Below are 57,671 nucleotides of genomic sequence, written 5' to 3' on the forward strand. Positions count from 1 at the left end.
ATGGATGCGCTCACGCACGCGGTCGAATCCTACGTCAACAAATCCTGCCATCCGGTTGCCGAAGCCGTGGCGGAAAAAGCGATCCGCCTCATCGCCGACAACCTGCGCGTGGCGGTGGCGCAAGGCGACCATATGGAAGCGCGCGGCAACATGCTGATTGCCAGCTCTCTGGCCGGCATGTCCTTCAATCGCATCCGTCTCGGGCTGGTACATGCTTTTGCGCTGCCGCTGGGCAATAAATTTCATATTCCGCATGGCCTGGTCAACGGCATCATGCTGCCGTCGGTGATGCGGTTCAACCTGCCGGGCAACTTGCAGAGATACGCCAAAATCGCCGAGCTGTTCGGCGAGCGCATTGAGGGACTGAGTCTGCGCGACGCGGCAGAGCGCTCGGTGCATGCGGTGCAGCAGCTCAAAATCGATATCGGGCTGGTCCAGACGCTGGCTGACTTCGGTGTGACCGAGGCGGCGTTTGAGGCCGTCATCGACGAAACGCTGACCTCGGGCAACATCGCCATTAATCCGCGTCTGCCGACACGTGATGATCTGGCGCACATGCTGCAATGTGGCATGCGCGGCACGGTGTAATCAGTTTGCATGCGCACCCGATCACATTGACAGAAACAGATCACGGATTCATCTACAAGGAGACACCATGAGCAACGCACTCGCCCGCGCCCCGCAGAACACGCAGATTCCCGATGCCCCATCGATCGCCGCCGTGGCGCCGTCGGCCAGCCGGCAACTTGCCGATTTCGCGGCGAACCTGCGCTTTGATGATATTCCGGCGGCGGTCATCAGAAAGACCGAAGACCTGTACCTCGACTGGCTGGGTTCGGCGCTGGCGGGCAAGGGCTCACGCCCGGTGGAGTCGCTCACGCGCTTTTCCATGATGATGGGTGCGGCGGACGGGCCTTCCGAAATCCTGATCAACCGCAAGCACAGCAGCCCGCTGGTGGCGGCCATGAGCAATGCGGCGGCATCGCATGTGGCGGAGCAGGATGACGTGCACAACGGTTCCGTATTTCATCCGGCGACAGTGGTGTTTTCTCCGGCGCTGGCAGTGGCGCAGGCGCTGGGCAGCAGCGGCCGCGAATTCCTGACGGCGTCGGTGGTCGGTTACGAAGTGGGCATCCGCATCGGCGAATATCTGGGGCGTTCGCACTACAAGATCTTTCACACCACCGGTACTGCCGGCACAATTGCCGCTGCGGTGGCGGTCGGATCGTTGCTCAAGCTCACGCCGGAACAGATGCTTAACGCCATCGGCTCGGCGGGCACGCAGGCCGCCGGCTTGTGGGAATTTCTGCGCGATGCCGCTGACTCCAAACAGTTGCATACCGCGCATGCAGCGGGTGCTGGATTGACGGCGGCTTATCTGGCCAAGGACGGCTTCACCGGTGCGCGCCAGATACTGGAGGGTAAGCAAGGCATGGCTGCCGGCATGTCCACCGATGCCGATCTGCGCAAGCTCACCGACGGTCTCGGCACACGCTGGACCCTGCCGGAAACTTCATTCAAATTCCACGCATCCTGCCGTCACACGCATCCTGCTGCCGACGCACTGCAGCAGGTGCTGCGTCGCGACAAGCTCAAGCTCGGCGACATCTCCAGCGTGGTCGCACTGGTGCATCAAGGCGCTATCGACGTACTGGGGCCGGTGACCGATCCGCAGACCGTGCATCAGTCGAAGTTTTCCATGGGCACCGTGCTCGGCCTGATCGCGAACTACGACAGCGCCAGCCTGGCTGAATTCGACAACAGCTATGTTGACCCGGCGGTGGTGGCCTTTCGCAACAAGGTCAGCATGCAACTCGACGCCGAAGTCGATGCCGCTTATCCGGCACGCTGGATCGGCAAGGTGAAAGTGCGCACTGCCGACGGCAAGACCTATGAAGGACGTGTCGACGAACCCAAGGGCGATCCGGGCAACACGCTCAGCCGTCCGGAAATCGAAAAGAAAGCAATCGCGCTGGCAAGCTATCGCGACGGCGCCAGCGAGGCTGAGATGCAGAAGGTCATCGCACAGGCGTGGAATCTGGAAAACGTCGAACGCATCGGCGACATTCTGAGCTGAGAGGATGGGGGCGGAAGGACGTGACTTAGCTGTCGCCGGTGCTCGCGTCCTGGGTTTTCGCTTCGATCCCAGCTTTTTCAGCATCAGCCACCAGCAGCACGATGAGCGCCTTGGCGAACGCCGGCAATTCCTCAAAATTGCGCACGCAGATTTTCATCGCGCGCACCGCCCATTTGTCGTTGAGCGGCACGATGGCGATGCTGGTGTTTTGCGCATAGCGGCGCGCGGCGGATTCGGGAAGAATGCCGACGCCGATATCGGCGGCGATCATGCGGCAGGCCGCTTCAAAATTGCCGACCTGAATACGGATCTGCAAGCTGCGATGCAAAGCGTCGCTCGCTTCGTGCAGGAAGGTATGCAGGGCGCTGGCCTCGTGCAAGCTCACATGGTCGTATTCCAGGGTGTCGGCAAAATCCACTGCATCGGCTTGCGCCAGCGCATGACCCGGCGGCGTCACCAGCACCAGACGGTCGCTGCGGTACGGAATGACTTCAAGGTCGCGCGTGCTGACATTGCCGGCGACGATACCGATGTCGGTCTGGCCGTCGGCTACGGCGCGCACGATATCGCGGCTCGGTTTTTCATGCAGGTCGATGTTCACATCCGGATGCGAGGCCAGGTAGGCCTGCAGGATGGGCGGTAAAAATTCCACCAGCGCCGTGGTGTTGGCGAACACGCGCAGATGTCCTTTCACTCCTTTTGCGTACTCCTGCAGATCGCCGCGCAGATGCTGAATCTGCCGCAGCACCAGACGCGCGTGCATGGCGAAGGTCAGTCCGGTCGGCGTCAGGGCCACGCCTTGTCCGGTGCGGTAAATCAGTTGAATACCGATGCTGTCTTCCAGTTTCTTGACCCGGGTGCTCACTGCCGACAGCGACATGTGCGTCGCATCCGCGGTGCGCGTGAGACTGTTGAAATCTGCGATGTTGACCAGCAGGCGTAAATCGACAAGATCAAAATGCATAGGAAGAAGGGTAGACACGGGATTAAGAAAACTTGATCGGAGGAGTGTAGCGCAAAAGCGCAGGGGGGATTGGCGGCCGCCTGGCGCAGGAAAAGTTCGAGTGCAAATGAAAAACGCCTGTCGCAGCGCAACAGGCGTGAAGTGCAAAGATGACGTTTTCCGTGTCGGTCAACGCATGGTGAACGGATTCCCGGTCGCGGCGCCGGTATTGATCCAGACGCTCTTGACCTGCAGGTACTCGTGGATCGCATCCATGCCGTTCTCGCGGCCGGTGCCGGAATCCTTGTAGCCGCCGAACGGCGACATGTAGCTCACCGCGCGGTAGGTATTGACCCACACCGTGCCGGCCTGGATGCGGGAGGACATGCGAAACGCGCGGCCGATATCGGCAGTCCAGACGCCGGCGCCGAGGCCGTAGGCAGAATCGTTGGCGATGGCGACGGCTTCTTCTTCATCCTTGAAACGAATCACCGAAAGAATCGGACCGAACACTTCTTCCTGCGCGATGCGCATGCGATTGCTGACGCCGGAGAAAATGGTCGGCTCGATGAACCAGCCGTTACCGCATTCGCTGCGTGTCGCCGGAGCACCGCCCATGATCAGTCTGGCGCCGTCCTGCTTGGCGATGTCGATATAGCCCAGCACCTTGTCATATTGCTGACGCGTGGTGATCGGTCCGACCTGTGTGCCGGCGTCAAGCGGATCGCCCATGCGTGCGGTGGAGGCTAGCGCTGTCAGCTTTTCCAGGAAGGCATCGTGGATATCGTCCTGCAACAGCAGGCGCGACCCGGCGATGCAGGTCTGGCCGGTGGCGGCAAAAATACCGGACACGGCGCCATTGACGGCGTCTTCCAGATTGGCGTCGTTGAAGACGATGTTGGGCGATTTTCCGCCCAGCTCCAGACTCACGCGCTTGAACTGCTTGGCGGCGCTCTGGTTGATCATGCGGCCGGTGGCGTCGGAACCGGTGAAGGTAATCTTGCGCACCAGCGGATGCTCCACCAGCGGCGTGCCGACATCCTTGCCGTAACCGCTGACGACATTGACCACGCCCGGCGGGAAGCCGGCTTCTTCAAACAGCTTGACGAACTCCAGCGAGGAGACGGAGGTGAACTCGGACGGCTTGAGCACCACCGTGCATCCTGCCGCCAGCGCCGGAGCGATCTTCCATGCAGTGAGCAGCAGCGGCGAATTCCACGGCGTGATGGCGGCCACCACGCCCAGCGGCTCATGCCGGGTGAAGTTGAAATAATCCTTCTTGTCCAGCGGAATGACCGCGCCCTGGATCTTGTCGGCCAGGCCGCCGAAGTAATAGAACCACTGCGGGATGTAATTGAGCTGGCCGCGCATTTCGGCAATCAGCTTGCCGTTGTCGCGCACTTCGTATTGCGCCAGCTTGTCGGCGTCGCGGGCGATTAGATCGCCAAGACGGCGCAGCAACGCGCCGCGCTGGCTTGCTGTCAACGCCGGCCAGGCGCCGGTGGTGAAGGCGCGATGCGCGGCCTGCACCGCGCGCTCGACATCGGCGGCGCCGCCGGCGGCCACCTGGGCCCAGACCTCGCCGGTGAATGGATTGTAGGAGTCGAACCAGGCGCCCGATGCGGCGTCCGAAAACTTGCCGTCGATGAAGAGCTGATAACGTTGCACGGTGATATTCCTCTGCGAGCTTATTGATGCCGGAATGGTTAAGCGGATTTTTTCTTGAGACGGGCCTTTTCAGTGCCCGACAAATCGCACAGGACATCGACCATCGCCGAGAAATCGTTGCCGCCGAAACCACGCGCACGCGCCGTGCTGAATGCTTCACGCGCAGCAGCGCCGATCGGCATCGGCGACTTCACCGTATTGGCGGCATCGACGATGAGCGTCAGATCCTTATGCGCCAGATCGATGGTGAAGCCGGGACCGATGTCACCTGCCAGCACCTTGTCCGGCCATGCGATCTTGAGCTGGCCGTTGGTGGCGGTGGTGCCGTAGATGACGTCCAGTGTTTTTTCCAGAGACAGTCCGAAGCGTTGCGACAGCGTCAGCGCTTCTGCGTTGAGCTGACAGGACACGACGGCCAGATAATTGTTGACCAGTTTGGTGCGCGTGCCGGCGCCGGTGCCGCCGCAATGATGGATCGTCGTACCCATGGCTTGCAGCAACGGCGTCACGGTGGCGTAGTCGGCGTCCGTTGCGCCGACCATGAACAATGACTCGCCGCGATCGGCGTGACTTGCCAGCCGGCCCACGGGAGCATCGACGAACGACTTGCCTTGCGCCAGCGCAGCGGCTGCGAGGCGGTCGGTGACGTCAGGTTCGACGGTGCTCATGTCCATGATGATGGCGCCGCGGCGTGCATGCTGCAGTACGCCATCGGCACCGCCGACGGCAGTTTGCACGATGGCCGAATTAGGCAGCATGGTGATGATCACGTCCATGTCGCGCGAGGCGTCGGCAATGCCAGGCGCGGCGCGTGCGCCGAGTTTGACCAGCGCGTCGACGGCGGCCTGATTGATGTCGTAGACGGTCAGTTGGAAACCCTTGCGCTGCAGGTTGGACGCCATGCCCAGCCCCATGCGGCCGAGGCCGATGAAGCCGACGTTCAGACCGGATTGTTTGTTCTCGCTCATTGCTTTGTCTCCTGATTATTGTTGACGCCGCCGTTGGCCGGCGGCGTTTTTGGGATGCTGGCTCAGACGCTCATATCAGACACTAAGGTATGAGGTCTTGACGATAGTGTAGAACTCGATCGCGTACGTGCCTTGTTCGCGCGGACCGTAGCTCGATGCCTTGCGGCCGCCGAATGGCACGTGGTAATCCAGGCCGGCGGTGGCGAGGTTGAGCATGGTCAGGCCGGCCTGCGCATTGGCCTGGAAATGCCGCGCATGCTTTTGCGATGTCGTGCAGATGCCGGCGGACAGGCCGAACGGCGTGTCGTTGGCGATGCTGATAGCTTCTTCGTAATTTTTGGCGCGGATCACGGCAGCTACCGGTCCGAAGATTTCTTCGCGGTTGATCTGCATCTGGTTGGTGGTCTCGGTGAACAAGGTTGGCGACAGGTAATGTCCCTTGGTCGCGCGTTGCAGCAATTCACCCTTGACCACTGCCTTGGCGCCTTCGCCGAGGCCGATGTCGATGTAGCGCAGATCCTGGTCGAGCTGGCGCTGATCCACGACGGGACCGACTTGCGTACCGGCCTTGAGTGCATTGTCGATGACGATCTTGCCCAGGCGCTCGGCCACGGCGCTGACGAAGCGGTCATGAATGCCTTCGGTGACGATCAGGCGGCTCGATGCCGTGCAGCGCTGGCCGGTCTGGAAGAAGGAACCGTCCACTGCGCAATTGACCGCGGTGTCGAAGTCGGCGTCATCCAGCACGATGAGCGGATTCTTGCCGCCCATTTCGGCCTGCACGCGGATCATGCGCTTGTTGGCTTTTTCCACGATCTGACGGCCGGTCTTGACCGAGCCGGTGAAGGTGAGGGCATCGACGCCGGCCAGCATGGCTTCGCCGACCACCGGGCCGCTGCCGTGCAGCATATTGAATACGCCGGGCGGCACGCCGGCGCGCGCGATGATTTCTGCCAGCGCGGTTGCGGTGCCGGGTGTGGCTTCCGATGGTTTGAAGACGACGGTGTTGCCGAAGGCCAGCGCCGGGGCGATTTTCCATGCCGGGATGCCGATCGGGAAATTCCACGGCGTAATGATGCCGATCACGCCGACCGGATCACGGGTGATCTCGACGTCGACGCCGGGACGAACCGAAGCAAGTTTTTCGCCGCGCATGCGCAGCACTTCGCTGGAGAAGAAGCGGAAGATGTTGGCGGCGCGGCCGACTTCGCCGATGGCTTCGGCGCGCGTCTTGCCTTCTTCGCGGGCCAGCAGTTCACCGAGTTCTTCCTTGCGTGCAAACAACTCGTTGGAAACCGTGCTCAGAATATCGGAGCGCAGCTGCGCGGTGCCGGTGGACCATTTTGGCAGTGCCTGCTGCGCTGCAGCGATGGCTTCGGCAACTTGTTGCGCGCTGGCGTGCGCGGCGCTGCCGATGATGTCGGCGGTGTCGGACGGATTGATGTTGTCGACGTTGGTGGCGCCGGAGACCCATTCGCCGGCGATCAGATTTTTGTATTCAGTCATTGCTTGCCTTTGCACACAGTAATGTGAGGCAGGAAGGAGCTTCCTGCTCTCCCGAGTCGATTGCTGGAAGAGTTCAAGCATCGCATGACGCACTGCAAGCGTCCAATGACCGATTTTGATTGGACCATCACGTTTGTGCATGCTTGCAGATGCATTCGTGGAATCTGTTGCGTCTGTCGATGCCGGCGATGCCGGACTTGAGCATAGCGCGAAACAAATGAAGATGCAGACGGCGGCATATAGCAATTGGGAATGCGTCGATCAGAATCCGTCATTGGACAGCACGGTGTCGCTGCGATAAGTTTTTGGTCGCAGCGCTGAGCTTGTACAAACGCTTGTACACACAAACGAGCCGGTGTGCGGAAATTCTTATAACAATGGAGAAGACAATGAATGCGAAATTGAAGGGGTTGACCGCTGCAATAGCTGCCGGTCTTGCCATGAGTTGTGGTAGCGCATCGGCTGCAGGAGACGTCATCAGGATTGGCTTTATCACCGATATCTCTGGGGTCTATGCCGACCTGGACGGCGCCGGCGGTGTCGAGGCGATCAAGATGGCGATTGCAGATGTCGGCGGCAGCATCAACGGCAAAAAAATCGAGCTGACGGTCATCGATCACCAGAACAAGGCGGATATCGCCGCCAGCCGTGCGCGGGAATGGTATGACTCCGGCTACGACGTGGTGGTCGGCGGCACCAATTCGTCGGCCAGCCTGGCAATCGCCAAGGTCGCCTCAGAAAAGAAACGCGTGTTTCTCTCGCCGGGCAGCGGCACCACGCGCCTGACCAATGAGGAGTGCAATCCTTATACCGTGCAATACACTTACGACACGATCTCGGTCGCGCGCGGGACCGGGACGGCGATGGTCAAGCAGGGCGGCAAGACCTGGTACTTCCTGACGGCGGACGTGGCCTTCGGCAACTCGCTGGAGAAAGATACCGGCGACACGGTCAAGGCCAACGGCGGTACGGTGCTGGGGGCGGTCAAGCATCCTCTGGCGGCATCGGACTTCTCGTCCTTCCTGTTGCAGGCGCAATCGTCCAAGGCGCAGGTGCTCGGCCTGGCGACCGGTGGCAGTGATCTGGTCAACGCGATCAAGGGCGCCGCCGAATTCGGGATTCCGAAGACCATGAAGCTGGCCGGCATCCTGATGTTCATCAGCGATATCCATGCGCTGGGATTGCAGCAGAGCCAGGGGCTGTATTTCACCGATGGTTTCTATTGGGACCGTACCGAAGAATCGCGTGCCTGGTCGCGCCGTTTTTTCCTGAAGACCAAGAAAATGCCGACGTCGTTGCAAGCCGGTGATGCTTCGGCCGTGGCGACTTACCTGCGCGCGGTCAAGGCAGTCGGCACCGATGCCGACAAGGTGATGGATTACATGCGCTCGCACAAGATCGACGACTTCTTCGCCAGCGGCGGTGTGATCCGTCCGGATGGCCGCATGGTGCATGACATGTATCTGATGCAGGTCAAGACACCGGCTGAATCCAAGTATCCATGGGACTACGCCAAGATCGTGCAGACCATTCCCGGCGATCAGGCTTACATGAGCAAAGCTGAATCGAAGTGTACTTATTGGAAGTGAGAATCGGAAGCAAAGACGTAGTTTGTCATCGCTGAAAAACTGCCCGCACATGCGGGCAGTTTGCGTTTGTCGATACGGTATCAATTCAAGGCGTCGCATGAATTGCTGAACTGATCCGGCAATGACGGCATGGGTGATGAATTTACATGAGGCGTAAAAAAGCCCGCCGTAAAGGGCGGGCCATGAAAGCACAACGAAGTCGAAGCAATACCATTACATCGGCGACAGCCCCAGGGCCGCGCGGAAGCGGTTCTTGACGTAGACGCCATCGCGCGGCGGCAAGGCGCGCGGCAATTCGTCAGCGTGTACGAAGACCTGTGCCAGTAACGTTTTGGCGCGCTTGTTGATGGTGGCGGCCAGTGCTTCGATCTGATTCAGATCGTTGACGGTAACGACTTCCGCGATGCCGCAGCCGCGTGCAACCACGGCGAGGTCGGTGCCGAGGCTGGTGTGGCTGCGCTGCATGCCGGTTTCACCGAAATGGCCGTTGTCGATAACGACGATGTTCAGGTTGGACGGTTGCTGCGCGCCGATGGTGGCCAGGGCGCCGATGCCCATGAGTTGCTCGCCGTCGCCGGTGATGACGATCACGGTGCGTTGAGGCTGGGCCAGTGCGATGCCCAGGCCAACCGCCGCAGCGCCGCCCATCGCGCCCCACAGATAAAAATTCTCGGGACGGTCGCCGGCGGCATACACGTCATACGAAGCGGAACCCAGACCGGTGACCACAAGCGCGTCCGGGCAAGCGGCGATCAGCTTGCTGACGAAGACGCGGCGGTCGATGCTGGCGGTGTTGGTGCGCTGGTTCATTTTGCCTCCCATTTCTTTTTGCCGATCAGGCGTTGGCCGAGCAGCACGCATACCGATTCGCCGCCTTCAAAAGCAGCATCGAAGCCGGCGCTGACGGTATCGGCCACTTCTTCAGGGCGGTCGGCGCGCAGCACTGTGATGCCCATCAGTTCGATGGCGGCCTGGGTCGCTTTGCCCATCGGCGATTGCCATTGATTGAACTCGGCCCATTCGCCGCGCATGGTGATGATGGAGAAAAACGGAAAGCGGCAGTTGGCCACCAGCGAGAACATGTTGATGCAATTGCCCACGCCGCTGCTCTGCATCAGCAAGGCTGCGCGCTGGCCGCCAAGCCAGGCGCCGCATACGGTGGCGACACCTTCTTCTTCCGTGGTCAATACCACGCCGCGCATTTCCGGATCGGCATGCACGCGCTGAATGACGTGAGAGTGACCGGCATCCGGGACGTAGGCCACTTGCTTGACGCCGCCGTTTTTCAGGATGGAAAAAATCTCCTCGCGCCAGGCTGGCTGCGGAGCTGTGCTGCTAGAGCTGTTCATAAAATCCCCGATCAATGTTCTTGAGCTGGGATCATAGAATGCGTGGAAAGCATGCGTCCAATACTGATATTTTGTCGCCCAATCAGTTTTCGGCATAGCTCTGAAAGCCGCCTGCAGGCTTACTCTGCGAGCCAGGTCGCTCCAGGCCACGCGCCTTGTTCGACGCGGTCCTTGATCAGGGTGCGCAGCTCGCTGACGGCGCAACGCACGCCGATCGACGAACGCCGTGTCAGCGGCAAGGCCAGCACGATCTTGCGCAGCAAGGGGGGATTGGTGATGGCCGCGGCGCTCAGGCGTCCGGCCGCGACATCGTCGAACACCGCGACGCCGGGCAGGATGGTGTAGCCAAGGCCGCTGAAGACAAGATTCTTTTGGACGTTCATGGCGTTGGTTTCGGCGACTACCGACAAGTGCACGTCAGCCTGGGCGCAGGCGCGGTCTACCAGATGGCGCAGGCCATGCGGCTGGCTGGGCAGGACCAGGGGCAGTTCGGCGATGTCTTGCAAGGGCACCTCGACACCGGCGGTCGGTTTGTTTTCCGGCAGGCCGACCAGATACAGGATTTCATTGAGCAGCGGCTGCACTTCAAGCACGGCGGAAGGCTTGGGATCGTAGAGCAGCGCGACGTCGACTTCACCGTCTTCCAGCCATTGCTGCAGATAGCCGGCATAGCCGACCGAGATGTTGATGGTCAGTTGCGGGTACTGGCGCTTGAGACTGCTCACCAGCGCCGCTGCCAGTAAATCGGTGGTGCTGGGCAGCAGGCCGACGGTCACGGTGCCGGTGACGGTGCCTGGCGCGGGGACGATTTCCGCTTTGGCGGCATCCAGCTCATGCAGGGCGCGGCGGGCGTGATTGGCGAGGATGCGGCCGGCTTCGGTCAGCTCCATGCCGCGCCGACCGCGGGCAAACAGCATGGCGCCCATGTCTTCTTCCAGCAAACGCAACTGGCGGGACACCGCCGGTTGCACAATGTGCAGTAACTCGGCGGCACGGGTCACGCTGCCGGTTTCGGCAATCGCAAGCAGGGCGCGCAACTGTTTGACGTCCAAATGATCTCCTGGGGATGGAAAGCGGCAACGCTATTTATGCAAGTGCCGGCAAGTAAAGGCAAGTGCCAGCAAGTGCGGAAGTGTTTGCGTTGCCCTGGCTATTCAGCTTTTAGCTGGAGCCGATGGCTTCCTGCAGGGCAGCAAGCTGATGCTCCTGCAGTTTGCCATTCCGGCGCGCCAATTGTAGCTGTCTTGCGGCTAACTGGCGGTAGAAGGATACCTGTTCGTCGCTGAGTTGTTCCAGCGCGCGCAAATGCCGCTGGACCACTTTGACATCGCCGCGCGAGATCGGTCCTGCGAGCGAGGCGGCGACCCCTTTGACGGCGGCGGTTTCCAGGGTCCCGCGAGCGACCGGCAGCAGGGCGCGCAAGGTTTGTTCTTCGCTGATGCCGAAGGCGCTCCAGGCGCGCGCCGCTTCGTTGAGCATGGACAGCAGGAAAGTGCCGACGAACAGGCTGCCGCCGTGATACAGCGCGCGCGAGCCGGGCGGCAGCAGCATCGGCACCATACCCAGCTTCTCGGCCAGCTGGCGCAGGATCTGTTCCAGCGCCGGCGGACCTTCGATACCGGCAGTCGCGCCGGGCAGCAGCGCCAGCGTGCGTTGCGGATCGGAAAAAATCTGCATCGGATGATAGCCACCCGTGACCGCACCGGCCTGCGCTGCAGCGTCGAGCACCGAGACCTCGGTGGCGCCGCTGCAATGCACGACGTATTGGCCCTTGCGCCACGGCAGGCTGGCGGCCAGCGGACCGATGTCGTCGTCGGGTACCGTCAGAAACACCAGATCGGCCTGCACCGCTTGTTCCGGCGTCACGGCTAGACAGCCTTCCAGCCCGGCGGCGGCTTTGCGGGCCGACTCCGGATTGCGGCTGGCGATCATGGTGACCGGCATGCCGGCGCGGTGCCAGGCGATTGCCAGCGTGGTGCCGAGACGGCCGGCGCCGATGAAGCTGATGGATTGCATGGGAATACTCCCGGAAATGAAAATGCGAGGTGAGGAGAGAGGCGCACAGGTGCGGGCCGCCACGCTGAAATCATGGTGACGCCCGCTGATGGTGGCGCGAAGGTACAGCCGCTAGTCGCGATAGGACGTGTCGCGCCGGTCAAGGTAGCGCAGCATGGCAGGCCATTCCATCTCGCCATAGGGGCGGCGGGTTTCGGGGCGATACAGATGATAGGTCTTGGCGGCGATCTCCGCCGACGGCATGTGCAGCGGCGTGGAACAGGACATGGCGTCGACCTGCGACTTGCAGGCCATCTCCAGCCAGTAGATGCTGTTGAATGCCTGTGCGATGCTGGCGCCGACGGCGAGCAGGCCGTGGTTGCGCAGCACCATGGTGTCCAGCTTGCCGAGGTCGCGCACCAGCCGCTCGCGTTCATCCAGCTCCAACGCCACGCTTTCGTAGTCGTGATAGCCGATTTCGGAAAACCGCATGGCCGTCTGCGTCAGCGGCAGCAGGCCGCATGCCATGGCGGACACGGCCATGCCGGCGCGGGTATGGGTATGGATGACGCAGGACACGTCTTTGCGCGCGGCATGTACCGCACTGTGGATGACGTAACCCGCCGCGTTGATGCCGAGGTCTTTGTTCGGATTGTGCAGGACGTTGCCGTCGATATCGATGCGTACAAGACTGGAGGCAGTGATCTCCTCATACATGAACCCGTAAGGATTGATCAGCAGATCTTCGGTGCCGGGGATGCGCGCCGTGATGTGGTTGTAGATCAGGTCGCTCATTCCGAAACACGCCATGAGCCGATAGCAGGCCGCCAGGTTGACGCGGGTTTCCCATTCGGCCTGACTGAAAGCGGACGATGCCGGCGATTGCAATTGAATTGCTTGCGTGCTTGCCATCTCTTGTGTCTCCTGTCTGAACGTCCGGATAGGCTTCCGGTTCGCTCTACATTGTCTTCCTTCGATGACGGCATCGCAATGCGCGAATATCGAAGGGAGGCTTCTGCGCAGCAGAAGTCGGTTGTGGGAGGAGGCACGGCGCGTCGGCAGCGATGTTTCTGTCGGGTAAGGCAGATGGACAGGATGTCCGTCAATGGACCGGCTTATACAAATAGTTGCTACAGAACGGAAGGGGCAGAAATATGGGTCGCTGACGACAGGCTTACACGTTTTTCCAGCGCTTCTTTGGTTTCGCGGCGCTCACTGTAGCGATCGACCAGAAATGATGAGACATCCCGGGTCAGCAGCGTGAATTTCATTAACTCTTCCATCACGTCCACTACGCGTTCGTAGTACGACGAAGGCTTCATACGGCCGTCCTCTCCAAATTCCAGATACGCCTTCGCAACAGAGGATTGATTCGGGATGGTGAGCATACGCATCCAGCGTCCGAGAATGCGCATCTGATTAACGGCGTTGAAGGACTGAGAACCTCCGGAGACTTCCATCACTGCCAGTGTTTTTCCCTGTGTTGGCCGAACAGCGCCTTGCGCCAGAGGAATCCAGTCTATCTGCGCTTTCATGATGCCGGTCATGGCGCCGTGGCGCTCCGGGGAGCACCAGACCATGCCTTCCGACCATTGAGCCAGTTCACGCAACTCCACGACTTTGGGATGGTTTTCCGGTTCGGCGTCGGGCATTGGCAATCCGTGCGGATCGAAGATCCGCGTCTCCGCTCCCATGGCCTGCAGCAACCGCGCAGCTTCTTCTGTCAGCAGGCGGCTATACGAACGTTCGCGCAAAGAGCCGTATAAGAGCAAGAATCGCGGCGCGTGGGTCGCCCGGCGCACATTCAAAAAGTCTGCGGCGGTGGGTTGCTGAAACAAGGTTTCGTCGATATTGGGCAATTCAGGATGCGGCTGTGACACGTTGCCCCTCCGCGTTGATGACGGTTTCTCCGTCTTCTTTGGTGAAAGCTGCCTTTTGTGGATTCGGCAAGATAGCCAGCACCAATTCCGAAGGACGGCAAAGGCGTGTTCCTTTCGGTGTGACGACAAATGGGCGATTGATCAGGATCGGATGCGCAAGCATGGCGTCAATCAGCAGGTCGTTACTGAGCTGCGGATTGTCGAGGCCGAGTTCGGCATACGGCGTCCCTTTTTGACGAATGGCGTCACGCACCGTCAGACCTGCGTCATTAATAAGTTTGATCAATGTTTCTCGCGTCGGGGGATGGAGAACATATTCGATGATTTCCGGTTCGTCGCCGGAGTTACGGATCATCGCGAGCGCGTTGCGAGACGTGCCGCAGACCGGATTGTGATAAATCTGAATAGTCATGAGGGTTCCTTGCAGATAGAGAGGGGGCTTTATGGCAATCGGAGATGTGTATTCCGGCAAACAGCCCGTCATGCCGTGGCTTCGTACCAGCCGCGTGTGCGGTTGACGACGCCGACGATGAGCAGCATCAGCGGTACTTCAATGAGTACACCGACGACCGTTGCCAGTGCGGCGCCTGATTCGAAACCGAACAGGCTGACGGCTGCCGCAACCGCCAGCTCAAAGAAATTGGATGCACCGATCAGCGCTGAGGGGCCGGCGACAGAATGTTTTTCTCCGGCCATGCGATTGAGCCAATAAGCTAGCGCTGAATTGAAGAGCACCTGAATCAGTATCGGTACGGCCAGTAAAGCGATAACCAGCGGCTGCCGCACGATCGCGTCGCCTTGAAATGCAAATAGCAGAATCAACATCAGCAGCAGCGCGGCAATTGACCATGGCTGAATGCGGGCTATCATCCGGACGAAGACGTGCTGTCCCTGCCGCAGCATGGCTTTGCGCCAGAGCTGAGCAATCAGCACCGGCACCACGATATAAAGCAAAACTGATGTGAGCAAGGTTGCCCATGGAACGGTGATGCTCGATACTCCCAGCAGCAAGCCGACCAGCGGCGCGAAGGCAAATACCATGATCAGATCGTTCATGGCGACTTGCGACAACGTGAAATAAGGATCGCCGCCGGTCAGGCGGCTCCATACGAATACCATTGCAGTACATGGCGCTGCCGCGAGCAAGACCAGGCCAGCGACATAGGAGTCAAGCTGATCTGCCGGCAAGTAGGCCGCAAACCAATGGCGTACGAACAGCCAGCCGAGAAATGCCATCGAAAATGGTTTTACGGCCCAGTTGATGAACAGCGTGACGCCAATACCGCGCACGTGTCCCTTTATCTGGTTCCAGGCCGCGAAGTCGATCTTCAGCAGCATGGGAATGATCATTGCCCAGATCAACAGGCCGACCGGCAAGTTGACTTTGGCGATTTCAAGATGGCCGACCATGGCGAAGCCTGCCGGAAACGCTTGCCCTAGCGATACGCCGATGACGATGCAAACTCCCACCCAAAGGGTCAGGTAGCGCTCAAACAAACTGAGCGGAGCTGGAGTCTCACGCACAGTACAACTTGAGATTGGTGTCGACATGAACGTACTCCACAAACCGATGATTGATATCAGCAGCAGGTTTTGCCGCCGCAGCAGTTTTCTGTCAGGAAGGCGATCAGGCCGTTCATGGTGTCAAAGCTGGCGGAATAGATCACAAAGCGGCCTTCCTGGCGTGAGGTCACCAGCCCGGCGTGCGACAACTCTTTCATGTGAAAAGACAACGCTGAAGGAGTTACCGAAACTTGCTCGGCGATCTTGCTGGCAGCCATCCCTTCAGGGCCGGCTTGCACCAGCAGGCGAAATACGGCGAGACGCGATTCTTGCGCCAATGCGGCAAGCGCTGCGATGGTGTCTTTGGTATCCATGAGATTCATGTCATATTAATTCAATGATTCAATAATACTTTAAATATTAAATTGATGCGGAAGTTTAAATATTTCGACAACCTGCAATGGCTCGTCCGCTATCAGTCCGGACGGTGGACTGCGTTGGGCATCACGGCGTTGGGGAGTCTGACCGCAGGCCGCGTCGAGTTGGTCATCACTGAGCAAGGCGCCGGTGTGCGGCGTGCCGGCGCCATTTATGCCAACGTGGGCGGCCGGTAACGGCGATTTACCTCAATTCAGCTATACAGATACTGTTCAGGTAGACGCGAGTTGTTTATTTCAGAAATATTAAATGCGAGCTAGCCGTCAAAAAGTAATCCATCATTTTTACGATTACTACCATTTCTGCTCATGTCTTAGCCCTCAACATACTAGTTAGTATATTGTTTTGTTAATTTAAATGCATTGATGTCATTTTAATTTGAATTTTTTTCAGAAAAATAATTGATAAATGACAATAAAAATAATGCGAGTTGTTGTATTTTTTGTGTTTCTTCACAAAAACTAACATTCCCGTAAATCAGGAATGTGATCTGCCTATAAAATCCCGCCCGGCAACAAATTCAAAAAACAAATCAGAAATTTCCGGGGTGTGGTTTTGCATTATCAGAATAAGAAGTTTTTCTACGGCAAGTGTTTCGCGAGCTTTCTTCTAATCGGCACGGTGCACTTTAGTGCTGTTGCTCAGACGGTTCAGACATCCGAGAGTGAAGAGCAACGTCGACGTGCTCGTGCTGAAGCAGCCGAGCGCGAGCGACTGGCGCGCGCCCCTAAAGTTGAACTGCAGACGAGCGAAGCTGCTCCGGATTCGCTGGCGCTTCCAACCGAGTCCTCCTGTTTCGCCATCGACCATTTCACTTTGCATGTTCCTGAACAGCTGCCCGCGCCGATGCGTGCATTGGGGGCCAGTGGGCTATCGCAAGATCCTTTTCGGTTCGCACAAGAATATCTGGAGCATTACACCGGCGCCTGTATCGGCAAGGAAGGTCTCAATCTGATCGTCAAACGTCTGACGGCGCTGATTCTCTCCAAGGGGTACAGCACGACGCGCCTGGGGATTCCGGCGCAGGACTTGTCCAGCGGCACGCTGACGTTGACCTTGGTGCCGGGCGTTATCCAGGCCATTCGTTTTGCCGATCCCTCTCTGTCCGGTACCTGGAAGAACGCCTTCCCGACCGGCCCCGGCCAACTGCTTAACCTGCACGACATCGAGCAAGGGCTTGAGCAGATGAAGCGGGTGCCGAGCCAGGACGTCGATATGGAGATAGTCCCTGGTGCCTTGCCTGGTGAAAGCGACGTGGTGATCACCGTCAAGCGCGTCAAACCGTGGAAGGTAACCGTTTCTCTGGATGATAGCGGTGCCAAAGGCACAGGCAAATTGCAGGCAGGCGTGAATGCTGCGCTGGATAACGCGCTCGGCGTCAACGACCTCTTCAATTTCGGCATCAATACCGATGCCGATCGCAAGGGCGAACAACGCGGCACTACCGGCGGCAACGTCTACTATGCCATTCCCTACGGCTATTGGACCTTCTCGGTCTATGCCAGCAGTTACGACTACCACCAGCAAATCGCAGGCTTGTACCAGACCTTCGTGTCCAGCGGCAAATCGCGCAGCCTCGAGTTCACGACACAGCAGCTGTTCTATCGCGATCAGTATCAAAAGCACAGCTGGCAATTCAAGGTAGGGAAGCGCTGGAGCCATTCCTATGTCGACGACACCGAGCTTGAAGTCCAACGACGCAATACGACCTTTGCGGAACTGGCGTGGGTGCATACGCGCTATATCGGCGATGCCCAGCTCAATCTGACGCTGGCCAATCGCTGGGGCGTCTCATGGTTCAACGGCCAGCCGGACCTGGAGCCGCGCCTGCCCGATGCGCCGACCTATCGCTATACCTTGCAGACGCTCGATGCCAGCCTCTATGCGCCATTCAAGCTATTTGGCCAATCGTTCAACTATATCGGCGCCTTGCGGGCGCAAGCCACACGCTCCGCGTTGTTCCAGTCGGAACAGTTCTCTATCGGTAACCGATATACCGTGCGCGGTTTCGATGGAGAACAAACACTGGCCGCCGAGCGCGGTTTCTATGTGAGAAATGACCTCGAAATGCCAATGGCCCAGAGCAACCAAGCTTTGTATGTCGGGCTTGATGCCGGACGTGTATTTGGACCCAGCGCCCAATACCTACTGGGTAACAAGATGGTCGGTGCAGCGGCAGGTGTACGCGGTGGCGTCGCCGGCCTGCGTTACGACGCATTTCTCAGTTGGGCATTAGTGAAACCGGATGGACTCAAGACCGCCACACCCGCAGCCGGCTTCAGCGTGAGCTATCAGTATTGATTAATCAAGCAAGTCTAAGAAGAGAATGAACAAGCAAGCTTACCGCGTCATCTTCAACGTGCGTCGCGGCGCACTCATGGCAGTCGCAGAGAACGTCTCCAGCCTGGGCAAGAGCCCATCGGAAAGCGCCGGTGCAGGCGCCATGGCATCTCCGGCGAGAACTGGTTCGATGTGGCTGGCGCAACTGGGCGTGATGATTGCCGTCTTGTTCGGCGGCGTGACAGTGGTGCACGGGCAGATCGTTGCCGATCGCAACGCCGCCAGCCGTCCGGTCGTCGATCAGTCTGCCAACGGCAAGCCCGTGGTGCAAATCGTGACGCCCAACGCCGCAGGCGTTTCGCACAATCGCTACGACCAGTTCAACGTGAACCAGGGCGGCGCCATCCTGAATAACTCGGGTACGGTGACGCAGACGCAGCAGGCCGGCTACATCAACGGCAACGCTGCGCTGGCCAATGGCAGTGCCCGTCTGATTCTCAACGAAGTGACCGGCGCTTCCCGCAGCCAGCTCAACGGCTATATTGAAGTCGCCGGGCAAAGAGCCGAAGTCATTGTCGCCAACCCCAACGGGATCTCCTGCAGCGGTTGCGGCTTCATCAATACCAGTCGCGGGGTACTGACCACCGGCGTACCGGAATTCGCGGCAGACGGCAGCCTGTCGAATCTGCGCGTGACGCGCGGCGATATCACGATTGATGGCGGCGGTTTAAACGGGGCGGCAATCGACCGCGTCGACCTGATTGCGCGCAGCGTGCAAGTCAACGGCCAGTTGTGGGGCGATCAACTCAACGTCGTGACAGGCGCTAATCTGGTGAACTATGCCAACCTCGGTGTGCAAGTGATTCAGGGGCAAGGCCTTGCGCCGACGGTCAGCATCGATCTGGCGCAACTGGGCGGGATGTACGCCAACAAGATCCGGCTGATCGGCACGGAAGCCGGCGTCGGCGTGCGCAGCCTCGGCGCCATTGCCGCACAAGCCGGCGACATCAGCATCGACAGCAGCGGCAAAGTCACGCTCAACGGAAGCACCACAGCAAGCGGCAATATTGCGATCAACAGCCAGGGTGATGTCAGCAACGGCGGCAACCTGTATGCGCAGCAGGCGGTACAGGTCAATGCGGCGGGCAGCGTCAGCAATACAGGAGTACTGGCGGCGCAGACGGATGTCACGGTGCAGGCGCACGACATTGCTTCTTCCAATTCGATCGCAGCCGGCGTTGATGCGTCCGGCAACGCTGCTGCCAACGGCAACCTGAGCCTGACGGCGACGGCAGGCATAGACAACACCGGCGGCAATCTCTACGCGAAAGACACGCTGACGGTGCGTGCAGGCGCAGACCTGACCAACGTCAATGGCGTGATCCGCAGCGGCAACAGCGTTGACGTTGCCGCGACCGGCGCATTGACAAACATCGCCGGTCGCATCGAAGCAAACGGCAGCACGGCCGCGCTGACACTGGCAGCGGCAAGCCTCGACAACAGTGGTGGCCGTATCGCCAATAGCGGAACCGGCCTGACGCAGATTGACGGCGGTGCGCAGATCGTCAATGCCAATGCAGCCCGGGTGGCGAATGGCGGCGTCATCGGCGGCAACGGCAATGTGCAGTTGCGCGCGCTGGCGATGAACAACAACCTCGGTGGGCAGATCAACGTCGGCACCGATCTCTCCTTGCAGTTCGCGACACTGAGCAACACCGGCGACATCAGCGCCACCCGCGACCTGATCATTGCGGTGACCAACGGCTTCGCCAACGCCAATACCGGCACGCTCAACGCCGTGCGCAATCTGAGTCTGACAGCAGACAGTGTCAACAATCAGGGCCTGATCAACGGCGGCGCGACGACGGTGGTGCGCGCCACTACGACGCTCAACAATACCGGGCGCATCTACGGCGAAGACGTGGCGCTGGGCGCGCAAACCTTCACTAATAATGTCGACCCAGCGACCAACATTGCAGGCGTGGTGGCGTCCCGCAACAGCATGCAGATCGGCGCAGCACAGGTAACCAATAGCGAACATGCGACGCTGCAAAGTCTGGGCGACATGACCATTGCCGGTGCATTGGATGGCAACAATCAGGCTACAGGCAGTGCAACAAGCATCATCAATGAGTCGGCAACCATCGATGCCGGTGGCTCCTTGAGTCTGAAGACGGCTTCGCTGATCAACAGAAACAACCATTTCAGCACGACGGTGCAGGATGATCCTGCGTTGACCAAGCATGTGACGGAGTACGCCTATTGGGATCAACCTGATGTCTGGTACACGGCGGACCGCGTGACGTGGAGCGATAGTGGTGACGGCGGGATTGTGCTGGTGCTACCGAATGGCGACCGGTTTGAAAAATTCTACAAGCGTGATTACACGGAAGTAGTCCAAAAGACCGTCGTATTGAACAGCGACCCGGGGCGTATCAGCTCAGGCGGCAATATGCTGTTATCGGGCAACGTGACCAATGATAAGAGCATGATGGTCGCGGGTGGTACTTTGAGCGGCTCGGTGGGCGCGATCAACAATATCGGCGCCAGCGGTCCGCAGACAACAATCTGGCACATGACCGGTGGAGAGAATTACTACCACTGGGTCGATGGCCATCCCCATCAGAACCACTACACCTACAATCAGGGTGGGGCCGCTTACGACAACGTGCAGGCATCGACCACGATGGATCTGTCGGTGGCGAGTGTCCAACAGAATACTGCGCCGACGGGGATTAACAATGCTGCCGTCCGCGCAGGAACGCCGAACGCCGGCAGTGGCGTGACTCCCGGGGCATTGCCTGGCTTTGTGCTTCCCGGAAACGGTTTATTTCCTCAGGTCACCCGGCCCGGCCTCAACTACCTGATCGAAACCGATCCTAAATTCACCAGCTATAAAACCTTCGTCTCCAGCGACTACATGCTGAGCCGCCTATCGCTCGATCCACAGACGATACAAAAACGTCTGGGCGACGGTTTTTATGAACAGAAGATGATCGGCGACCAGATCACCGAATTGACTGGCAAGCGCACGCTGACTGCTTACGCCACTGCTGAAGATCAATACAAGGCCTTGATGGACGCCGGCGTGGCGACTGCCTCTCGCTTCCAGCTCACGCCGGGCATTGCACTGAGCGATGCGCAAATGGCAGCGCTGACGTCCGACATCGTCTGGTTGGTGAACAAGCAGGTGACGCTGCCTGACGGCACGCAAACTCAGGCACTGGTGCCGGTGGTGTATCTGAGTCGGGTAGGCAATGAAGACATCGCCTCCTCCGGTAGCCTGGTCTCCGCCAAAGACATCAACCTGACCGTCAACGGCAGTCTGAACAACGGCGGTACGCTGCTGGCCTCCAACAGCATGATCGTACAAGCTGCCGATATCAAGAATACCGGCAGCATCCAGAGTTCGGATGCTGCGGGAACGGTATCGTTGAGCGCCACCAATGACGTCGTCAGCAGCGGCAGCATCAGCGGCAATCGCGTCGGCATCCTTGCCGGGCGCGACGTAACACTGGAAACCACGACGGCGTCGAATATGGCGACCGATGGGCTTAACACCAAGATTGATCGGGTCAGCAGTGTCAATGCCGGGCAGCTTGCAGTACAGGCAGGGCGTGACGCCAACCTGATCGCCGCAGCCATCAACACCACCGGGGACGCCAGCATCGTCGCCGGGCGCGACCTGAATCTGACTACGGTCAAGACGCAAGACAGCTACAACGTCACCTTCAATGCCGACAATCACTTGTACGAGACCTCAACGCAAGTGTCCGGGACGGCCATCGGCACAGGTGGGGCGCTCACGCTTGCAGCGATCCAGGACGTGAATGCCCAGGCCGCCTATGCCAATGCAGGCGGCGCATTGCAAGTGGCGGCAGGCCGAGATCTCAATCTGGGGACAGCGCAAGAAGAACGCAGTATCGACCAGGCGATTTACACCACGTCGAAAGGATTCATGGCGTCGTACACCAGCCGTTCGCAAAGAAATAACGATAGTACGAGCAATGTCGGCAGCACCCTGTCCGGCGATAGCGTCCAGGTACAGGTCGGCAACAATCTCAACGTCGTGGGCAGCAACATTGTCGGCACCAAGGATGTTTCGCTGACTGCTGCCAACGATATCAACATCACCACGTCTCAGGACGTCGACCAGCGCTATTTCAAGAGTGTCGAAACAAAATCCGGATTGATGACCGGCAATAACAGCATCAGTGCCGGCAAGCAGACCAAAGGTCTGGAACAGACTCAAACGTCGGTTATCCATAATTTGTCTACCATCGGCAGCGAAACCGGCAACGTCACCATCCAGGCCGGAAGAGACGTCAGCCTGGTCGGCACGCAATTGCAGGCGGACAAGAACGTCAGCATTTCCGGCCGCAATGTCGACATCAAAGCTGTCGTCGATACGCTGGATACCCGTACGCTGGCGTACACCGAATCGACCGGCATTCGCCTTGGCGCCAAGAGCAACGTTACGGACGCCGCGATGGCCCTGCGTGCAGCAACCAGCAGAGGGCAGGAGGTCAGCGACCCGCGCTTGAAAGCCCTGTACGCGGCAAAGGCGGCTTATGCAGCCAGAGACCTCGCGCAAATCATCGAAACCGCGCAGAAATCTCAATCCGGAAGCGGCGGCTTGTCCGGACGCGTTTCAATCGGCATTGGCACCACACGTGAAGAAAGCCTCAGCGTGACGCATGTCGATACAGTGCAGAAAAGTCAGGTTGCTGCCGGCGGCGATCTGAACATCACGGCGCGCGGCGACGCAACGCCGGATCAGGGAGACATCCATCTCAAAGGCAGCACACTCGCCGGTGACAATATCACCCTCGACGCCAAGCGCGACCTTGTCTCTGAAAGCCAGCAGGCCGTCAGTCATACCGAAGACAGCTATCGGCGACTGGACGCGGAAGCCGGGCTGTATGCAGGCGGCACGATGGGCGGCAACGGTGGCGCCAAAGGTGGCCTGGGCATCTATGGCTCTCTCGACTATCGACAAAGCTCGACCGAGCTGACCAATGTCACGCACGTAGAAACGACGATTGACGCCAACAAGACTCTCACAATCAAGACTGGTCGCGATGCCACGCTGACCGGCACCGTCGCCACAGCCGATCAGATCAAAGCCGCGATAGGCCGCAACCTCACGCTGACCAGCGAGCAGGACACGGATAGCTACCGTCAAAAACAAATCGGCGGTCAGATCGAAGGCCGCTACGCCTTCGGCAACGACAGCGGCGTTTCCGGCAGTCTGAATTACAGCCAGACCAGCAGCGACTACAAGAGCGTGCAGGAGCAAACCGGGCTTAATGCCGGTCAAGGCGGCTTTGACATCAGCGTCGGCAATCACACGCAGTTGAACGGCGCCAAGATTGACAGCCAGGCCAGTGCAGACAAGAACCAGCTCACCACCAATACCCTGGGTCACACCGATCTCAAGAACGAAGCAAGCTATAACGCTGTCTCGGCCAGCGTGAGCTTTGGCAATGGCAGCGGTGGCATGGGCGGCGGCGCAATGCCCAGCTTGAATCCTCTCGATTCCTTATTGCCTGGGGTGGGAGTGCCGACCAGCGATAGCAAGGACAGCACCACGAAGAGCGCGATTGCAGCCGGCACCATCGTTGTGAAGAGCGATCAGGCAAGCGGGCAAGACAGCACCAAGGATCTCAGCCGCGACACGGCCAATGCTAACCAATCGCTGGAACGCATCTTCGATGCAAAGAAAGTCGCAGAACAGCAGGAAATGGGACGCGTGTTGGGAGAGGTCGGCAACCGTGCCATCGGCGACCTGAGCAAAGCACTGAACCTGAAAGACGGCAGTCCGGAAAAGATGGCGTTGCACGGCGCACTCGGCGCCTTACAAGCAAGTCTTGCCGGCGGCAATGCGCTGGCGGGAGCCGCTGCGGCAGCAGGGACGGAATGGATTGGTACGCAGATTGCAGATTACTTGGCTACTCAGCCCGGGTTGCAGCCAACAGGAGACGACATTGAAGATGCCAAACGCGCGAACCAGCGCAAGGTGATTCAGCAGTGGGCGTCATTGATTACGGGGGCGGCCATTGGCGGCATAGTCGGAGGGGATGGCAATGCGGCGCTTGCTGGTGGTGCGACGGCGTTGGATGCGGAGCGGTACAACCGGCAGTTGCATCCAGACGAGCGTCAGTTTGCGAAAGACCGTGCAAAACAATACCAAAAGTTTTTGGAAGACAAGACTGGAGAACGCATAACTACAGAAGAGGCATATCAGCGCCTGCTGTCAGCTGGTTACGCGATGGTGGACAGTGCTGCAGAGAAAGGTGGCAAGAGCGACGAATTTGCGAAACAGTTCATTGCTTCGAACAAGACCGGAGATATGTTTACTGCGACAGCTGCGGAGCGTGCCAATCCTTTCCTAGGTGGGAATGCGGACGGTAGTTGGACGCCTGAGCAGCAGGCGCGGTTTGGCGTTAAAACGCCGGGGGAAGCCGCGAGTAAGTTAGTTACTATAGCTACGGACTATTTGAATAAACCTTGCGATACAGATAAAAAATGCGGCAGTAAATTCGATGCCGTTAATAGCGCTATTCTCGCCTTGGAGGCTGCCAGGGTACTCTATCAGGATGACCCGAAAAGCGTTGTTATGATTAATCAGCAGATTGATCAATTGAAAGCGGGCATTACCAAGGATGAAATTGTTCGAGGCGCTGCACAGTCGACAAGTGATAAGAATAAAGACATTGCTTTTGCCTTGTCTGGAGGTTTAGCAAAACCAATAATCTCAGTTGCTGAAAGTAGCACTGTCAAAGCTGTGCTGTTGACTGAGTTAGAAAAAAGCGGCATTAAACTGACACCGGAGAATGTAGTCGCCGTGAGCAAATTACCGAATGGGCGAATTGTCTTTTTAGAGAAAGGGAGTTCTGATGCAGGGCTGCAGCATATTGTTGAGCAGCACGGTTATGAATTTTCTCAGATGGGAATTTCCGTCGCGGATATTCCTGATGTTCTAATAAGAGCTGTTACTGAAGGAAAACTTATTGGTTACCAAGGAAAAGGAACTGGCCGTCCAATTTACGAGTTGGTAATAAATGGAAAGCAAGAACAACTTGCAATTACCGTCTCAAAAAATGGCTTTATTGTAGGCGCGAACCCCCGAGGAGGTACCAAATGAAATCAATAAAATTGATGGCCGATTATGGATGTCATCCGTTATGGAATATGTCCGTTGGAGAATATGGGGATATTGATCCTCATCTTTTATCTATTTCTAAAGAATTGGCTGAAGAGCTTGATTTGTGGGCAGCAGAATTCGATGCGACTCTTAATGCTGATGATCCCGCTCGGTCTGGTTTCAAAACAATTGAAGATGAACTTTCATTTAAAAAAAGAGGTGCATCCTTAGCAAAACAACTACAAATAGAATTGGGTAGCGAGATTCTCATTCGATATAAATACGATTAAAGTTCGTAACGGTACGAATCGCCAAACGACTTGTCTCTGAAAGCCAGCAGGCCGTCAGTCATACCGAAGACAGCTATCGGCGACTGGACGCGGAAGCCGGGCTGTATGCCGGCGGCACGATGGGTGGCAACGGCGGCGCCAAAGGTGGCCTGGGCATCTATGGTTCCCTGGATTATCGACAAAGCTCGACCGAGCTGACCAATGTCACGCACGTAGAAACGACGATTGACGCCAACAAGACTCTCACAATCAAGACTGGTCGCGATGCCACGCTGACCGGCACCGTCGCCACAGCCGATCAGATCAAAGCCGCGATAGGCCGTAACCTCACGCTGACCAGCGAACAGGACACGGACAGCTACCGTCAAAAACAAATCGGCGGTCAGATCGAAGGCCGCTATGCCTTCGGCAACGACAGCGGCGTTTCCGGCAGTCTGAATTACAGCCAGACCAGCAGCGACTACAAGAGCGTGCAAGAACAAACCGGGCTTAATGCCGGTCAAGGCGGCTTTGACATCAGCGTCGGCAATCACACGCAGTTGAACGGCGCCAAGATTGACAGCCAGGCCAGTGCAGACAAGAACCAGCTCACCACCAATACCTTGGGTCACACCGATCTCAAGAACGAAGCAAGCTATAACGCTGTCTCGGCCAGCGTGAGCTTTGGCAATGGCAGCGGTGGCATGGGCGGCGGCGCAATGCCCAGCTTGAATCCTCTCGATTCCTTATTGCCTGGGGTGGGCGTGCCGACCAGCGATAGCAAGGACAGCACCACCAAGAGCGCGGTTGCAGCCGGCACCATCGTTGTGAAGAGCGATCAGGCAAGCGGGCAAGACAGCACCAAGGATCTCAGCCGCGACACGGCCAATGCTAACCAAACGTTGGACAGGATTTTCGATGCCAAGAAGGTAGCTGAACAACAGGAGCTTGGACGTGTGTTGGGAGAAGTGGGTAATCGTGCGATTGGCGATTTGAGCCAAAAACTTGGCTATAAGGACGGCAGTCCGGAGAAGATCGCGTTGCATGCCATGTTGGGCGCTTTGCAGGCGGGTCTTGCTGGGGGGAGCCCGATTGCGGGTGCCGCTGCAGCCGCAGGCACGGAGTGGATAGGCACGCAGGTAGCTGCGTATCTGGCGAATCAGAAAGATCTTCAGCCGACAGGAGATGAGACGGAAGATCGCAAGCGCGCCAGCCAAGTCAAGGCGATTCAGCAATGGGCTGCGCTGGTTTCCGGCGCTGCTATCGGTGGCGTGGTCGGTGGTAACGGCAATGCTGCGTTGGCAGGTGGGGCAACGGCATTGGATGCGGAACGGTATAACCGGCAATTGCATCCAGATGAAACAGCGCGTATCAAACAGCTTGCTAACGGCGATGCAAAAAAAGAAGAGCGGCTCACGGCTGCGGCTTGTGCAGCCGTGCAATGTTGGCAGGAGTATTCACCAGGTACACCGGAGTATGAAAACGCTGCGGCTATGGCTGCTTGGGGAAATAGGCCAGAGCTGCAAGCCGAACGGGACCAGATTGACGCAGAGAAAAAGAATGGGCTTTTTGCCTATTCCGCGACGGACTTCTTGAAGGATCGCATTGAGCGGGCCAAAAATACTGTTGTGCAGGCGGTAAAAGACGCTGCCAAGCTAGCCTCTGCAATTGCTCGAAATGGTCCTAACGCGTTGCCGCAGACCCCACCTGATTTACCGGATGACTTCAATCAACGTCCACCAAGCGGCTCAGCAGGTGCGGTCGTGACACCGCCGATTCCTGTCTGCGCCCCGGGAGGCTGTGTACTGAGTCCCTCTATTATTGTTCCAGTCAACGGCTATGCCTCCACAGGGAGTAATGGAGATGGAAAAAATGAGGCTGGTGGTACGTCTAATAATAAGGATAATGTTGAGAATAATACGAACATTTCTGATGCGATTATCAATGCAGACCGTGTTGGGAGTGGCTTGAAAGATGACCCTTCTCATAGGGCAGCTAGCTTCTTGTCGAAAGAACAGCTTTCCAATGGACAAATGTTCCCTTTGCGAGGGGGAGACGGTGTAGATCGGACCCTGCTTCAAGCCACCGGGCAATTAAATGGGAAAAATGGGATTTACGAATATATCTATGATTCGACAGGGAAGGTGACGCATCAACGTTTTATTGAAGGGGGGACGGTCACTGGTCTCCCTAATCAACGAGTTCCGAAGGCTCCTTAATATGCATTTAAAACCAATTCCAATTTTATTCGTTCAACAACATATTTCCCTTTCATGGGCAGAAATCCTTTGGGGGTACGATCATCACTTTATAAGTTGGATGGATATCGTGGAAGTTGCGAAAAATCGTTTGCAACTGAATTCAACTGAGTGGGAATTTGAATTAGCCTCCTTGTCCAAGGAGAGCGTATTTCGCGTGGGTGAACTGATCCAAAAAATAGTGGACTGCGAGCTAGAAAAGTCAAATAAAGACTTAGGTGAAAGATGGCTTTTTCTAATATTGGCATGGGTTTTTCAAAATAGAGATTCCATAAACGATCCCTTAGGTGTGGTGGAAAATATTTATGCGGATTTTGACTATCCTAGTGAAATAGAGAGTTTTGTGCGCTATATGCCAGCGTCGAGTGACTATGATCCAAGTCAGCATAGTTCTCAAGATAACGAACTTAGATTGTTTAAGAATTGGGAGAAATATTTAAATGCCTATGAATTAACGCGTTGATTTTTTCGCGAATTGACCTTTTCTAATTTATACCGAGTCGACCGGCATTCGCCTTGGCGCCAAGAGCAACGTTACGGACGCCGCGATGGCCCTGCGTGCGGCAACCAGCAGAGGGCAGGAGGTCAGCGACCCGCGCTTGAAAGCCCTGTACGCGGCAAAGGCGGCTTATGCAGCCAGAGACCTCGCGCAAATCATCGAAACCGCGCAGAAATCTCAATCCGGAAGCGGCGGCTTGTCCGGACGCGTTTCAATCGGCATTGGCACCACACGTGAAGAAAGCCTCAGCGTGACGCATGTCGATACAGTGCAGAAAAGTCAGGTTGCTGCCGGCGGCGATCTGAACATCACGGCGCGCGGCGACGCAACGCCGGATCAGGGAGACATCCATCTCAAAGGCAGCACACTCGCCGGCGACAATATCACCCTCGACGCCAAGCGCGACCTTGTCTCTGAAAGCCAGCAGGCCGTCAGTCATACCGAAGACAGCTATCGGCGACTGGACGCGGAAGCCGGGCTGTATGCCGGCGGCACGATGGGTGGCAACGGCGGCGCCAAAGGTGGCCTGGGCATCTATGGTTCCCTGGATTATCGACAAAGCTTGACCGAGCTGACCAATGTCACGCACGTAGAAACGACGATTGACGCCAACAAGACTCTCACAATCAAGACTGGTCGCGATGCCACGCTGACCGGCACCGTCGCCACAGCCGATCAGATCAAAGCTGCGATAGGCCGTAACCTCACGCTGACCAGCGAACAGGACACGGACAGCTACCGTCAAAAGCAAATCGGCGGCCAGATCGAAGGCCGCTATGCCTTCGGCAACGACAGCGGCGTTTCCGGCAGCCTGAACTACAGCCAGACCAGCAGCGACTACAAGAGCGTGCAAGAACAAACCGGGCTTAATGCCGGTCAAGGCGGCTTCGACATCAGCGTCGGCAATCACACACAGTTGAACGGCGCCAAGATTGACAGCCAGGCCAGTGCAGACAAGAACCAGCTCACCACGAATACCCTGGGTCACACCGATCTCAAGAACGAAGCAAGCTATAACGCTGTCTCGGCCAGCGTGAGCTTTGGCAATGGCGGCGGTGGCAGCAGCGGTGTAAGCGGCATGGGACCCGCGCTCCCGAGAAGCATCCTGCCCGGCGTCGGCGTTCCCACCAGCGACAGCAAGGACAGCACAACGAAGAGCGCCGTTGCCGCCGGCACCATTGCCGTCAAAAACGACCAGGCCACCGGGCAAGACAGTACGCAAGGACTCAGCCGCGACACGGCCAACGCCAACCAATCGCTTGAACGCATCTTCGATGCAAAGAAAGCTTGGTATCGTCAACAATGGCGGGATGTAGGTATAGGTGTGTCAACGTATGTTCCTAAATCACCAATTCCATCTTGGCTTGGTGGGATCGGATCGGGAATTATTCAAGAAACCTCTGGCGGTGCGGCGCAAACGGTTTTGGAGAAAAAGAAATGAAATCAAAATTAATTTTTGAATTACGACGTTGGATTTATTTTGTAGTTTTATTTTTTATCGGAACAGGATTAGTTGTATTTATTGGGGAAGTTTTAGCAGGGCCTTTGTTGCGCTGGCTGTTTTACGACATCCCATATACTTTACCTACTATGAATCGAGTAGCGCGATTAATTCTATTTGTCATTTTTTGTAGTTTCTTTACCGGCACCGTAACGTGGTATTACGAAAAACGCTCGTCAGGTAGATAGTCTGCCAATTTGCGTGCCGAATTGATCTACTTTTTCATTTGGAGCTGATCCAGTTTGGGGGCGTCAAGATTGACAGCCAGGCCAGTGCCGACAAGAACCAGCTCACCACCAATACCCTGGGCTATACCGATCTCAAGAACGAAGCAAGCTACAACACTGTCTCGGCCAGCGTGAGCTTTGGCAATGGCAGCGGTGGCATGGACGGCGGCGCAATGCCCAGCTTGAATCCTCTCGATTCCTTATTACCTGGGGTATTCCGTCACACAACGAAGAAGTGCATGGGCAAGAGATCAAGGCTATAAGGCCATCCTTGCTCCGTCAGCCCAGAATTCCGCAGGAGCTCCAAATTTAATTTCGTTCGAATCTTTAGCAAAAAAAGGAAAAAAGGAATGAGTACCCCAGAGAGAATGAAAGCAGTTCTAGATGCCATCAAAATTGAACGACCGTGGGAAGAAAATGCAATTACAAGGCAGCTATCTCAACTAATACCAAATAAAGAAATGGCCGAAATGATTTGGGCGCTTCAGCGACAATGTTCTATTACTTGGGTCACGGAACCAATGCCAGCGCTTCAAGGCGATAGTATTTGTTCATTGGTACATACTGAAAGTGGGGAGGCGAAAATTTGGGCGATCTTGGAAGCAGCAGGCATGTGGCTCTAAGGCTCAATGTGAGAGGAAAAAATTAATAACTGAAGGTCCAATAATTCTGCGAGATATGACGCTACTGAATAGGATTGAACTATTGCTGCATTTCGCAGAGACTGCAAACAAAGTATGCGTGCGCTTCAGCAATAGGAAGAAGCTTTAAACGACTGCCTTATCGTGGCAGTTTCCACGTCGACCATTTTGACTGCCTCAACTTTGAATTCGTCGATATATCGTTTGTTGCTCATCACTTTTCCTGTTGGTCTAAATCATAGGATGGAGGGTTTTCAAGCTTTTAGCATAGGGGTTATGGATTTGATTTGAAAGATAAAGAAGGGAAATAAGAATGAAGCATTATTATAAAAAAAAATATCGAGAAAAATTGAAAGACTCTTTTACCAAGACATTCGATCAAATATATACACAATATTCCAAGCCAGAGAAAATTATTTATTGGATTATTGTGATGTCAGTTATATTTTTTATTGCATCTGTTTGGATATTTGGTGCTTGGTGGCACTGAGGCCCAAATGATGTTTCGTATGTGAATCTTAAATTGCAAGGTTTGCGAGATTTGGTTAATTGACTTTGATGGATATGAACGAGAAAAAGCTACGAGTATTGACAGAAGTTTTGTTTTTTGTCGGACTGGCTATTATGTATGTCTCCGTTAAATATATAGAGAATAGCTATCTGTCGTATATAGGCCTTTTAGTGGGGGGGGTGTGCACCTGTATCGGTGGATATTCCGCACAAGCTCGAATGTTAAAAATAAAGCTCTTCGATAATACATACGAGAAAGCCAGAAACTCCTATAAAAAAGATAGTGAGAACACTCCGAAGTGAGAACATTTAAAGCCAGCAGGCCGTGAGCCATACCGAAGACAGCTATCGGCGACTGGACGCCGAAGTCTGGCTGTATACAGGCGGCCTGCGTATTTATGGTGTCCTCGACTATCGACAAAGCTCTACCGAGCTGACCAATGTCACGCATGTGGAAACGACGATCGACGCCAACAAGGTGCTCACCATCAAAACCGGTCGCGATGCCACGCTGACAGGCACCGTCGCCACAGCCGATCAGATCAAAGCCGCGATAGGCCGTAACCTCACGCTGACCAGCGAACAGGACACGGACAGCTACCGTCAAAAGCAAATCGGAGGTCAGATCGAAGGCCGTTACGCCTTCGGTAACGACAGCGGCGTTTCCGGCAGCCTGAACTACAGCCAGACCAGCAGCGACTACAAGAGCGTGCAGGAGCAAACCGGGCTCAACGCTGGGAAGGGCGGCTTTGACATCAGCGTCGGCAATCACACGCAGTTGAACGGCGCCAAGATTGATAGCCAGGCCAGTGCGGACAAGAACCAGCTCACCACGAATAACTGTGATTTTTTTATTGGGTAAATTACTCAATATAAACCAATCAGTTTATTTAACGCTGATGATTCGGAGATCAATAGATCGACCGGAATGATAATGAGCGAGAGTCGTTATTGTTGTAGTGATAATATAAAAATGCGGCGATAAGGCCTGTTGCAGCCCTAGTTATTTAACAAGGCTTCGTTTAATAATTTGATGTGGTTTTGATAGTCGAAAATAAAAAAGCCCTGAAATCTCAACGAGATCAAGGCTTTTTGTCTTTTGGCGGAAGGTGTGAGATTCGAACTCACGAAGGGCTTACGCCCTCGCCAGTTTTCAAGACTGGTGCATTCAACCGCTCTGCCAACCTTCCTGCGCAAGCCGCGCATTATACATGACTTGCCCGGCTGCTACCTGTTTTGCTATTTGCAAAATCCCAACTTAGAAAATGCCCGGATAAGCGCCGCCGTCCATCAGCACGTTCTGGCCGTTGATGTAGCCGGCGTGCTTGCTGCACAGGAAGGCGCAGGTGGCGCCGAATTCGTCCGGGTCGCCGAAGCGGCCGGCCGGGGTTTCGGCCATGCGCTGTACCCGGACTTCTTCAGGTGTTTCGCCGGTCAGTTTGGCGGAGCCGACAAAGCTGCTGCGCAAGCGGTCGGTTTCGAAGCTGCCGGGCAGCAGGTTGTTGATGGTCACGCCGCTCTTGGCGATGTGGCGCGAGACACCGGCGACGAAGCCGGTCAGGCCGGAGCGGGCGCCGTTGGACAGGCCGAGGTCGTAGCGCGGGGCCTTGACCGAGCTGCTGGTGATGTTGACGATGCGGCCCCAGCCGCGCGCAATCATCTGATCGACGGTGGCTTTGATCAGTTCGACCGGCGTGAGCATGTTGGCGTCGATGGCCTTGAGCCAGATCTCACGGTCCCAGTCGCGGAAGTCGCCCAGCGGCGGGCCGCCGGCATTGTTGACGAGGATGTCGGGGCCGTGGCCTTTTTCACCGGCGATTTCGTCGACAGCGGCGAGCGCCTTGGCGCGGCCTTCTGGTGTGGCGATGTCGGTGGCGACGGCGATTACCTTGATGTTGCCGAGTGCGCGCAGTTTGGCGGCAGCCTGATCCAGCGCTTCCTGGCCGCGCGCGACGATGACGACGTGCGCACCTTCACGCGCCAGATGTTCGGCGCTGGCGTAGCCGAGGCCTTTGCTTGCGCCGCAGACGAGGGCGATTTTTCCTTGTAGTCCGAGATCCATGATTCCTGAGTCCTTAGTGTTGGGTTGTCACATTCTTACGTGGTCTTGCTTTCGCCGGATTAAAAATTTTCATCCGGCGCTTCTGAGCAGATCGCGTGCTTCGCTTGTGACGGCGAGGTCTGGCTGATAAACTGGCTGGCAGCTTGGGTAGGGCGCGGTTGGATTTGCTTGCGGTCTGGGTTCGGTCTGTTTTATTTCTTGCGGATCAGATAGATCGCCAGCGCGATGATGACGACAACGCCAGCTTCAAGCACAACAACCAGAACGCCGCTACTTCCGTTATTCACGCCTATCTCCTATTGGGTTCGCCAGTTCGGCAAGTCTTCTGAGTTTTACGACGGGGACTTGTTCGGCCAAGTGCGTACTTTACACCTATGACGCATTCTTTGTATCTCGATGTCTTAATCAACTTTGTTCTCGGCGGTGCGCTTGGCGCTGTCGGCGGTTTGTTCGGAATCGGCGGCGGTCTGATCGGAATTCCGGTGTTGGGATTCCTGTATGGCATGGATCAGCAGCTCGCGCAGGGAACCGCGCTGGTGATGATCGTGCCGAACGTGGTGATCGGTTTCTGGCGGTACAAGCAGCGTAACAAGATTGAGCTCAGCTCCGCGCTGCAGATGGCGGTTCCGGCGGTGTTCACGACTTACTTTGCGGCGCGCTTTGCGACATCCATCGATGCGCGTTCGCTGCATCTGGCCTTTGCGATGTTCATGGTGGTGCTGGCGCTGTATTACCTGTGGACGCTGATGCGCAAGCAAAAGGAGATGATTCCGCGCGCGCGTCTTCCGCAGAAATACATTTTTCTCATGGGGATTGCCGCCGGCGCATCGGCAGGCTTCTTTAGTGTCGGCGGTGCGATCGTAGCGGTACCGGGACTGGTGGGACTATTCGGTATGACGCAGACTGCGGCGCAAGGCCTTGGCCTGGCGATGGTCACGCCCGGAACGCTGGTGGCGCTATGGACCTATGCCAGTGCAGGGCATGTTGACTGGAGCGTCGGGATTCCGCTGGCGCTGGGCGGCGTGCTCAGTATTTCGTGGGGTGTCGCGCTAGCGCATCATCTGCCGGAACGGCGTCTGCGCATGCTGTTTTGCGGCGCGTTGATCGCCATCGCGGTGTGGATGATGACTCACGGTTGATTTCGATTTCTTTCTGCCAGGGGAATGCTGACCATCTTTATGTAATATGAAGTGGAGTAGCGAATCTGATTTTTTCTCTCGGTGCTTTTACATTGGTAGGAGAGCAGTTTTTTTCTTGTGATTGTTAATTCACAAGATTCGCTCAGAGGTACTCCCGGAGCGTATTGAGGAAGAATCAAACGATCTTTTTGAATTTCCAGATGATAGACATCTATTGCTCCTGTGGGAGCAAATTGATAATAGTCGTTAACAAGATAGCGATTGTCTTCGAGGCTGATAGATAGAACTCTTCTTGTTTTGATGTCGTACCACGTTCCTTCAAACAATTCTTGTGTGGCCTGAATTTCCTCTTTTGTTTGAGAACGGACCTCATTGGCTGAACTCAATAAAAAAACGGCGATGAATACGCCTATCAGGGAGTTTCGGGAAAACGCCATATTCTTTATGCCGCTTCTTTCTCCACCGGCACCGGCGGCACCTGCGCAGTCTGCTGCCGGATGAATTCCACCAGATCGCGCGCATACAAGGGCAGTGCATCGAGACTCTGGACCACCATGCTGCGCTCGCGCACGCTCCACGGATCGGTCAGTTCGATCAGACTCAACTGCATGGTCTGCTTGTGGCGTAGTGCCGCGGAGTGCGGCACGATGCCGATGCCGACATTGGTCTCCACCATGCGGCACATGGCTTCGAAGCTGCGCACCTGAATCCGCAATTTGAGACGCTGGCCGCTTTCCGACACGATGCGGTTGAGGAAGTGATGCAGCGTGCTGCCTTCGTGCAGGCCGACATGTTCGTATTCCAGTGTTTCGGTAAAGTTTATCTTGCCGCTATCGGCCAGCGGATGTTCCAGCGCAGTCGCCAACACCAGGCGATCCGTGGAAAAATTCAGAATCTCCAATCCCTCTCCCTGCACCGGGCCGGCAACGATGCCGATGTCGGCGGTGCCTTCCTGAATGCCACGCATGATGTCGTGATTCAGCCGTTCTTCCAGTGCAACGTTGACTTGCGGATGCAAGGTCAGAAATTTGCCGAGGATCTCAGGCATGAATTCCGTCACTGCCGTAGTGTTGGCGAAAATGCGGATATAGCCCTTGATGCCGTTGTTGTACTGCTGCATGTCACCCTTGAGGCGTTCGACCTGTTGCATGAATTGTTGCGCATGGCTGAGGAAGGTCTGGCCGGCCGGGGTCAGTTGCACGCCTTTGCTTTCGCGGTAGAGCAGGCGCATGCCAAAGCGGGTTTCCAGTTCCTTGATGCGATTGCTGGTTGCCGCCAGCGACATGTTCATGCGCTCGGCGCTGCGCGTGAGGCTGTTGAGTTCGGCAATCAGGATGAACAGGCGCAGGTCGGTCAGGTCGAATAGCATGATGTCGGTGTCTCTCTGAAATGGTTGCCAGCCTGATGGAGCCGGTCTGTTTTTCCTGACTTATATTACGCCTAAAACGGCAATCTCTGTCGCCCCTGTTATGCGTCGCCGGCAATCACGACGCGATTTCGGCCCTGTTGCTTGGCCTGATAAAGTGCGGCGTCGGCCATCTGGAACAGGCGTTGCGGCGTTGCGGTCTGATCCGGGATGACGACTGCCACGCCGATGCTGGCAGTCACGATATGGAAGGATGAGGCAGTGTGCGGCAAGGCCAGTTGTTCCAATGCGTGCCGAATGGCTTCAGCGATTTTGCAGGCGGCGTCACGATCGGTCATTGGCGCAATGAATGCAAATTCTTCACCGCCGTAGCGCGCCGCGAGATCGGTAGTGCGACGGACCTTGTCATTGAGCAATGCGGCGATGGCGCGCAGACAATCATCACCGGCCTGATGCCCGTAAGTGTCGTTGTAGGCCTTGAAGTAATCGACATCGAGGATGGCCAGCGCCAGCGGTTGCGCGCTGCGTCCGGCGCGGCTCCATTCTGCGGCGAGTACTTCGTCGAAACGGCGGCGATTGGCGATGCCGGTGAGGCCATCGGTTTGACTCAGTGTCGCCAGCTTGCTGTTGGATTCTTCCAGCTCGTGAGTGCGCTGCCGTACGCGGTCTTCGAGGCCGCGTTCGCGTACGCGCAATTCATCGATAAGGATGGAAAAGCCGATGCCGACAATGCATAGGGTCAGAATGAATTCCTGCGCGCGTACGATTTCCAGATGCACGGAGACATCGCCGAACGGTTTGTGGCCGCTGGTCAGCATCATGGAGACGGCGAGCGACACCAGGGCCACCGTCAGTGAAGCCCAGCGCGTGCCGAAGCGCACCGCAACGTACAGCACCATCGGCAGCAAGAGTGTCGGTGTCATCGAGATGCCATCGATGGCACCGCCGTAGGTCGAAAAAATCACGCAGGCCATCACGATGATGACAATGACGGCCACGCCATCAGCCTTGCGCAATTTCACCGGCGTGCTGCCGCCTTGCGTCAGAGCCAGCAGCAAAGGCGTATAAATCATCATGCCGAGCGCATCGCCGAACCACCACAGGCGTGTCAGCGTGAGATAGGGCGTGTCGGTTGCTATCTGGCTCTTGAGCACTGCGGCCGCCATCAGGCTCGCGATCAGGGTGCCGATCAAGGGGCCGGCGACGGTGAACCTGCGCAGGTCCTCGACGCGTTTCAGATCAGACTGCACACCGGCACGGCGCATGAGCAGATAGGTGACGACGACTTCGATCAGATTGATGCAGCCGAGCTGAACGGCAACCGCAGGCGTGAATACAGCAAGATTGGCGGTAGTGTCGGAACAGAACGCCAGCGCCGCCATGAGCCAGGCGCGTTGGCCGCGAAAGCGCATGAGAGCCGCCAGCAGCACGGCGTTTGGGAGCCAGACGACGACTTCGTTTTCGGGGGTGACGGCACAGAAAAAGGTCAGCTTGACGCTGGCGAAATGCACCAGCGGCAGCAGGAGGTAGAACCACCATCTTGGGCGTTCCCATGCCCGGCTTGTATTGTTCATCGCTTCGTTGTGATCGGGGCGCACCGGAGCGGCACTACCGCGATTGTAACGTCAGACAACGCAACGGACCATGGCGGTTCGCTGTGTTTGTGTTGCTATTTTGCGTGTGTTTCCTGATGGAATTTTTTGATGCATTGAAGCGTATCTTCAGCTCTCAATGTGTGCGAGCACATTGACCAGTTTGCCGAAAGGATCCCGGATATAGAAGCGCCGTACACCCCATGGTTCATCGACGGGGCCGTATGCGAGCGGGATGTTCATCTTGCTTACGCGTGACAAGGCGGCCTTAATGTCATCCACTTCAATCGACAGATCCGGCGTCGGCGTCCCCGAGCCGCCTTCCGACGCAAAGCTGATCTGCACGCTCATCTGCTCATCGGAGCCGTAAGTGGCGATCCAGCCGTGATCCATCAGCACATCGAGTCCCAGAAGGTCGCGGTAAAACGATCTGGCCTGATCGACGGTCTCGGTGTGGATGTTGGCGACGATGCGTTTGACCTTCATGGTGTCCTCCTGCCGAAAATGGAAATAGGGAAATCGTGTCGTGGCAGGCACTATAGCAGCAGATTTTTGTGATGAGAATGCGTCGCACGGTCTGGCGCAGCCAGCTTGATTTTGCGGTGAAAATTGCTGCGATCGCACATGTGTGACTTCAGCAAAGCCGATGCCCCCCTTCAGAAAATACAGATTGTTTTGACAACCTCCGGCGCTCAGACTCTGTTGCGTTCCCGAATCACCAGGTTAAAACAGAATGCCAGAGGCAAGCCACGCATATGAGTACATATGAGCACGCATGACATCGACCTGACGCTGTTGCGTCAATGGATAGGCAAGACAGAGTCGCACAGCGACATCATCAATCCGGCTTTCGCGGCGGCGCTGGCGGCGACGCTGGATCATCCGCAGCCACCGGCAGCAGGCGACGCGTTGCCGCCGCTATGGCACTGGATTTATTTCTGGACGGTGTGCCGCCAGTCCGAGGTAGGCGACGACGGCCATCCACGCCGCGGCGGATTCTTGCCGCCGGTGCCGCTGCCGCGCCGCATGTGGGCGGGTGGGCGTCTGCGCTTTGCCGCGCCGCTGCCGATTGGAGCGTCCGCAGTCAAGACCTCGCGCATTGCCAGCGTCGACGTCAAGAAAGGCAAGACCGGCGATCTGGCTTTTGTCACCGTTGCGCATGAGATCGCGCACAACGGCAAAGTCGCCGTTCACGAAGAACACGACATCGTCTATCGCGGTATGCCGCAGCCGGGCGCGGTACCGGTGGTGCCGAAAGCCGCACCGACGGAAGCCGACTGGCGCCGCCGCATCGAGCCGGATCCGGTGCTGCTGTTCCGCTATTCCGCGCTGACTTTTAACGGTCACCGTATCCACTACGACCGCAGCTATGTCACCGGCGTCGAAGGCTATCCGGGCCTGATCGTGCATGGTCCGCTGATCGCCACCTTGCTGGTTGACTTGCTGGGACGCAGCCTGCCGTTGGCGCGCCTGGTGGAATTCAATTTTCGCGCAGTCGGCAGTCTGTTCGACACAGAAGCTTTCGAGGTCTGCGGCAAGCTGTCGGCAGACGGCAAGAGCGCCGAGCTATGGGCGCAGAACCTGCGTGGCGAACTGGCGATGCAAGCGCAGGCCGTGCTTGCATGAACAAGTCATCCAATACTCCATCCGTCAACTAACCAAACAATCAACAGAGGAATCATCCATGTCTCATCAGTCGGACGCTTATCAGGACCTGCGCGATGCCGTGCGCGATCTTTGCAATACTTTTCCGCCGGAGTACTGGCGCAAGGTCGATGAAGCCCGCGGCTATCCTGAAGAATTCGTCGATGCACTGACCAAGGCCGGCTGGCTGGCGGCACTGATTCCTGCCGAGTATGGCGGTTCCGGCCTGGGCCTGACGGAAGCATCGGTGATCATGGAAGAAATCAATCGCACCGGCGGCAACTCGGGCGCTTGCCACGGCCAGATGTACAACATGGGCACCTTGCTGCGTCACGGCTCCGAGCAGCAGAAGCAGCTGTATCTGCCCAAGATCGCCAGCGGCGAACTGCGCCTGCAATCGATGGGCGTGACCGAGCCCACCACCGGCACCGATACCACCAAGATCAAGACCGTCGCCGTGAAGAAGGGCGACAAATATGTCGTCAATGGGCAGAAGGTATGGATCTCGCGCATCCAGCATTCCGACCTGATGATCCTGCTGGCGCGCACCACGCCGCTCGATCAGGTCAAGAAAAAATCGGAAGGCATGTCGATCTTCCTGGTCGACCTCAAGCACGCCATCGCCAATGGCATGTCGGTGCGGCCGATTCTCAACATGGTCAATCACGAGACCAACGAGCTGTTCTTCGACAACCTGGAAATCCCGGTTGAAAATCTCATCGGCGAAGAAGGCAAGGGCTTCAAATACATCCTCGACGGCCTCAACGCCGAACGTACGCTGATCGCTGCCGAATGTATCGGCGACGGCTATTGGTTCATCGACAAGGCGGCGCAATATGCGAAAGAACGCATCGTCTTCGACCGGCCCATCGGCATGAATCAGGGTGTGCAGTTTCCGATTGCGGACAGCTATATCGAACTGGAAGCCGCCAACCTGATGCGCTTCAAGGCCTGCGAATTGTTCGACGCCCATCAGCCCTGCGGCGCGCAAGCGAACATGGCGAAATTCCTTGCTGCCAAGGCATCGTGGGAAGCCGCCAACGTCTGTCTGCAAACGTACGGTGGTTTCGGCTTTGCCTGCGAATACGACGTCGAACGCAAGTTCCGCGAAACGCGTCTGTATCAGGTCGCGCCGATTTCGACCAACCTGATTTATTCCTACGTGGCCGAGCACATCCTCGGATTGCCGCGTTCGTTCTGATGCGCTGAGGCTCCTGTCCGCTGACGCATTCGTCTCCATCAACTTTTCAGGCAAGAGAAAAATCATGATGCAATCCTTACGCCCTCTCGAAGGCATTACCGTCGTCAGCCTGGAGCACGCCATTGCCGCGCCGTTCTGCACACGCCAGCTGGCCGACATGGGTGCGCGGGTGATCAAGGTCGAACGTCCCGGCGTCGGTGACTTTGCACGCGGCTACGACGAACGCGTCAATGGACTGTCGTCGCATTTTGTCTGGACCAACCGCTCCAAGGAAAGCCTCACGCTCAATCTGAAAGATGAAGAGGGCAAGGTCATCATCGACAAGCTGCTGTCCGAAGCCGACGTGCTGGTGCAGAACCTGGCGCCGGGCGCGGCGGCGGGGCTGGGCTTGTCGGCGGCGGTGCTGCACAAGAAGAATCCGCGTCTGATCGTCTGCGATATTTCAGGCTACGGCGAGAACGGTCCTTACCGCGACAAGAAGGCCTATGACTTGCTGATCCAGAGCGAAGCCGGTTTTCTGTCGGTGACGGGAACTGCTGATGAGCAGGCGAAAGCAGGTTGTTCCATCGCCGATATTGCCGCCGGCATGTACGCTTATTCACACATCCTGGCGGCACTCATAAAACGCGGCCGCGATGGTGTGGGCAGCCATATTGATCTGTCGATGCTGGAGTCGCTGACGGAGTGGATGAGTTTCCCGATGTACTACGCCTATCAAGGTGCATCGGCGCCAGTGCGTTCCGGTGCGGAACACGCAACGATTTATCCTTATGGTCCGTTCAAGGCGGGCGACGGCAAGGTCGTGATGCTGGGCTTGCAGAACGAGCGCGAGTGGAAGGTGTTTTGCGAATCGGTGTTGAAAGATCCTGCGCTGACGTTAGATACGCGCTTCTCGACCAATTCGCGCCGGCATGAGAATCGTGCCGAACTGCGCCAGCTGATCCTCGACATGTTTGCACCGCTGACGGCGGAACAGGTAGTGGCCCGGCTTGACGAAGCGCAGATCGCCAACGCTCATGTCAACACCATGCAGGACCTGTGGCAGCACCCGCAACTGGCGGCGCGTGAACGCTGGGCCCAGGTGGGATCGCCGGCCGGAACGCTGCCGGCGTTGCTGCCGCCCGGCGTCAACAATACGTACGACTTCCGCATGGATCCGATCCCTGCGCTGGGCCAGCATACCGACGCCATCCTCGGCAAGCTCGGTTACGCCCAGGCGCAGATCGAGCAGATGCGCGAGCGCGGAGCGATCTGATGTCATCCGCCGCTTCGGCCCGTTCCTATCTCTTCGTTCCCGCCAACCGGCCGGATCGCTATGCAAAGGCATTGGACAGTGGCGCAGACGCCGTGATCGTGGATCTGGAAGACGCGGTTGCGCCGTCGCTCAAGACGCAGGCGCGAAGCTCCTTGGCGGACTGGCTCGCTCAACAAGCGCAAGCACCTGTCAATCTGTGGGTGCGCGTCAATGCGGCCGACACGCCATGGCATGCTGATGATATTCGTTGCTTCGCCGATGCACCTGCGGGAAGCATTGCCGGCATCGTTCTGCCCAAGACCGAAGACTGCGACACGATTCGCGCTATCGGTCAGCACTTCACCGGATTGCGAAGCCAGTCTCGCGTGCTGCCGCTGATTGAGACAGCGGTCGGCATCGCGCAGATGCGGCAGATTGCGCAAGCTGAGCACGTCGAGCGGCTGGTATTCGGTTCCATCGATCTGCAGGTCGATCTTGGTATTCAGTGCGAACCGCTGGAGAGCGAGCTGTCGCATCTGCGTATCGAGATGGTGATCGCGTCAAGGCTGGCGAATATTGCACAGCCGGTGGATGGCGTAACGACCGGTTTTGATGATGTAGCGTTTCTGGCGGCCGCGGTCAGCCGGGCGCGGCGTAATGGTTTCGGAGCGAAATTGTGCATTCATCCGCGTCAGGTGGACATCGTCAATCAGGGTTTTCTGCCGAGCGAGGAAGAGATGATCTGGGCGCGCGCCGTGATGGATGCCGTGGCAAAGAGCGACGGCGGGGCGATCTCCCTGAACGGCAAGATGATCGATAAACCGGTGATCATGCAGGCAGAGCGCTTCCTGCGCCGGCAAAGGTAGATGTCTGATAAAAAATGAAGTGCGGCAATAGTCGAATTGCGGACAAAAATAGGGTAAAACGGAGGTCGGAGTTAAAACGTATTATCCAATTTGCAAGCCCATACCATGCGGCTATAAACGCATCATCCGAAAAGGGAGACAGACATGAAGATCCAGGCAGCAGTACTACGAGAAATGACCACGGTAGAACCTTTTGCCAGCAGTCGGCCGCTGCAGATTGAAGAACTGGATCTCGACGCCCCGGGACCGGGCGAGGTGCTGATCAAAATGCGCGCCGCCGGCTTGTGCCATTCCGATTTGTCAGTGATTACGGGCGCGCGTCCGCGTCCGGTGCCGATGGCGTTGGGCCATGAGGCTTCAGGCGAAGTGGTGGAGGTCGGCGCCGGTGTCAGCGATCTGCGTCCCGGCGATCTCGTCGTGCTGGTGTTTGTACCGAGCTGCGGACATTGCATGCCCTGCATGGAAGGCCGTCCGGCATTGTGCGAACCGGGGGCGGAAGCCAACACGAAAGGCCAGCTGCTATCAGGCGCCATGCGTTTGCGCGGGCACAACAAAGTCATCAACCACCATCTCGGCGTTTCTGCGTTTGCAGACCATGCCGTGGTGTCGCGCCGCTCCTGCGTCAAGATCGAAGCCGATATCGATCCGATTGAAGCCGCCTTGTTTGGTTGCGCCGTATTGACCGGCGTCGGCGCCGCAGTCAATACCGCCGAAGTTAAAGCCGGGACAACGGCTGCCGTGCTCGGCCTGGGCGGTGTCGGCTTGTGCGCCATGCTGGGTGCGCTGGCTTCCGGTGCGCGCGAGGTGATTGCGATTGATCTGCATGACAGCAAGCTGGAACTGGCGAAATCGCTCGGTGCAACCGCGACGGTCAACGCGCGTGATCCCGACGCCGTGGAAAAGGTCAAGGCGCTGACCAAGGGCGGCGTCGACTACGCCTTCGAGATGGCTGGTTCGGTGCAAGCCATGGAAGCGGCCTACCGGATGACACGCCGCGGCGGCATGACGGTGACGGCCGGTTTGCCTGCACCGGATCAGAAGTGGGCCTTGCAGCAAGTCAGCCTGGTGGCGGAGGAGCGTACGGTCAAAGGCAGCTATATCGGTTCGTGTGTGCCGGTGCGCGATATTCCGCGTTACATCGGCTTGTATCAAAGCGGGCGGCTGCCGGTTAACAAATTGATGGGGCAGCGTCTTGCCCTGTCTGATATCAACAGCGGCTTTGACCGTCTGGCTTCAGGGGAAGGATTGCGTGACTTGATTGTTTTTTGAGGTACAACGAGGAGACAAAGCATGATGAAAAAAATATTTACCGCTGCAACGACGGCGGTAGTGTTGGCATTGGCAGGACAGCCGGGGTCGGCACAGGCTCAGACGCAGCAACCGATCGTGATCAAGTTCAGCCACGTCGTGGCGAACAACACGCCCAAAGGCAAGGGCGCAGAACGCTTCAAGCAGCTGGCGGAAGAACGCACCAAAGGCCGCGTGAAAGTGGAGGTCTATCCCAACAGCCAGCTCTACAAGGACAAGGAAGAGCTGGAAGCGCTACAGCTCGGCGCTGTGCAGATGCTGGCGCCGTCGCTGGCCAAGTTCGGTCCGCTCGGTGTGAAGGAATACGAAGTATTCGACCTGCCGTATATCTTCCCGAACCGTGCCGTGCTGGCGCGCATCACCGAAGGTCCGATCGGGCAGGGGCTGTTCAAGAAACTGGAAAGCAAGGGCATCAAGGGACTGGCCTATTGGGACAACGGCATGAAGGTGATGACCGCCAACAAGCCGCTGCACAAGGTTGACGATTTCCGCGGCATGAAGATGCGCATTCAGTCGTCCAAGGTATTGGATGAGCAATTCCGTGCCCTGAAGGCCAATCCGCAGGTGCTGGCGTTTTCCGAGGTATATCAGGCCATGCAGACCGGCGTGGTCGACGGCAGTGAAAATACGCCATCCAACATCTATACGCAGAAAGTATATGAAGTGCAGTCGCAACTGACCGTTTCCGATCACGGCTACATCGGCTATGCCGTGATCGTGAACAAGAAGTTCTGGGACAATCTGCCACCCGATATTCGTGCGCAGCTGGAGTCGGCGATGAAGGATGCAACACGTTACGCCAATGCCATCGCCCAGCAGGAAAATGAAGACGCGCTGGCAGCGATCAAGGCTTCCGGCAAGACCAAGGTCTACTATCTGACCGATGTGGAAAAAGCTGAATGGCGCAAGGCTCTGCTGCCCGTGCATAAGTCGATGGAGTCGCGTGTCGGCAAGGATCTGATTCAGGAAATTTACAAAGAAACGGCGACATTGGGAAGTAAATAAACGGCAGGAACTTTATTCGCTCCCCGTAAAAAAAGCCCACCGGTATGCGCCGGTGGGCTTTTGTTTTGACGACTGACAATCGAAGAATCAGGGCGCAGGATTCGGCTGCGTCTTGTGGATCGCTTCGATCTGTTCAATGATTTCCGGCGACAGTTGCACCGACAGGCTGTCGATGTTGCTGCGGAGTTGTTCCATCGTGGTTGCGCCGATGATGTTGGAGGTGACGAACGGACGGCTGTTGACGTAGGCCAGGGCCAGTTGCGCCGGGTCGATGCCGTGTTTGCGCGCCAGGTCGACATAGGCCTGAGTGGCGGCGATTGCCTGTGGGTTGCTGTAGCGTGCGAAGCGTTCGAACAAGGTCAGGCGACCGGCGGCCGGGCGTGCGCCGTTTTCGTATTTGCCGGACAGCATGCCGAAGGCAAGCGGCGAATAGGCCAGCAAGCCGACCTGTTCACGGTGGGAGAATTCGGACAGGTTGATTTCAAAAGAACGGTTCAACAGGTTGTAAGGGTTCTGAATCGTGACGACGCGTTCGAGGTCGAACTTTTCCGCTGCGCGCAAGAACTGGGCAACACCCCATGCCGTTTCGTTGGACAAGCCGATGTGGCGGATCTTGCCGGCCCTGACGAACTCTGACAGGATGCGCAGGGTTTCATCGATGGCAACAGTCTCTTCGTCGGCGATGTGCGCATAGTTGAGCTGACCGAAGCAGTTGACGCTGCGATCCGGCCAGTGCAATTGATAGAGGTCGACGTGATCGAGCTGCAGGCGCTCAAGGCTGCCGTTGAGTGCATCGGTCAGGCCTTTGCGGTCGAAGTTGTTGATGCCGCCGCGGATATGGCGCGGGTTGTGCGGTTTGCGTGCGGGGCCCGTAGCCTTGGTAGCGATCAGCAACTGGTCGCGCTTGCCGGATTTCTTGAGCCAGGTGCCGAGATAGCGTTCGCTCAGGCCCTGGGTTTCGGCCTTGGGCGGCACAGGATACATTTCGGCGACATCGATCAGGTTGATACCGCGCTCGATGGCGTAGTCAAGCTGCGAGTGCGCTTCGGCTTCTGTGTTTTGTTGACCCCAGGTCATGGTGCCGAGCGTGATCAGGCTGACGTTGATATTGGTGCGGCCAAGAGGGCGGTATTGCATGGATGAATCCTTTCGGAAAGCTGACAAGGCACGACAAGACGTGGACAGACGGCGTGCGGGAAATGAAGTAGTATATCCGCGCGTGAAACTTCGCGCAGCACCCTTCACCGCATAAGAATATTTCCCGCCAATGACTTCCTCCATCGCTCCGGAACAGCTGTTACACCATCGCTCTTTTTGTTTGTTCTGGCTGGCAAGCGTGGCCTCGACGATTGCGCTGCAAATGCAGATTGTCGCCGTGGGCTGGCAAGTCTACCAATTGACGCACAGCGCCTTCGACCTCGGCATTGTCGGACTGGTGCAATTCATTCCTTCCCTGTTCCTGGTGTTCATCGTCGGGCATGTCGCCGACCGTCATGATCGCCGTCAGGTGGCGCGCCTCAGTATTCTGGTGGAAGCGATTGCCGCGGGTCTTCTTGCTGCGGGCAGCATCGGCGGCTGGCTGAACAAGGAGGCGATTTTCGCGATCGTGTTTGTAATCGGCGCAGGCAGGGCATTCAGCAAACCGACGATGTCGGCGATGCTGCCGACCTTGATGCCGCCGTCGCTGCTGCCGCGCGCCGTCGCGGGATCCGCATCGGCCACACAAGTGGCGATCATCGTCGGTCCGGCGATGGGCGGCTTTCTCTATGTGGCGGGACCGTCGGTGGTGTATGTCACCAGCTGCATCATGTTTATCTTGTGCAGCGTGCTGGTGTCGCTGATCAAGGTCGAGACACCGCCTTCCAAACGTGAGAATGCGACGCTTAAATCGGTGTTTGCCGGTATCGCCTACATTCGCAGCAAACCGGCGATTTTTGGCGCGATCTCTCTCGATCTGTTTGCAGTGCTGCTGGGTGGCGCAACGGCCTTGTTGCCGGTGTATGCGCACGACATCTTGCATACGAATTCCGTCGGTCTGGGCCTGCTGCGCTCGGCGCCTGCGGTGGGGGCTTTGTCGGTCGCCTTGTTCCTGGCGCGCAATCCGCTGAGAGGCCGTATCGGCCGCACCATGTTCATTGCGGTTGCAATCTTCGGCTGCGCGACGATCGTGTTTGGTTTGTCCAATTCCTTTGTCGTGTCGCTGCTGGCGCTGGTGGTGCTGGGCGCCTCGGACATGATCAGTGTGGTGGTGCGCTCAACCTTTGTACAGCTGGAAACACCGGATGAAATGCGTGGCCGCGTGAGCGCCGTCAATTCAGTGTTTATCGGTACGTCGAATCAGTTGGGTGAATTTGAGTCCGGGCTGACAGCGGCGTGGTTCGGCGCTGTGCCGGCGGTGCTGATCGGCGGCATCGGCACGCTGGTGGTGGTGGTGCTGTGGATACGCTTGTTTCCGCAATTGTTTCAAGTCGACCGCTTGGCGCCGGTCGACAAAAAATAGGGCTCAGAACGATCAGGGCTCCGGATCCTGATTGGCGAGATGGATGCGGATGTTCGGCAGGGTGCCGCCTTCCGCTGAAAACACCACCGGGCAATTGACGATCAGACCGGTCTTTTCAATGCTGACCTGACCGGCTTCTTCCGCGGCCAGCACTTCTTCTTCCGACTTCAATACGTGCGGCTGCTTCCCCGGCAGCCAGCTCACCTTGTGCACCTGCCACAGCGGCGAATAGTTGACGTTTTCGCTGCCTGCACCTGTAGGCTGCGGCAAGGAAGGCAACACGCCGCCTTGCTTGAAATTCACAAATGAATAGATGCGCTCGACGGCACCCGGTTGTCCCGGCTGGCGCTGCTGGTTGATGGCGTTGGCCAGGCGCGGTACATAATTGGCACCCATGTCGGCGGCGGCTTTTTTATCGGACACATCGGTGGTGACGTAACGCACGATCTTGCCGTCATACCAGCCGGAGATCAGTGGCAGTTCAACCACATCGCCGGTTTGCTGTGCTTGTGCGGCAGATAAAGCCGACAAGCCGGCGCAGAGGAGGAGTGAGGGGAGAGCCATGGGCAGGAGGTTTTTTTTCATGTCCGATACCTTCGATTGAGTCTGTCAGTCTGCAAATATGAATTGGTCGTCATTCTGCTCCAGATATTACAGACACTAAGCAAAGGCCAAGAAAAAAGGCCTGCGGCAAGAATGCCGGCAGGCCTTTTTTTCGTCATGAGACGAATGCTGCGTTATTGCGGATGGAACTGATGCGCGAAGGTGAATTCATCAATACGCGGCGTGTACTTGATGCCCTTGCGTACGGCCCATGTTGCGTACTGGTGGTGCAACGGAATTACCGCGTAATCAGTCAACGCCACGGTTGCCGCCTGCTTGGCGAACTCCTGGCGCTGCTTTTCATCCACGGATGCCAGCGAGGACTGGACCAGCTTGTCGACTTGCGGGTTGCTGTATTTACCCCAGTTCCACGAACCCCAGCCGGTGCTGGCATCGGCAGTGCCGACCAGCGTGCGCAGGCCAAAGTCGCCTGCCAGTGTGCCCCAGCCCAACAGAGAGACGCTGAAGTCGCCGTTGCGGGCTTTACCGAAGTAGACCGACAGCGGGAAGGTTTCGACCTTGGTCTGGATGCCGACGCGGCTCAGGAATTGCGCGACGGTTTGCACTACGCGCTCATCGTTGATGTAGCGGTTGTTCGGACCGTGCAGGGTTAGCGCAAAGCCGTTCGGATAACCGGCGGCGGCCAGCAGTTTCTTGGCGCCTTCAGGATCGTACTTCTCGACCTTCAGGTTGTCCGCATAGCCGAGGATGCCAGGTGCAACGATATTGGAAGCCGGTGTGCCGAGGCCTTCCAGCGTGCGCTCTGTCAAAGCCTGGCGGTTGATGGCCTTGGAGATCGCCTGACGGACGCGGATGTCCTTCAGCGGATTCTTGTCCAATGGCTTGCCGGACTTGTCGGTGATATCCGGCGTCTTGTCGCGCGACTGATCCAGTGTCCAGAAAATCGTGCGCCACGAGGTGCGTTGCACCAGCGAGAATTTCGGATTGGTCTTCAGCTTCGGTACGTCGGCCGGCGGCACGCTGTCGATGGCGTCGACTTCACCTGCCAGCAAGGCAGCCAGACGCGCACCGTCGGAAGTCAGGATGCGGAAGGTGACTTTGTCCCAGTCGGCTTTGCCGCCCCAGTAGCTGTCGTTACGCACCAGCTCGATGCTGTCGCCGCGCTTGAAGCTGCCAAACTTGAACGGGCCGGTGCCGATCAACGCCTTGCCGCTGTTGAAGTCTTCGGTAGTGGCGTTTTGCGCGGCCTTCTTGGAAACAATGAAAATGGTGCTCACATCCAGCGCCAGCGGGCCGTACGGCGTCGCGGTCTTCAGACGCACGGTGTAGGGATCGACGATCTCTTTGGCGACGATCTGCTTGGTGTAGCTGGTGAACGGGCCGGGGCTGTTCGTCAGCGTGGCAGGGCGATCCAGCGAGAACACCACGTCTTCCGCTGTGAAGTCGGAGCCGTCGTGGAACTTGACGCCGTGGCGCAGTTTGAATTCCCAGGTGGTCGGATCAATGGCTTTCCACGATACGGCGAGGCCGGGAATCAGCTTGCCGGTGGCATCGACATTGACCAGCGCATCGAACAGGTGCGACGACAGCGAGATGTTCGGGGCGATGTTGTTGAAGTGCGGATCAAGCGTGGAGACGTCGGCAAACAGACCGATCTTGAGTTCGGCAGCTGCGGCGGAATGCGCAGTCAGCGGCAGCGCGACGGTGGCGGCGATGCCGCTGAACGCCAGGCTGAGCAGTTTTTTCTTGAAAGACAATGCCATCACAACTCCCTGTAAAAATGATGTAAATCAGGCTGCTTATTCTAAGAGTACTTGTTGATTCAGGTGCAACAATATTCCTATTTGCTTATGCGAGGAGTAAATAACATTCGCAATGTACATGCAATAAGAGTTTTATGCAGAAGGCGGCGAGCTTGCAGTCATCGCACCGGGAGCCGGATTGATGTCAGATCTTCGGTTGCGCGTGCAGTTGCAGCATCTGCACGAAGGCGGCATGCGGTATCGGCCGGCTGAAGTAGTAGCCCTGGTATTCGTCCGAACCGAAGATTTGCAAGGCTTGCAGCTGCACTTCAGTTTCGACGCCCTCTGTCACGACCTTCAGATTGAGCGCATGCGCCATCGCAATGATGGCCTGGACGATGGCGCTGCCGTTGGCGTCGTGCGGGATGTCGGTGATGAAGGAGCGGTCAATCTTGACGTTGTCGACAGGGAAGCGCTTCAGATAGGCGAGGGAAGAATAGCCGGTGCCGAAGTCGTCAATCGAAATCGTGAAGCCCAGCGCGCGGATGCCGTCCATGATGGCGATGGCTTGCTCGCGATTGTGCATCACCATGCTTTCAGTGATTTCAAATTCCAGGCTGGAGGACGACACGCCGCGCGATTGCACCACGCGCTGGATATCCGCCAGCAGGTTGTCGTCATTGAACTGGCTGCCGGCCAGGTTGATGGCGATGCGGCCGAAGGCAAGGCCCAGTTTGTTGAGCAAGTCGATGTCGACGCAGGCGCGGTCCAGCACTTGCAGCCCGATCTGATCGATCAGCCCGGCTTCCTCCGCCAGCCCGATGAATTCACCCGGCGGCAACAGGCCGCGCACAGGATGCTGCCAGCGCACCAGCGCCTCGGCGCCGACGATGCGCGAGCTCTTGAGGTCGACCTTGGGTTGGTAATGGACGACAAATTCCTGGCGTTCGATGGCGCGGCGCAGCTCGGTCTCGAGCGCGATGCGTTCGATGGTGTGGGTGTTGACTTCGTCGGAATAGAAACGGTAGTCGTCCTTGCCCTTGTGTTTGGCGCGGTACATGGCGATGTCGGCGTTCTTGATCAGCGTCTGCGCGTTGCCGCCGTCAGTCGGATAGGTGGCGATGCCGATGCTGGTGCTGAGCTGGCATTCGTGACCGCTGATGTCGAAGGGCTTGCGTGCTTCCATAAGAAGCTTTTGTGCGATTTCGCCGAGTTGCAGAGGATCTTCGTAATCGTCGATCAGCACGATGAACTCGTCGCCGCCGACACGTGCAAGGATATCTAGTTCGCGCAGGCAATTGCGGAAGCGGATGGCTATTTCACGCAACAAGGCTTCGCCGGTTTCATGGCCGAAGGTGTCGTTGATGTTCTTGAAGCGATCAAGGTCCATCAGGAACACGGCGACCTGGCCGCCGCGGTGCTCGGCATGCGCAATGGCGTTGCTGATGTGCTGCGTGCAGAGGAAGCGGTTGGGCAGGCCGGTCAGTTCGTCGTAGTGCGCGAGATGGCGGATGCGTTCTTCGGCTTTACGGCTTTCAATGGCCACGCTGGCAAGATCGGCCACGACGCCGGCCAGATGCAGGTATTCGCTGCTGGGCAGGCCGTGTTCCTTGAGCAGCGCGGCGAATACGCCCATGACCTGGCCTTCCTTCCCGATGATCGGCCAGGAACCGCAGGACGGAAACTCCTCGGTGTTGATGAACTTGCGCGCGTTCTCCATGGACGGGTCGGTCAGGATATCGCCCACCACATGCGGCTTGCGGGTGATGACCGCCTCACTGCTGGCGCCATTGCCGTGGGCGATCGGCATGCTGAGGTAGCCGTCATGCGTGCGCTCGGACAGGCGCGAGGTGTAGATGGCGGCGAGGTGCGTGGATTCGTCGTTGAGCATCAGAATCGAGCAGACGCTTTGCGGAATCTGGGAATCGGCAAATTGCACGATCTCTTTGAGGATGTCTTCCAGATCGGCATCGGTCATGACCAGATGCAGGATGCGGTTCTGCGTCGTTTGCAACAGCTCGGCGCGTTTACGCGCACTGATGTCGCGCAGAATGGCGAAGATGGCGTAGCCCTTGTCGAGCTCGGTGCGGTTGATGGTGACGTCGGTATAGATGATCTTGTGGCGCCGTACGGTTACCCATTCAAACTGCTGCGGCTCGCCGGCAATGGCTTTCTCGATGAGCGCCATGATGTCCGGCTGTTGCAGTTGCAGGGCGCTCTGGCGCGAGAACAGGCCGACTTTCTTGCCGATGATCCGCTGCTTGTCCGGCACGCCGAAAAAACGGAGCGCGGCGGCATTGCAGTCGATGTAAAGCATGTCCTGGCTGATCAGGACGATGGGGTCATTGCCGTCGTCATAGAGCTGACGGTAGCGATGTTCGCTTTCGGTCAGCGCGTCGTCGCGCTTTTGTTTGTAGTTGTAATAGATCATGAAGGCGATCAGCGCCAGCACGATAAAGCCGCTGATGCCGATCGACAGAAGAACACGGTTGAGCGTGCGGCTCTTCCACGGCGCGAGCACGTCGTCCATGCGGCGCGAATATACGGCCACCATCGAGGAGTCGGGAATCTTCTTGTAGGTGAAAAGCAGATACTCGCCGCTGAGCATGGAGTGTTCTGCAAACGCACCTTCGTCGGCGCCGTTGCGGATGTTGATCATGCTCCTGGCGTCGCGCAGGCTTTTGTCTACCCACGTCGGTTCGAACGGCGAACGAATCATCAGCGAGCCGTCAATCTTGCGCAGCGAGACGATCGCCCGGTAGTTGGTGATGCGTTTATAAAAATCGAAGAAGTAGCTGACTTTGAGCTCGGCCACGATCATGCCGACATGCTGGCCGCGCACATACAGATTGCGCGAGATCGGCAGGATCAGTTCTTGAGTGGAAGGGCTCTTGATCAGCTGGCCGACGAAGTAGGACGGTTTGGCGGGATTGGCGTCGATCTGGCGTAGTTGCAGGTCGCTGAGTTCGATTTCGGTGGCGCCCACGCGCATTGAACTGGCACGGCTGACGCCGGTCAGGTCGACGAAGCGCAGCGCCTGCACAGGCGGCAGGATCTGTTTTTCGTGCGTCAGCAATTGGTACAGGGCAACGTCGTCTTCAAGGATGTGCTGGTCGGCGATCTGGATCGACATCGCCGTGGAGTTCAGCATGCGGTCGACGTCGACAAGTATCCTTTCAGCGTGTTCTTCGACGCTGCGTACGGCAACCATCGAACTGCTCATCTCCGAATCGATGGTTAACTGACGATCCTGCCGGACTTCCCACCATGTCTGGGCACTGATGACCGCGATAACAAATGCGACGAAGAAAAACAAAGTCCGCAGCGTGCTGGTTGCTCTTCCTGGCTTTTTCCCTTTTCCCATGTGGCGAGTATTGAATTTTGTTGCGTCAGCCAACTATTCAGAACATCTGGTCCCTGCGCGTTGTTTTTATTGCCTTGCGAGGGGGCGCTTGCAAGTCCGTAACAAATTTTGTTTCTTCTATGAATTGCTCGCTATGGTTCAACCATACCGTATGCAATGATCTTTGTCATCCATCTAACAAATCGGATTCCATTTGCGGCGAGAAAGTTCGCGCAGATCGGCAAACAGATTCGGGCAGCGAATGAGAGCGCTTCTCTTTTGCGCCTGTCAATTCTTTGTGGCAATGCGATAATACGAGCCTTCAAGCAGCTTTCAATACAGGTCCGACCAGTTGATTGCGCCGCCCGGCTGAGTGCAGGTGCGGCTGACGGCATTGGCGGACGCAGGCGTGCATAAACAATCTCGGTAATTTTCCATCAACAGATCAAAGGACAGAAATGAAAACCAAAGCAGCAGTCGCCTGGCAAGCAGGCAAGCCATTGACCATTGAGGAAGTCGAACTGGGCGGCCCGAAGGCCGGTGAAGTGTTGGTCGAAATCAAGGCAACCGGGATTTGCCATACTGATTACTACACGTTGTCCGGCGCTGACCCGGAAGGCATTTTTCCGGCGATTCTCGGCCATGAAGGTGCTGGCGTGGTGGTTGATGTCGGTCCCGGCGTCAAGAGCCTGAAGAAGGACGACCACGTCATCCCGCTGTACACGCCGGAATGCCGCGAGTGCAAATTCTGCCTCTCGCAAAAAACCAACCTGTGCCAGGCGATCCGTTCGACCCAGGGCCGCGGCCTGATGCCGGATGCGACCAGCCGTTTCTCGCTGGACGGCAAGCCGCTGTTTCACTATATGGGTACGTCGACGTTTTCCAACTACATCGTGGTGCCTGAGATCGCGCTGGCGAAGATTCGTGAAGACGCACCGTTCGACAAGGTTTGCTACATCGGTTGCGGCGTGACCACCGGCGTCGGCGCAGTGCTGTTTACCGCCAAGGTGGAAGCGGGCGCCAACGTGGTCGTATTCGGCCTGGGCGGCATCGGTCTGAACGTGATCCAGGCCGCCAAGATGGTCGGCGCCAACAAGATCATCGGCGTCGATCTGAACCCCGGCCGCGAAGCCATGGCGCGCAAATTCGGCATGACCGACTTCATCAATCCCAAGGATGTGCCGAACGTGGTCGACGCCATCATCGGCCTGACCGACGGCGGCGCCGACTACAGCTTCGAATGCATCGGCAACACCACTACCATGCGCCAGTCGCTGGAATGCTGTCACAAAGGCTGGGGCCAGTCGATCATCATCGGCGTGGCGGCAGCCGGCCAGGAAATCAGCACGCGTCCGTTCCAGCTGGTGACCGGTCGCGTCTGGAAGGGCTCGGCCTTCGGCGGCGCGCGCGGTCGTACCGACGTACCGAAGATTGTCGACTGGTACATGGAAGGCAAGCTCAACATTGACGACCTGATCACGCATAAGCTGCCGCTCGAGCGTATCAACGAAGGTTTCGATCTGATGAAGAGCGGCGAGTCGATCCGTTCCGTCGTCGAGTTCTGAGATGGCGCTGGAACTGTTGAGCGAGCACCGTTGCTTCGGCGGCGTGCAGGGCTTCTACAAGCATGACTCGCAAGAGATCGGTCTGCCGATGCGCTTCTCGGTGTTTGTGCCGCCGCAAGCAAAACAAGGGCCGGTGCCGGTCCTGTTCTATCTTGCCGGCCTGACTTGCACCGAAGAGACCTTCATGATCAAGGGCGGTGCGCAGCGTATCGCGGCTGAACTGGGCGTCATGCTGGTGGCGCCGGATACCAGTCCGCGCGGCGCGAATATCCCCGGCGAAAGCGATGCATGGGATTTTGGCGTGGGCGCCGGTTTTTATCTGGATGCCACGCAAGAACCCTGGAGCAAGCATTACCGGATGGGTTCGTATGTTGCGCAGGAGTTGCGGCGGCTGGTGCTTGCGGAGTTTCCTGCGGATGCCGATCGCGCCGGCATCTTTGGTCATTCCATGGGCGGTCACGGTGCGTTGACGCTGGCCTTGCGCAATCGCGACGTTTATCGTTCGGTGTCGGCCTTCGCGCCGATCGCTGCGCCGTCGCAATGTCCGTGGGGCGAAAAGGCCTTCGGCAATTATCTCGGCGGCGACAAGGCCGCATGGCTGCAATACGATGCAAGCGCGCTGATGCAGCAACTGCAGACGCCATTCCCGCAGGGTATCCTGATCGATCAGGGACTCGGCGACAAATTCCTGGAGCAGCAGTTGCTGCCCGAGGCTTTTGAGGCGGCTTGTGCGCAGGCGAAGCAACCGCTGACCTTGCGCCGGCATGAGGGCTATGACCACGGTTATTACTTCATCTCGACCTTCATGGAAGACCACTTGCGGTTTCATCACCGCATTTTGTCGGCCTGAGCAAACTGGCCAACGTAATAAAAAAGCGCTCGTTCTTATCAGGAACGAGCGCTTTTTCGTTGAGTGCGGCAAATCAGTGTGCAGCTAGTGGGCCGCAGCCGCTGCCTCCGCGCCGGCATTGCCCTTGGCCGGCTTGATGATCCAGATGATGGGAATGATCACGATAAAGATCACCGCCGACAGCCAGAAGATGTCGTTGATGCCGATCATCGCCGCCTGCGAGTTCAGATTGCGTTCGATCAGGCCGGTCGCCTGTTCGGTGCTCATGCCGAAATTGCCGGTGAGATTGCTGAACATCTGCTGCAGCGCCGTGCTGTAAGGCGTGGCATGTTCCGTCAGCTGCGCATGATGGACGATGGTGCGGTTGTTCCACGCCGTGGTTGCCACCGAAGTGCCGATCGCACCGCAGAACACCCGTACAAAGCTCGACAGGCCGGCAGCGGCGGGGATGCGTTCCGGCGGCAAACCGGACAGCAGCAGCACCGTCAGCGGCACGAAGAACATCGCTGTCGGAATGCCTTGCAGCAGCGTCGGCAGGATGACGGTCCACTGATCGACTTCCAGTGTGTAACGCGACCGCAGCCAGAACACGAGTGCGAAACAGACAAAGGAGGCCGTCGCCACTTTACGGGCATCCACGCGCGGCAGGAACTTGCCGATCAGCGGCATCAGAATCACCGCAAAGATCCCGAGCGGTGCAGTCGACAAACCGGAATCGATCGCCCGATAGCCGAGATATTGCTGCAACCACTGCGGCAACAACACCAGATTGCCGAAGAACACGCCGTAGCCGATCGAAATGGCCACCGTGCCGCCGAAGAAGTTACGCCTGCCGAACAGGCGCAAATCCACTACCGGGTGATCGTTGTTCAGCTCCCAGATCACGAAGTAGGCGAAGGCGACTGCGGCAATGATGCCCAGCGTCACGATGGTCGGCGAGGCGAACCAGTCGAGATCCTTGCCTTTATCCAGCATGATCTGAAATGCCGCTACCCACGTGATCAGCAACAGCAAGCCGATGGTGTCGATCGGTAACTTGTGCGTGGGACTCTCGCGATCTTTGTAGATCGCTATCGTCATGCCGGCAGCCAGCAAGCCCACCGGGATGTTGATGTAAAAGATCCACGGCCACGTATAGGCGTCGGTAATCCAGCCGCCCAGCGCGGGACCTGCTACAGGAGCGACCACCGCAGTCATGCCCCATAGCGCGAGAGCAAATGACGCTTTGGATTTGGGGTAGGCCCCCAGCAGCAGCGACTGCGACAAGGGCACCATCGGACCTGCCACCAGGCCTTGCAAGACACGCGCAGCGAGCAGAATCGGCAGCGTCGGCGCCAGGCCGCACAGCCACGATGCCAGCACGAACAACAATACTGACGTCACGAACAGACGCACGGCGCCGATACGCTGCGTCAACCAGCCGGTCAGCGGAATCGAGATCGCATTGGCCGCCGCGAAGGACGTAATGACCCAGGTGCCTTCATCGATCGAGACACCGAGGTTGCCCGAGATGGTCGGAATCGCCACGTTCGCAATCGATGAATCGAGGACGTTCATGAACACCGCCAGCGACACGCACAAGGTGCCGAGCACCAGCTTGCCGCCGGTCAGCGGCGGCGGCGGTGTATAGGTTTGAGGACTGCTCGCCATGGAGGATGCGTCCGATCAGGTGTGAGGAATGACGATGGCCGCTTTTTTGCGCGCCGCTACCGGCAGGCCGCTGGCGTTGTCGCCGATGATGCGGTCAACGATTTCATCGGCTTGCTTGCCCAGGTCGCTGTAGACGTTGGTCTGGTAATTGGTGGCGGCAGCTTCGAGCGCCTTGCCGTCGCCGCGAATGTTCACGGTGGCGGTGGTCGACATACCGACGCGCAGTGGATGCGCCTGGACTTCTTGCGGGTCGAGTGCAATACGCACAGGCACGCGCTGCACCACCTTGATCCAGTTACCGGTAGCGTTTTGTGCAGGCAGCAGGGAGAAAGCGCCGCCGGTACCGGCCGAGAAGCCGATCACGGTGCCCTTGTACTTGACGTCGGAACCGTAGATGTCGGCGATGACTTCAACCGGCTGGCCGATGCGGATGTGCTTCAGTTGGCCTTCCTTGAAGTTGGCGTCGATCCAGATCTGCTCCAGCGGCACGATCGCCATCAGCGGGCTGCCGGCGGCAATGCGCTGTCCGAGCTGGACGGAACGCTTGGAGACGAAGCCGGACACTGGTGCGACGATGTTGACGCGGGCGTAGTTCAGATAAGCGTTACGCACTTGTGTCGATGCCTGCAGCACGTTCGGATGTTCGGTCACGCTGGTGTGGTCTGTCAGCGCGCGGTTTGCGGCGAGGCTGGCGCGAGCCTGCTCCAGCGATGCGCTGGCGTTCTTGACTGCATCCTGAGCGTGCGACAGATCTTCTTGCGAAACGGCGCCGGAGGCAATGCCGGCCTGACG

General features: G+C 57.6%; 48 protein-coding genes and 1 tRNA gene (2 of these 49 running past the window's edge). 24 read left to right on the forward strand and 25 right to left on the reverse strand.

Annotated elements, in window-relative coordinates:
* A protein-coding gene (locus tag AC1RN6_RS16905; RefSeq protein ID WP_493006605.1) for an iron-containing alcohol dehydrogenase crosses the window boundary here: on the forward strand, nucleotides 1–588 show its 3' portion. The gene continues 582 nt to the left of window position 1, outside the view; only the last 588 of its 1,170 coding nucleotides appear in the window; the start codon falls outside the window, past its left edge; its stop codon occupies nucleotides 586–588.
* A gap of 67 nt (nucleotides 589–655) precedes the next feature.
* Nucleotides 656–2,077, forward strand: a complete 1,422-nt coding sequence (locus AC1RN6_RS16910) for an MmgE/PrpD family protein (RefSeq protein WP_493006606.1) — start codon at nucleotides 656–658, stop codon at nucleotides 2,075–2,077.
* Between the two features lie 25 nt (nucleotides 2,078–2,102).
* Here the strand turns inward: AC1RN6_RS16910 and AC1RN6_RS16915 are convergent, their stop codons facing one another.
* The 4 genes from AC1RN6_RS16915 to AC1RN6_RS16930 all read right to left on the reverse strand — a co-directional run bounded on the left by AC1RN6_RS16915 (nucleotide 2,103) and on the right by AC1RN6_RS16930 (nucleotide 7,162).
* Complete coding sequence (locus AC1RN6_RS16915) at nucleotides 2,103–3,041, reverse strand: LysR family transcriptional regulator (RefSeq protein ID WP_493006607.1); 939 nt, start codon at nucleotides 3,039–3,041, stop codon at nucleotides 2,103–2,105.
* A 168-nt stretch (nucleotides 3,042–3,209) separates the two neighbouring features.
* The gene (locus tag AC1RN6_RS16920; RefSeq protein WP_493006608.1) at nucleotides 3,210–4,688 is read right to left on the reverse strand and encodes an aldehyde dehydrogenase; all 1,479 of its coding nucleotides are present in this window, start codon (nucleotides 4,686–4,688) and stop codon (nucleotides 3,210–3,212) included.
* A 38-nt stretch (nucleotides 4,689–4,726) separates the two neighbouring features.
* The gene (locus AC1RN6_RS16925) at nucleotides 4,727–5,656 is read right to left on the reverse strand and encodes an NAD(P)-dependent oxidoreductase (protein WP_493006609.1); all 930 of its coding nucleotides are present in this window, start codon (nucleotides 5,654–5,656) and stop codon (nucleotides 4,727–4,729) included.
* Nucleotides 5,657–5,731: 75 nt separating this feature from the next.
* Nucleotides 5,732–7,162: an aldehyde dehydrogenase family protein gene (locus AC1RN6_RS16930; protein WP_493006610.1), complete on the reverse strand. Its 1,431-nt coding sequence runs from the start codon at nucleotides 7,160–7,162 to the stop codon at nucleotides 5,732–5,734.
* Between the two features lie 389 nt (nucleotides 7,163–7,551).
* On the opposite strand from AC1RN6_RS16930, the gene AC1RN6_RS16935 reads away from it, so the two are divergent.
* Nucleotides 7,552–8,751 carry an ABC transporter substrate-binding protein gene (locus AC1RN6_RS16935; RefSeq protein WP_493006611.1) on the forward strand — a complete coding sequence of 400 codons (1,200 nt, stop codon included), beginning with the start codon at nucleotides 7,552–7,554 and terminating at the stop codon, nucleotides 8,749–8,751.
* 213 nt (nucleotides 8,752–8,964) lie between these two features.
* Here AC1RN6_RS16935 and AC1RN6_RS16940 read toward each other — a convergent pair whose 3' ends face one another.
* The 9 genes from AC1RN6_RS16940 to AC1RN6_RS16980 all read right to left on the reverse strand — a co-directional run bounded on the left by AC1RN6_RS16940 (nucleotide 8,965) and on the right by AC1RN6_RS16980 (nucleotide 15,852).
* A complete protein-coding gene (locus AC1RN6_RS16940; protein WP_493006612.1) occupies nucleotides 8,965–9,561 on the reverse strand; it encodes a thiamine pyrophosphate-dependent enzyme in 597 nt (198 codons plus the stop codon).
* Nucleotides 9,558–10,100, reverse strand: coding sequence for a phosphonopyruvate decarboxylase (locus AC1RN6_RS16945; protein ID WP_050477623.1), 543 nt, complete (start codon nucleotides 10,098–10,100; stop codon nucleotides 9,558–9,560). The genes AC1RN6_RS16940 and AC1RN6_RS16945 overlap by 4 nt, the downstream gene beginning before the upstream one ends.
* A gap of 119 nt (nucleotides 10,101–10,219) precedes the next feature.
* The gene (locus AC1RN6_RS16950) at nucleotides 10,220–11,152 is read right to left on the reverse strand and encodes a LysR family transcriptional regulator (RefSeq protein WP_493006613.1); all 933 of its coding nucleotides are present in this window, start codon (nucleotides 11,150–11,152) and stop codon (nucleotides 10,220–10,222) included.
* A gap of 109 nt (nucleotides 11,153–11,261) precedes the next feature.
* Nucleotides 11,262–12,116: a Rossmann-like and DUF2520 domain-containing protein gene (locus AC1RN6_RS16955; protein ID WP_493006614.1), complete on the reverse strand. Its 855-nt coding sequence runs from the start codon at nucleotides 12,114–12,116 to the stop codon at nucleotides 11,262–11,264.
* Between the two features lie 111 nt (nucleotides 12,117–12,227).
* Nucleotides 12,228–13,007 carry a class II aldolase/adducin family protein gene (locus AC1RN6_RS16960; protein WP_493006615.1) on the reverse strand — a complete coding sequence of 260 codons (780 nt, stop codon included), beginning with the start codon at nucleotides 13,005–13,007 and terminating at the stop codon, nucleotides 12,228–12,230.
* Between the two features lie 218 nt (nucleotides 13,008–13,225).
* Nucleotides 13,226–13,975 carry an arsenical resistance protein ArsH gene (arsH, locus tag AC1RN6_RS16965; RefSeq protein ID WP_493006616.1) on the reverse strand — a complete coding sequence of 250 codons (750 nt, stop codon included), beginning with the start codon at nucleotides 13,973–13,975 and terminating at the stop codon, nucleotides 13,226–13,228.
* A complete protein-coding gene (gene arsC, locus AC1RN6_RS16970; protein WP_493006617.1) occupies nucleotides 13,956–14,387 on the reverse strand; it encodes an arsenate reductase (glutaredoxin) in 432 nt (143 codons plus the stop codon). The genes arsH and arsC overlap by 20 nt, the downstream gene beginning before the upstream one ends.
* 68 nt (nucleotides 14,388–14,455) lie before the next feature.
* Nucleotides 14,456–15,526: an ACR3 family arsenite efflux transporter gene (gene arsB, locus AC1RN6_RS16975; RefSeq protein ID WP_493006618.1), complete on the reverse strand. Its 1,071-nt coding sequence runs from the start codon at nucleotides 15,524–15,526 to the stop codon at nucleotides 14,456–14,458.
* A gap of 29 nt (nucleotides 15,527–15,555) precedes the next feature.
* A complete protein-coding gene (locus AC1RN6_RS16980; protein ID WP_493006619.1) occupies nucleotides 15,556–15,852 on the reverse strand; it encodes an ArsR/SmtB family transcription factor in 297 nt (98 codons plus the stop codon).
* A gap of 54 nt (nucleotides 15,853–15,906) precedes the next feature.
* Here AC1RN6_RS16980 and AC1RN6_RS16985 point away from each other — a divergent pair, with 54 nt between their 5' ends.
* From AC1RN6_RS16985 to AC1RN6_RS17035, 11 genes are all read left to right on the forward strand, one after another.
* The gene (locus AC1RN6_RS16985) at nucleotides 15,907–16,092 is read left to right on the forward strand and encodes a hypothetical protein (protein WP_493006620.1); all 186 of its coding nucleotides are present in this window, start codon (nucleotides 15,907–15,909) and stop codon (nucleotides 16,090–16,092) included.
* Nucleotides 16,093–16,762: 670 nt separating this feature from the next.
* Complete coding sequence (locus AC1RN6_RS16990) at nucleotides 16,763–18,217, forward strand: ShlB/FhaC/HecB family hemolysin secretion/activation protein (protein ID WP_493006621.1); 1,455 nt, start codon at nucleotides 16,763–16,765, stop codon at nucleotides 18,215–18,217.
* A gap of 25 nt (nucleotides 18,218–18,242) precedes the next feature.
* Entirely contained in the window at nucleotides 18,243–25,343 is a 7,101-nt protein-coding gene (locus tag AC1RN6_RS16995) for a two-partner secretion domain-containing protein (protein WP_493006622.1), read from the forward strand.
* Nucleotides 25,340–25,633 carry an immunity protein CdiI family protein gene (locus AC1RN6_RS17000; RefSeq protein WP_493006623.1) on the forward strand — a complete coding sequence of 98 codons (294 nt, stop codon included), beginning with the start codon at nucleotides 25,340–25,342 and terminating at the stop codon, nucleotides 25,631–25,633. The genes AC1RN6_RS16995 and AC1RN6_RS17000 overlap by 4 nt, the downstream gene beginning before the upstream one ends.
* Nucleotides 25,634–25,650: 17 nt before the next feature.
* Nucleotides 25,651–27,831, forward strand: coding sequence for a hemagglutinin repeat-containing protein (locus tag AC1RN6_RS17005; protein ID WP_493006928.1), 2,181 nt, complete (start codon nucleotides 25,651–25,653; stop codon nucleotides 27,829–27,831).
* A 1-nt stretch (nucleotide 27,832) separates the two neighbouring features.
* Nucleotides 27,833–28,333 (forward strand): DUF2247 family protein, encoded by a 501-nt coding sequence (locus tag AC1RN6_RS17010; RefSeq protein WP_493006624.1) that lies wholly within the window; start codon nucleotides 27,833–27,835, stop codon nucleotides 28,331–28,333.
* A gap of 85 nt (nucleotides 28,334–28,418) precedes the next feature.
* The gene (locus tag AC1RN6_RS17015; protein ID WP_493006625.1) at nucleotides 28,419–29,810 is read left to right on the forward strand and encodes a hemagglutinin repeat-containing protein; all 1,392 of its coding nucleotides are present in this window, start codon (nucleotides 28,419–28,421) and stop codon (nucleotides 29,808–29,810) included.
* Entirely contained in the window at nucleotides 29,807–30,058 is a 252-nt protein-coding gene (locus AC1RN6_RS17020; protein ID WP_493006626.1) for a hypothetical protein, read from the forward strand. The genes AC1RN6_RS17015 and AC1RN6_RS17020 overlap by 4 nt, the downstream gene beginning before the upstream one ends.
* Before the next feature lie 38 nt (nucleotides 30,059–30,096).
* Nucleotides 30,097–30,360 (forward strand): hypothetical protein, encoded by a 264-nt coding sequence (locus AC1RN6_RS17025; protein ID WP_493006627.1) that lies wholly within the window; start codon nucleotides 30,097–30,099, stop codon nucleotides 30,358–30,360.
* A gap of 87 nt (nucleotides 30,361–30,447) precedes the next feature.
* Nucleotides 30,448–30,720, forward strand: a complete 273-nt coding sequence (locus AC1RN6_RS17030; protein ID WP_493006628.1) for a hypothetical protein — start codon at nucleotides 30,448–30,450, stop codon at nucleotides 30,718–30,720.
* An 853-nt stretch (nucleotides 30,721–31,573) separates the two neighbouring features.
* The gene (locus tag AC1RN6_RS17035; RefSeq protein WP_493006629.1) at nucleotides 31,574–32,110 is read left to right on the forward strand and encodes a hemagglutinin repeat-containing protein; all 537 of its coding nucleotides are present in this window, start codon (nucleotides 31,574–31,576) and stop codon (nucleotides 32,108–32,110) included.
* Between the two features lie 238 nt (nucleotides 32,111–32,348).
* On the opposite strand, the gene AC1RN6_RS17040 is transcribed toward AC1RN6_RS17035, so the two are convergent.
* Both AC1RN6_RS17040 and AC1RN6_RS17045 read right to left on the reverse strand, forming a co-directional pair.
* Nucleotides 32,349–32,438: transfer RNA gene (locus AC1RN6_RS17040), tRNA-Ser, on the reverse strand.
* Nucleotides 32,439–32,506: 68 nt separating this feature from the next.
* Nucleotides 32,507–33,310, reverse strand: coding sequence for an SDR family oxidoreductase (locus AC1RN6_RS17045; protein WP_094564082.1), 804 nt, complete (start codon nucleotides 33,308–33,310; stop codon nucleotides 32,507–32,509).
* A gap of 374 nt (nucleotides 33,311–33,684) precedes the next feature.
* Between AC1RN6_RS17045 and AC1RN6_RS17050 the strand changes: the two genes are divergently transcribed.
* The gene (locus AC1RN6_RS17050; protein WP_493006630.1) at nucleotides 33,685–34,449 is read left to right on the forward strand and encodes a sulfite exporter TauE/SafE family protein; all 765 of its coding nucleotides are present in this window, start codon (nucleotides 33,685–33,687) and stop codon (nucleotides 34,447–34,449) included.
* Here AC1RN6_RS17050 and AC1RN6_RS17055 read toward each other — a convergent pair.
* From AC1RN6_RS17055 to AC1RN6_RS17070, 4 genes are all read right to left on the reverse strand, one after another.
* Complete coding sequence (locus AC1RN6_RS17055) at nucleotides 34,440–34,886, reverse strand: hypothetical protein (protein WP_493006631.1); 447 nt, start codon at nucleotides 34,884–34,886, stop codon at nucleotides 34,440–34,442. The two genes, AC1RN6_RS17050 and AC1RN6_RS17055, sit on opposite strands and share 10 nt — an antisense overlap.
* A gap of 5 nt (nucleotides 34,887–34,891) precedes the next feature.
* Nucleotides 34,892–35,818, reverse strand: coding sequence for a LysR family transcriptional regulator (locus AC1RN6_RS17060; protein WP_493006632.1), 927 nt, complete (start codon nucleotides 35,816–35,818; stop codon nucleotides 34,892–34,894).
* Nucleotides 35,819–35,916: 98 nt separating this feature from the next.
* Nucleotides 35,917–37,389: a sensor domain-containing diguanylate cyclase gene (locus tag AC1RN6_RS17065; protein WP_493006633.1), complete on the reverse strand. Its 1,473-nt coding sequence runs from the start codon at nucleotides 37,387–37,389 to the stop codon at nucleotides 35,917–35,919.
* Between the two features lie 147 nt (nucleotides 37,390–37,536).
* The gene (locus AC1RN6_RS17070; protein WP_493006634.1) at nucleotides 37,537–37,893 is read right to left on the reverse strand and encodes a VOC family protein; all 357 of its coding nucleotides are present in this window, start codon (nucleotides 37,891–37,893) and stop codon (nucleotides 37,537–37,539) included.
* A 279-nt stretch (nucleotides 37,894–38,172) separates the two neighbouring features.
* On the opposite strand from AC1RN6_RS17070, the gene AC1RN6_RS17075 reads away from it, so the two are divergent.
* From AC1RN6_RS17075 to AC1RN6_RS17100, 6 genes are all read left to right on the forward strand, one after another.
* Complete coding sequence (locus tag AC1RN6_RS17075; RefSeq protein ID WP_493006635.1) at nucleotides 38,173–39,033, forward strand: HTD2 family dehydratase; 861 nt, start codon at nucleotides 38,173–38,175, stop codon at nucleotides 39,031–39,033.
* 58 nt (nucleotides 39,034–39,091) lie between these two features.
* Complete coding sequence (locus tag AC1RN6_RS17080; protein ID WP_493006636.1) at nucleotides 39,092–40,252, forward strand: acyl-CoA dehydrogenase family protein; 1,161 nt, start codon at nucleotides 39,092–39,094, stop codon at nucleotides 40,250–40,252.
* Nucleotides 40,253–40,316: 64 nt separating this feature from the next.
* A complete protein-coding gene (locus tag AC1RN6_RS17085; protein WP_493006637.1) occupies nucleotides 40,317–41,507 on the forward strand; it encodes a CaiB/BaiF CoA transferase family protein in 1,191 nt (396 codons plus the stop codon).
* A complete protein-coding gene (locus AC1RN6_RS17090; protein WP_493006638.1) occupies nucleotides 41,507–42,352 on the forward strand; it encodes an HpcH/HpaI aldolase/citrate lyase family protein in 846 nt (281 codons plus the stop codon). The genes AC1RN6_RS17085 and AC1RN6_RS17090 overlap by 1 nt, the downstream gene beginning before the upstream one ends.
* A gap of 144 nt (nucleotides 42,353–42,496) precedes the next feature.
* A complete protein-coding gene (locus AC1RN6_RS17095) occupies nucleotides 42,497–43,621 on the forward strand; it encodes a zinc-dependent alcohol dehydrogenase family protein (protein WP_493006639.1) in 1,125 nt (374 codons plus the stop codon).
* A gap of 24 nt (nucleotides 43,622–43,645) precedes the next feature.
* Nucleotides 43,646–44,665 (forward strand): TRAP transporter substrate-binding protein, encoded by a 1,020-nt coding sequence (locus AC1RN6_RS17100; RefSeq protein WP_493006929.1) that lies wholly within the window; start codon nucleotides 43,646–43,648, stop codon nucleotides 44,663–44,665.
* Nucleotides 44,666–44,752: 87 nt separating this feature from the next.
* Here AC1RN6_RS17100 and AC1RN6_RS17105 read toward each other — a convergent pair whose 3' ends face one another.
* Entirely contained in the window at nucleotides 44,753–45,802 is a 1,050-nt protein-coding gene (locus AC1RN6_RS17105; protein WP_493006640.1) for an NADP(H)-dependent aldo-keto reductase, read from the reverse strand.
* Nucleotides 45,803–45,932: 130 nt separating this feature from the next.
* Here AC1RN6_RS17105 and AC1RN6_RS17110 point away from each other — a divergent pair, with 130 nt between their 5' ends.
* Complete coding sequence (locus AC1RN6_RS17110) at nucleotides 45,933–47,165, forward strand: MFS transporter (protein ID WP_493006641.1); 1,233 nt, start codon at nucleotides 45,933–45,935, stop codon at nucleotides 47,163–47,165.
* A gap of 12 nt (nucleotides 47,166–47,177) precedes the next feature.
* Here the strand turns inward: AC1RN6_RS17110 and AC1RN6_RS17115 are convergent, their stop codons facing one another.
* The 3 genes from AC1RN6_RS17115 to AC1RN6_RS17125 form a co-directional block, all read right to left on the reverse strand.
* Nucleotides 47,178–47,750, reverse strand: a complete 573-nt coding sequence (locus AC1RN6_RS17115) for a DUF7482 domain-containing protein (RefSeq protein WP_493006642.1) — start codon at nucleotides 47,748–47,750, stop codon at nucleotides 47,178–47,180.
* Between the two features lie 152 nt (nucleotides 47,751–47,902).
* Nucleotides 47,903–49,492 (reverse strand): ABC transporter substrate-binding protein, encoded by a 1,590-nt coding sequence (locus AC1RN6_RS17120; protein ID WP_493006643.1) that lies wholly within the window; start codon nucleotides 49,490–49,492, stop codon nucleotides 47,903–47,905.
* A 184-nt stretch (nucleotides 49,493–49,676) separates the two neighbouring features.
* Complete coding sequence (locus AC1RN6_RS17125; RefSeq protein ID WP_493006644.1) at nucleotides 49,677–52,694, reverse strand: EAL domain-containing protein; 3,018 nt, start codon at nucleotides 52,692–52,694, stop codon at nucleotides 49,677–49,679.
* Nucleotides 52,695–53,272: 578 nt separating this feature from the next.
* Here AC1RN6_RS17125 and AC1RN6_RS17130 point away from each other — a divergent pair.
* On the forward strand, nucleotides 53,273–54,379 hold the full coding sequence (locus tag AC1RN6_RS17130; protein ID WP_493006645.1) for an S-(hydroxymethyl)glutathione dehydrogenase/class III alcohol dehydrogenase: 1,107 nt from the start codon (nucleotides 53,273–53,275) through the stop codon (nucleotides 54,377–54,379).
* Nucleotide 54,380: 1 nt separating this feature from the next.
* Nucleotides 54,381–55,229 carry an S-formylglutathione hydrolase gene (gene fghA, locus AC1RN6_RS17135; RefSeq protein WP_493006646.1) on the forward strand — a complete coding sequence of 283 codons (849 nt, stop codon included), beginning with the start codon at nucleotides 54,381–54,383 and terminating at the stop codon, nucleotides 55,227–55,229.
* An 84-nt stretch (nucleotides 55,230–55,313) separates the two neighbouring features.
* Here the strand turns inward: fghA and AC1RN6_RS17140 are convergent, their stop codons facing one another.
* Together AC1RN6_RS17140 and AC1RN6_RS17145 are read right to left on the reverse strand one after the other, a co-directional pair.
* Nucleotides 55,314–56,879, reverse strand: a complete 1,566-nt coding sequence (locus AC1RN6_RS17140; protein ID WP_493006647.1) for a DHA2 family efflux MFS transporter permease subunit — start codon at nucleotides 56,877–56,879, stop codon at nucleotides 55,314–55,316.
* A 15-nt stretch (nucleotides 56,880–56,894) separates the two neighbouring features.
* On the reverse strand, nucleotides 56,895–57,671 hold the 3' portion of the coding sequence (locus AC1RN6_RS17145) for an HlyD family secretion protein (RefSeq protein ID WP_493006648.1). It continues 426 nt past the right edge of the window; the window shows 777 of its 1,203 coding nt (coding positions 427–1,203); the start codon falls outside the window, past its right edge — the gene reads right to left on this strand; its stop codon occupies nucleotides 56,895–56,897.

The organism is Herbaspirillum sp. GW822-FHT03A08 (assembly GCF_058801885.1).

Excerpts from the sequence above, each read along its gene's own strand:
- AC1RN6_RS16985 (WP_493006620.1), top strand. The coding sequence starts at position 15,907 with ATGCGGAAGTTTAAATATTTCGACAACCTGCAATGGCTCGTCCGCTAT.
- AC1RN6_RS17075 (WP_493006635.1), top strand. The coding sequence starts at position 38,173 with ATGAGCACGCATGACATCGACCTGACGCTGTTGCGTCAATGGATAGGC.
- AC1RN6_RS17110 (WP_493006641.1), top strand. The coding sequence starts at position 45,933 with ATGACTTCCTCCATCGCTCCGGAACAGCTGTTACACCATCGCTCTTTT.
- arsB (WP_493006618.1), bottom strand. The coding sequence starts at position 15,526 with ATGTCGACACCAATCTCAAGTTGTACTGTGCGTGAGACTCCAGCTCCG.
- AC1RN6_RS17030 (WP_493006628.1), top strand. The coding sequence starts at position 30,448 with ATGAGTACCCCAGAGAGAATGAAAGCAGTTCTAGATGCCATCAAAATT.
- AC1RN6_RS17120 (WP_493006643.1), bottom strand. The coding sequence starts at position 49,492 with ATGGCATTGTCTTTCAAGAAAAAACTGCTCAGCCTGGCGTTCAGCGGC.
- AC1RN6_RS16935 (WP_493006611.1), top strand. The coding sequence starts at position 7,552 with ATGAATGCGAAATTGAAGGGGTTGACCGCTGCAATAGCTGCCGGTCTT.
- AC1RN6_RS17085 (WP_493006637.1), top strand. The coding sequence starts at position 40,317 with ATGATGCAATCCTTACGCCCTCTCGAAGGCATTACCGTCGTCAGCCTG.
- AC1RN6_RS16990 (WP_493006621.1), top strand. The coding sequence starts at position 16,763 with ATGCGTGCATTGGGGGCCAGTGGGCTATCGCAAGATCCTTTTCGGTTC.
- AC1RN6_RS16960 (WP_493006615.1), bottom strand. The coding sequence starts at position 13,007 with ATGGCAAGCACGCAAGCAATTCAATTGCAATCGCCGGCATCGTCCGCT.
- AC1RN6_RS17000 (WP_493006623.1), top strand. The coding sequence starts at position 25,340 with ATGAAATCAATAAAATTGATGGCCGATTATGGATGTCATCCGTTATGG.
- AC1RN6_RS17115 (WP_493006642.1), bottom strand. The coding sequence starts at position 47,750 with ATGAAAAAAAACCTCCTGCCCATGGCTCTCCCCTCACTCCTCCTCTGC.
- AC1RN6_RS17045 (WP_094564082.1), bottom strand. The coding sequence starts at position 33,310 with ATGGATCTCGGACTACAAGGAAAAATCGCCCTCGTCTGCGGCGCAAGC.
- AC1RN6_RS16910 (WP_493006606.1), top strand. The coding sequence starts at position 656 with ATGAGCAACGCACTCGCCCGCGCCCCGCAGAACACGCAGATTCCCGAT.
- AC1RN6_RS17140 (WP_493006647.1), bottom strand. The coding sequence starts at position 56,879 with ATGGCGAGCAGTCCTCAAACCTATACACCGCCGCCGCCGCTGACCGGC.
- fghA (WP_493006646.1), top strand. The coding sequence starts at position 54,381 with ATGGCGCTGGAACTGTTGAGCGAGCACCGTTGCTTCGGCGGCGTGCAG.
- AC1RN6_RS16940 (WP_493006612.1), bottom strand. The coding sequence starts at position 9,561 with ATGAACCAGCGCACCAACACCGCCAGCATCGACCGCCGCGTCTTCGTC.
- AC1RN6_RS16930 (WP_493006610.1), bottom strand. The coding sequence starts at position 7,162 with ATGACTGAATACAAAAATCTGATCGCCGGCGAATGGGTCTCCGGCGCC.
- AC1RN6_RS16915 (WP_493006607.1), bottom strand. The coding sequence starts at position 3,041 with ATGCATTTTGATCTTGTCGATTTACGCCTGCTGGTCAACATCGCAGAT.
- AC1RN6_RS16980 (WP_493006619.1), bottom strand. The coding sequence starts at position 15,852 with ATGGATACCAAAGACACCATCGCAGCGCTTGCCGCATTGGCGCAAGAA.
- AC1RN6_RS17010 (WP_493006624.1), top strand. The coding sequence starts at position 27,833 with ATGCATTTAAAACCAATTCCAATTTTATTCGTTCAACAACATATTTCC.
- AC1RN6_RS17090 (WP_493006638.1), top strand. The coding sequence starts at position 41,507 with ATGTCATCCGCCGCTTCGGCCCGTTCCTATCTCTTCGTTCCCGCCAAC.
- AC1RN6_RS16995 (WP_493006622.1), top strand. The coding sequence starts at position 18,243 with ATGAACAAGCAAGCTTACCGCGTCATCTTCAACGTGCGTCGCGGCGCA.
- AC1RN6_RS16925 (WP_493006609.1), bottom strand. The coding sequence starts at position 5,656 with ATGAGCGAGAACAAACAATCCGGTCTGAACGTCGGCTTCATCGGCCTC.
- AC1RN6_RS17105 (WP_493006640.1), bottom strand. The coding sequence starts at position 45,802 with ATGCAATACCGCCCTCTTGGCCGCACCAATATCAACGTCAGCCTGATC.
- AC1RN6_RS17065 (WP_493006633.1), bottom strand. The coding sequence starts at position 37,389 with ATGAACAATACAAGCCGGGCATGGGAACGCCCAAGATGGTGGTTCTAC.
- AC1RN6_RS17130 (WP_493006645.1), top strand. The coding sequence starts at position 53,273 with ATGAAAACCAAAGCAGCAGTCGCCTGGCAAGCAGGCAAGCCATTGACC.
- AC1RN6_RS17020 (WP_493006626.1), top strand. The coding sequence starts at position 29,807 with ATGAAATCAAAATTAATTTTTGAATTACGACGTTGGATTTATTTTGTA.
- AC1RN6_RS17100 (WP_493006929.1), top strand. The coding sequence starts at position 43,646 with ATGAAAAAAATATTTACCGCTGCAACGACGGCGGTAGTGTTGGCATTG.
- AC1RN6_RS17050 (WP_493006630.1), top strand. The coding sequence starts at position 33,685 with ATGACGCATTCTTTGTATCTCGATGTCTTAATCAACTTTGTTCTCGGC.
- AC1RN6_RS17125 (WP_493006644.1), bottom strand. The coding sequence starts at position 52,694 with ATGAGCAGTTCGATGGTTGCCGTACGCAGCGTCGAAGAACACGCTGAA.
- arsC (WP_493006617.1), bottom strand. The coding sequence starts at position 14,387 with ATGACTATTCAGATTTATCACAATCCGGTCTGCGGCACGTCTCGCAAC.
- AC1RN6_RS16945 (WP_050477623.1), bottom strand. The coding sequence starts at position 10,100 with ATGAACAGCTCTAGCAGCACAGCTCCGCAGCCAGCCTGGCGCGAGGAG.
- AC1RN6_RS17070 (WP_493006634.1), bottom strand. The coding sequence starts at position 37,893 with ATGAAGGTCAAACGCATCGTCGCCAACATCCACACCGAGACCGTCGAT.
- AC1RN6_RS16955 (WP_493006614.1), bottom strand. The coding sequence starts at position 12,116 with ATGCAATCCATCAGCTTCATCGGCGCCGGCCGTCTCGGCACCACGCTG.
- AC1RN6_RS17055 (WP_493006631.1), bottom strand. The coding sequence starts at position 34,886 with ATGGCGTTTTCCCGAAACTCCCTGATAGGCGTATTCATCGCCGTTTTT.
- AC1RN6_RS17015 (WP_493006625.1), top strand. The coding sequence starts at position 28,419 with ATGGCCCTGCGTGCGGCAACCAGCAGAGGGCAGGAGGTCAGCGACCCG.
- AC1RN6_RS17060 (WP_493006632.1), bottom strand. The coding sequence starts at position 35,818 with ATGCTATTCGACCTGACCGACCTGCGCCTGTTCATCCTGATTGCCGAA.
- AC1RN6_RS17095 (WP_493006639.1), top strand. The coding sequence starts at position 42,497 with ATGAAGATCCAGGCAGCAGTACTACGAGAAATGACCACGGTAGAACCT.
- AC1RN6_RS17080 (WP_493006636.1), top strand. The coding sequence starts at position 39,092 with ATGTCTCATCAGTCGGACGCTTATCAGGACCTGCGCGATGCCGTGCGC.